The organism is Burkholderia sp. BCC0398 (assembly GCF_902833245.1).
In the GTDB taxonomy this organism is placed as follows: Bacteria; Pseudomonadota; Gammaproteobacteria; order Burkholderiales; family Burkholderiaceae; genus Burkholderia; species Burkholderia sola.
In genome coordinates this window covers 1-55806 of record NZ_CADFEM010000022.1, presented here as the reverse complement: position 1 = coordinate 55806, position 55806 = coordinate 1, and the positions used below count along the sequence as shown (strand labels likewise).

Below are 55806 nucleotides of genomic sequence, written 5' to 3'. Positions count from 1 at the left end.
GCCGACGGGCCGGCCGCAGGTGCGGTGGCCGCGGAGCCGGCGTTCGCGGCGGCTGCCGCACCGTCGCCGTCCCAACCGCCGCCGAGCGCGAGGAAGAGCCGCACCTGGTCGGCCGCGACCTGCCCTTCGGCCGCCGCGACCTGCGCCCGCACGCTCGTCAACGTGCGCGTCGCGTCGAGATCGGCGATGAACGATTCGCGGCCGGCCGCATAGAGACGATGCGTTTCGGCGGCGGAACTGCGGGCCGATTCGTACGCGGTGCGCAGCGCATCCGTGCGCTGCACGTCGGCTGCATAGGTCGCGAGGCTCGACTGCGTTTCGCGCAGCGCGTTCAGCACGACCCCGTCGAAGTGCGCGAGTGCGCCGCCCGTCGCGGCTTCGGCTTCGCGCACGCGCGCACGCTGGCCGTTCACGGGGAACGACCAGCTGATCAGCGGTCCGAACGACCAGCGATTCGTGGTGGACGAGAACAGGTCGGCGGCGACGCCGACCGAGCCGGCCGATGCGCCGATGCTGACCGACGGGTACAGCGCGGCGGTTGCCACGCCGATCCGCGCGGTCGCGGCGGCGAGCTGACGCTCGGCTTCGCGCACGTCGGGGCGGCGGCGCAGCAGCGCGGCGCCGTCGCCGATCGGAATCGGCCGACGCAGTTTCGGCAGGCGTTCGCATTCGGCGGCGGCTTTCGGCAGGTCGGCCGGCGCGCGCGCGAGCAGCGCGGCGAGCTGGTACTGCGCGATCTTGCGGCGGCCTTCGAAGCGCGGAATGTCGGCGGACAGCGTGCGCACCTGCGTCACGCCGCGCGTCACGTCGGTCTGGTTGCCGCGCCCCGCGTCGCGCAGCCGCTGCGACAGCGCGACGCGCTGTTGCTGCAGCGCGAGCGACTGCTTCGCGATCGCCAGTTCGTCGCCGGCCGAGCACGCTTCGACATACGCGCGTACGACGTCGGCCACGACCGTGATGCGCGCGAGGTCGCCGGCCGCCTTGACGGCCTCGCTGTCCGCGCGCGCGGCTTCGACGCCGCGCCGCAGCTTGCCGAACAGGTCGAGCTCGTACGACACGTTGATGCCGACCGTGCCTTCGTTGACGACCGGCAGCTTGTTTTCGAGCAGGTATTGCTCGGCCGATTCCTGCGCGCGCTGCACGGCCGCTTCGGCTTTGCCGGAGAAGCCGCCCTGTTCGTTCGCGACCACCAGCGCCGCGCGCGAGCGGGCGAGGTTCGCCGCGGCGACGCGCAGGTCGGTGTTCGACTTCAGCGCATCGCGCACGAGCCCATTGAGTACCGGGTCGTCGTACAGTTGCCACCAGTTGCCGGGCACCGCGTCGCGCGACACCAGCGTGCCGTTCGCGTCGTCGAGCGCATGGTTCGCGAGCGGCGCGTTGACGTACGCCTGTTGCGGCAGCGTGTAGTCGGGGCCGACCGACTTGCACGCACCGAGTGCGAGCGCAAGCGGGGCGAGCGTCGCCGCGACGCGCAGACCATGCCGCTTCATTGCGAGGCTCCCGCGGCGCTGGCGGCCGTACCTGACGTAGCCGAAACCGGCGCGGCCGCCGATGCGGCGCCGGTGCCCACCGGCTTCGCGTCGTCGTTGCGGTGCGTGTCGGCGCCGCGCATCGATACGGTCGCGGTACGGCCTGCGATCATCCGGAAATCGTCGGGCACCTCGTCGAGCACGACGCGCACCGGCACGCGCTGCGCGAGCCGCACCCAGCTGAACGCCGGGTTCACGTTCGGCAGCAGGTTCGCGCCCTGCGTGCGGTCGCGATCCTCGATCGCGGCGACGATGCTCTGCACGTGGCCGCGCAGCGCATGCGGCTCGCCCATCACGATGATGTCGACCGGCTGGCCGATATGGATGCCGCGCAGCTTGGTTTCCTCGAAGTAGCCGTCGACGCGGAACGAGTTGCGGTCGACGACCGACAGCACCGCGCGGCCGGTCGGCACGTATTCGCCGACCCGCGGGGCGCGGTCGTTCAGGTAGCCGTCCACGGGACTGACGATCGTCGTGCGCTGCAGGTTCAGCTTCGCGGTGTCGAGCGACACCTGCGCATCGGCGACGCTGGCTTCGCCTTGCTCGACGCGCGTGCGGCTTTCCTCGACCTGTTCGCTCGCGACCAGGTTGCCGAGCTGCAGGTTGCGCGCGTATTCGCGCTTCGCCTGCGCCAGCGTCGCGCGGCGCTGCGCGAGCGTCGCTTCGGCGAGCCGTTCCGCGAGCGCGTAGCGCGCCTGGTCGATCACGAACAGCACCTGGCCACGCTTGACCTCCTGGTTGTCGGCGACCTGCACCGACGTGATGAGGCCCGACACGTCCGGCGCGACCTGGATCACGTCGGCCCGCACGTGCCCGTCGCGCGTCCACGGCGAGAACATGTAGTAGTTGACGATGCGCCACAGCACGAGGCCGGCCACGACGACGACGATCAGGGTGAGCAGGACTTGCCCTGCCGAGAGCCAGGTTTTTTTCACGTTAGGTAGCCACGAGTTGGTGGGACACGATCACGACGGCGGCCAGCACGAACACGTAGATGCCGAGGTCGAAGATCGAACGGTGCCAGACGAGGCGGTAGAAGCCGACGCGCTCGAGCACCGCGCGCACGACGATGTTGATCAGGTACGCGATCAACATCAGTACGAGCGGGGCCGGCACGAACACGCCGAAGATATCGATTTCGCCGATCATGGTCGCGGTCGGAAGGACAAGGTGGAAAGCCGGCTCATGCGCGTGCTCCGTCCGGCGTCTGTGGCGCTTGCGCGGCCGCGGCCGGATACAGCGACAGGCGCAGGCCGACAAGCGCATGCAGCGTGTCGCGCAGCCGGCGGTGCGTGACCGGCGCCGCGGGCGCGGCGGTGCCGTCGGCCGGCGCGGCGCCCGGCAGGTTGCGGCTGGCCACGCGCCGCAGCGCGTCGTCGATCGTCGCGAGCAGGGCGGGCGGCGCGGGCTGGCGCGCGTTCGCGGCCGCGCAGCGCGCGTAGTGATCGGTGACGCCGGCCAGCACGCGATCGATCGCGTCGGGCACGTCGCCCGACAGCCGGCGCCGCGAGCGGCGCAGGTCGAGCGCGTTCAGCGCGATGCGCAGGTCGCGGAAGCTTTCGATCGACGGGTGGCGGTGGTCGTCGGACGCGCCGAGGCGCGGCAGCAGTTGCGTGACGCGATCGAGCATCCGCGATGCGTGGTTGCGCTGATCGTCGAGCGGTTGCGTCGACGCGGAGCGCGCGACGTCCTCCCAGCCCGAGCGTAGCAGGCGCCGTACCGCGAGTTCCGCGCCGAACGGCCGCGTCGCGCGCGTCCACACGTACGCGAACAGCAGCCCGGCGACGCCCGCGAGATTACTGTTCAGGAACACGAAGAAATCGGCCTCGTACGCGCTCTGGATGCTGATGAAGGTGGCCGTGTTGACCGCGACGAGCATCGTCACCATGTTGAACTGCGGGCGCGGCAGCAGCGTGCCGATCAGGATGAACGGCCCCGCGAACATCAGCACGAGCATCGCGAAATCGTGCACGTGCGGCAGCACGACGAACAGATACAGGCCCGCGAACACGACGCTCGCGGCGGTCGACAGGAAGAACTTGAACACCAGCGGCGCGGGCTCGTCGAGCGCGGCGAAGAAGCTGCACGACACGGCCACGAGCGTGACGGCGGCCGCGCCGTCGTGCCAGCCGGACGAGATCCACAGCCAGCACGCGAACACGATCGCGAACACGACGGTCAGCGTCGAGAACAGCATCATCCCGCGATCGAAGAAGCGCTCGGTGCCGCCGAGCCGCCAGTGCCGGTAGCGCGGCTGCCATACGCCCGACTCGTTCGCGATCAGCGCGCGCAGCGAGCGGCAGTCCTGCCAGATGTCGATGACCTGGCGCAGCCGCCACAGCGCATTCGACAGCAACGCGCCGTCCCAGCTCGCCAGCGCGCTGTCGGGCGGCTGCAGCGCGGCGATGCGCGCGCGCAGGTCGTCCGCGACCGGATCGTGCGCCATATCGCCGTCGGAACCGGTCTTCACGGCCGGCAGCGGCGCGTCGAACCATTTCGCGGCGTCGGCCAGCAGCGCGTCGAGCGCGGGCGGGCGCACGTGCAGGTCGCGCATCAGCGCGATCAGCGGGTCGGCGAGCGACGACATCAGCGGCAGGAACAGCTGCATCCGGCCCGCGAGCGCCTGCGCGCGCGCAAGCACGCGCGGATGCGCATGGTCGTAGCCCAGCTGGCTCAGCAGGAATTCGAGGCCGGTGATCGTCGCGGCGAGCCGCTGCCTGCATGCGGACAGCGCCTTGCCGGCCAGGTGCCCGGACAGCGTTTCGCGGCCGTAGAACGCGGCGTCCTTGAACCACGCGTCGGTGCGCTCGATCAGCGTCGGCGCGAGCCGGTTCGGGAACACGGCGCTGCCGACCACGCTCGCGCACACGATGCCGAGCACGATTTCCTCGGTGCGCGCGATCGCAACGTCGAATATCGTGGACGGATCGGTGACGGTCGGCAGCGCGACCAGCGGCATCGTATAGCCGGCTAGCATGAACACGTAGCTGCGCGCGGTGCGATCCGAGATCGCGAGGTACAGCAGCGTGCCGCACCAGGTCGCGACGATGATGCTGAACAGGAGCGGCGTCTCGACGAACGGCGGCACGAAGAAGATCGCGGCGGCCGCGCCGAGCGCGGTGCCGAGCGCGCGGTACAGCGCCTTCGAGCGCGTCGCGCCGACGAACGGGTTCGACACGATGTAGACGCTCGCCATCGCCCAGTACGGGCGCGGCAACTGGAAATACAGGCCGAGGTACAGCGCGAGCATCGACGCGGCGAACGTCTTGCCCGAGAACAGCCAGTCGCGAAGGCTCGGATAGGTCATGACGCGGAATCGGCGGGGTGGGACGCGTGCGACGCCGGAGGATGCGCGTCGGCGGCGTTGAACGCGTTCAGCACGCGCAGCGTCGCTTCGAGATCGGCGCGCGACACGCCCTTGAGCACCTGGGCGCGCAGCGCGCGCAGGTCTTCCTCCATCTTCGCGGTGACCGCGCGGCCGGCGGCCGTCAGCGAGATCGTTTTCGCGCGGCGATCGTGCGGATCCTCGTCGCGGCGTGCGAGGCCGGCCGCGCACAGCTGGTCGAGCAGGCGCACCAGCGACGGCCCTTCGATGCCCACGTGCTCGGCGAGCGTGCCTTGCCGCACGCCTTCGCCGAGACGCCCGGCGATCAAGAGCGGCGTCGCGCAGGCCTCGGATACGTTGTACGCGGTCAGCACGCCGTCGCTGGTGCGGCGCCACTTGCGCGCGGTGAGCACGAGCAGGCTGCTGACGGCGAGGCGGAGGTCGTGCAGATTGGTCATGGGCGAGATGATAGGGGCAAAAATATTCGATAGCAAACTATCGTTTTCGTCGCCGGGATGACACGTCGCATGGGGCGCGGCGACGATATTGAATTGTCAGACGACCACTGTTCGACCACACGAGCACGGCCGTGCATGTGAAGCAAATTCCACGCCCGCGCGCCGCCCGCTGCGCGGGTAGGTAGCCCGCGACTTTCGACCGACCGGAAAATGTGCGGGCCGCGGTCGCTCGGGCACGCCGATTGCGCCGCGCGATTCGCCCACGACGTCCTGCTTTCGCGCGCGATTGCACTAGGACAATATTTTCAGGGTGTCTTTCTGAGCGACCATGTGGAAGCCACGACGGAGACATCGAGATGGGACGGACCGAGGTATCGGCAGGCTGGCGCGACGCGCTCGGCGCGGTGCACGGGATCGAGTCGAAATACAAGCGGCTCGTGAAGGCGATCGCCAGCGACATCGAGAACGGCGCGCTCGCGCCGGGCGCGCGGCTCGCGCCGCAGCGCGACGTCGCGTCGAGCCTCGGTGTCAGCGTGCAGACCGTCACCAACGCGTACAAGGAGCTGGAGCGTCAGGGGCTGATCCGCTGCGAGGTTGGCCGCGGCAGCTTCGTGGCCGCGCGCGTGACCGAATCGATGTCGAACTACATCCTCGATACGACCGAGCGCGAACTCGTCGACTTCTCGATCGCCCGCATCGTGCACACGCCGGAGCACGACGCGGCATGGCGCAGCGTGTGCACGGCGCTGGCCGGCACCGACGATCAGCCGTGGATCCGTTCGTTCCGGCCGATCGCCGGCCTCGATGCGCATCGCGACGCCGGCGCGGCTTGGCTCGCGTCGCTGAACATGCCGGTGCACCGCGAATCGCTGCTGGTGACGAACGGCGCGGCGCACGGGATCTTTCTCGCGCTCGCGTCGATCGTCGGGCCGGGCGACACCGTGTTGTGCGAGAGCCTGACCGATCACGGCGTGATCGGCTCCGCGAACGTGCTCGGGTTTACGCTGAAAGGGCTCGAGATGGACGAGCACGGCATCCGTCCCGAACATTTCGAGGAGATGTGCGATGGCGAGCGGATCAGCGCGCTCGTCTGCACGCCGACCCTCAATAACCCGACCGTGTCGCTGATGACCGATTCGCGGCGCCGCTCGATCGCGCGCATCGCGACGCGCTACGGCGTATACGTGATCGAGGACGACGTGTACGGTCCGCTGCTCGAGAAGACGGGCACGCCGATCGCCAGCCTGATTCCGGAGCTCGGCTTCTACTGCACGAGCATGACGAAATCGGTACTGACGGGGTTGCGCACCGGCTATCTCGCGATGCCGCGACGGCTCGCGTTGCGCGTCGAGAGCGTGCTGCGCGTGAGCAGCTGGATGGCGACGTCGCCGATCGCCGAAATCGCGACGCGCTGGATCGTCGACGACACCGCGCGGCGGCTCGTCGAACTGCAGCGCCAGCGGCTCGCCGTGCGTCAGCAGATGGTGCGGGCCGCACTGGGGCCGTATGTGCTCGGTGCGCATCCCAACGCGCTGTCGGCATGGCTGCGCGTGCCCGACTACTGGCAAGCCGAGCGGATCGTGCGTGAACTGCGCACGCGCAAGATCGCGGTGACGTCACCCGATCCGTTTCTCGTCGGCGGCACGGAGCGACCGAACGCGGTGCGCGTGTGCATCGGCGCCGAAACCTCCGATGCGGCGTGCAATGCAGCGCTCGAGACGATCGCGGGTGTGTTCGAACAGTATCCGCACCTGAACGACTTCCACTGAACCGGCGGCGCTGCCGCGACATCGCGCGCAATGTATCAGGACATTCGAAAGCGCGATTTGGAACATTAGACTGGATCGCATCACATTCGTCGCGAGGCGCGCATTCCATGTCTTCCCTGTCGCTGTCCGACGTCTACCGCGCGCGCCGCCGTCTCGCCGGGCGCGCCGACGGTACGCCACTCGTCGCGTCCGCCGCGCTGTCCGCGCGTGTCGGCGCCCCGGTCTACCTGAAGCTCGAAACGCTGCAGCCGACCGGCAGCTTCAAGCTGCGCGGCGCGACCAACGCGCTAGCGGAACTTGCGGCGCAGCGCGTGACGCGCGTGGTCACCGCATCGACCGGGAATCATGGCCGCGCGGTCGCGCATGCGGCACGCGCGCTCGGCATCGATGCGGCCGTCTGCATGTCGTCGCTCGTGCCGGACAACAAGGTCGAGGCGGTCGCGGCGCTCGGCGCGCGCGTGGTGATCGTCGGCGACAGCCAGGACGACGCGCAGGTGGAAGCGCGGCGGCTGGTGCGCGACGAAGGTTATGCATACGTGCCGCCGTTCGACGATCCGCGCATCATCGCGGGCCAGGCGACGATCGGCGTCGAGATACTCGAAGCGCTGCCCGATACGGCGACGCTGGTCGTGCCGCTGTCGGGCGGCGGCCTGTTCAGCGGCGTCGCGTTTGCCGCGAAGGCGATCCGGCCGCCGATCGAGATGATCGGCGTATCGATGACGCGCGGCGCCGCGATGCACGCGAGCCTCGCGGCCGGTCGCCCGGTCGACGTCGACGAACAGCCGACGCTGGCCGATTCGCTCGGCGGCGGCATCGGCCTCGACAACCGCTACACGTTCGACATGACGCGCGCGCTGGCCGACGACGTCGTGCTGCTCGACGAGCCGTCGATCGCGCGCGGCATCGCGCATGCGTATCGGGAAGAGCGGCTCGTCGTCGAAGGCGCCGGCGCGGTCGGCCTCGCCGCCCTGCTGGATGAACGGATCGCACGCCGCGATCGCAGCGGCCCGATCGTGGTCGTCGTGAGCGGTGCGAACATCGACATGGCCGTGCATCGCAGGCTCGTTTCGGAGAACTGACATGGCCCATCCCGTCACGTTGCTTGGCCACGCGCAACTGCGTGCGCTGGTGCCACTCGATCTCGCCGCGATCGACCAGGTCGAGGCCGCGTTCGCGTCGCTCGCGACCGACGCCGTCGTGATGCCGCCGATCCTGAATCTTGCGCTGCCCGAGCGCCACGCCGAAGTGGACGTGAAGACGGCGTACCTGCCGCGCTTCGACAGCTTCGCGATCAAGGTCAGCCCCGGTTTCTTCGACAACCCGTCGCTCGGGCTGCCGAGCCTGAACGGGCTGATGCTCGTGCTGTCCGCGCGCACCGGCCTGACCGAGGCCGTGCTGCTCGACAACGGTTACTTGACAGCCGTGCGCACCGCGGCCGCCGGCGCCGTGGCCGCGCGCCGGCTCGCGCGCGCCGATGCGCGCCGCGCGGCGATCGTCGGCGCGGGCGAACAGGCGCGGTTGCAGCTTGCCGCGCTGATGCTCGTGCGCGACATCACGCACGTGACGGTGTGGGCGCGCGATGCCGAACGTGCCGCGCGATTCGCGGCCGACGTGCGTGCCGCGCACGGGATCGACGCGGTCGTCGCGCGCTCGGTGCACGCGGCGCTCGCCGACGCGGACATCGCGGTGACGACCACGCCGAGCCGTGCGCCGCTCGTGCACGCGGAAGATCTGCACCCCGGGCTGCACGTGACGGCGATGGGTTCGGATGCGGATTACAAGACCGAACTCGCGCCGTCGGTCTTCGGCGCCGCGCGCTACTTCTGCGACCGGCTGCGGCAGACCCGCGTGGCCGGCGAGCTCGCGCATGCGATCGCGGCCGGCGCCGTTGCAGCCGACGCGGTGTTTCCCGAACTTGGCGAAGTGATCGCCGGCCGCCGAGACGGCCGCACGCATCGCGACGACATCACGATCTGCGACCTGACCGGCACCGGCGCGCAGGACACCGCGATTGCCGTGCTCGCGCTGCAACGCGCCCGCGCGGCGGAAGTGGGCACGATTTTTCACAACGACCTCACGACTTGAGAGGAGACAGATGTCCGCAGTCATCGAAACCCAGACAGCCGCGCCGCGGCTCGCGTTCGCGCGCAGCGAATATGCCGCGCGCATCGCGAAGACACGCGCGGCGATGGAGCGGGCCGGCATCGACCTGCTGATCGTCACCGACCCGACCAACATGGGCTGGCTCACCGGCTATGACGGCTGGTCGTTCTACGTGCACCAGTGCGTACTGCTCGCGCTGGACGGCGAACCCGTGTGGTTCGGCCGCGGCCAGGACGCGAACGGCGCGAAGCGCACCGCGTTCATGGCGCACGAGAACATCGTCGGCTATCCCGATCATTACGTGCAGTCGACCGCGCGCCACCCGATGGACTACCTGTCCACCGAAGTCATCGCCGCGCGCGGCTGGAGCGCGCTGCGCATCGGCGTCGAACTCGACAACTACTACTTCAGCGCAGCGGCATACGCGTCGTTGCAGAAGCATCTGCCGGCCGCGCGCTGGGTCGATGCGACCGCGCTCGTCAACTGGCAGCGCGCGGTGAAGTCGCCGCGCGAGATCGAGTACATGCGCGTGGCCGCGCGCATCGTCGAGCGGATGCATGCGCACATCGTCGAGACGATCGAGCCGGGCATGAAGAAAAGCGACCTGGTCGCGCAGATCTATGCGACCGGGATCGGCGGTGCGGGAGGCTTCGGCGGCGACTACCCGGCGATCGTGCCGCTGCTGCCGACCGGCGCCGACGCGGCCGCGCCGCACCTGACGTGGGACGACTCGACGTTCGCGCGCGGCGCCGGCACGTTCTTCGAGATCGCCGGTTGCTACCGCCGTTATCACTGCCCGCTGTCGCGCACCGTCTATCTCGGCAAGCCGCCCGCGCACTTCATCGAAGGCGAGCGCGCGGTGGTCGAAGGGATCGAGGCCGGGCTCGCGGCCGCGAAGCCGGGCAACGTATGCGAGGACATCGCGAACGCGTTCTTCGCGGTGCTGCGCCGCGCGGGCATCGACAAGGACAGCCGCTGCGGCTACCCGATCGGCGCGAGCTATCCGCCCGACTGGGGCGAGCGCACGATGAGCCTGCGCCCGGGCGACCGGACGGTGCTGGAACCCGGCATGACGTTCCATTTCATGCCCGGGCTGTGGCTCGACGACTGGGGGCTGGAGATCACGGAGAGCATCCTGATCACCGAGACCGGCGTCGAGACGTTCTGCAACGCACCGCGCAAGCTGTTCGTAAAGGAGTAGGGCGATGCGTGCTTCCCCGATCACGCCGACCGTCGATTTCGACGCGGACGGCGAACAGCACGGCTTCCTGAAGCTGCCTTACTCGCGCGACGATTCCGCGTGGGGCGCGATCATGATTCCGGTGACCGTCGTGAAGCGCGGCGACGGGCCGACGGTGTTGCTGACCGGCGGCAATCACGGCGACGAATACGAAGGGCCGGTCGCGCTGTCGAAGCTCGCCGGCTCGCTGAAGGCGGCCGACGTGACCGGCCGCGTGATCGTCGTGCCGTTCATGAACTACCCGGCGTTCCGCGCCGGTTGCCGCACGTCGCCGATCGATGCGGGCAACCTCAATCGCAGCTTCCCGGGCCGACCGGACGGCACGGTGACCGAGAAGATCGCCGACTACTTCCAGCGCCACCTGCTGCCGCTCGCGACGCACGTGCTCGACATTCACGCGGGCGGGCGCACGCTCGACTTCGTGCCGTTCGCGGCGATTCACGTGCTGCAGGATCGCGACCAGGAAGCGCGCTGCGAGCGCGCGATGCGTGCGTTCGGCGCGCCGTATTCGATGCGCATGCTGGAACTCGACAGCGTCGGCCTGTACGACAGCGCGGCCGAGGAAGCCGGCAAGGTGTTCGTGTCGACCGAGCTGGGCGGCGGCGGCACGTCGACGGCGACGAGCGTCGCGATCGCCGAGCGCGGCGTGTATGGATTGCTTGCGCATGCGGGCGTGATCGCCAAGGACGTCATCGATGGCAACGCGCCGCGTACGACGACGCTGCTCGACATGCCGGACGGCTCTTGCTACACGACGAGCGAGCATCACGGGCTGCTCGAGATGTGCCGCGATCTCGGCAGCGAGGTCAAGGCCGGCGACGTGCTCGCGCGCGTGCACGACATCGACCGCACGGGCGTCACGCCCATCGAGTACGTCGCACGGCGGCGCGGGCTGCTCGCGGCCCGGCACTTCCCGGGCATCGTGCAACCGGGCGACACGATCGCGGTGGTCGCCGACATCGTCGAGCGCAACATCCCGGTCGCCGTATAAGGACGCGCACGACGTGATCAAGCTCGACCGATACGACCTCGCGATCCTGCACTTGCTCGAGCGCGACGGGCGCATCACGAAGTCGAAGCTCGCGGAAGCCGTGAACCTGTCGATTTCGCCCGCATGGGAGCGCGTGCGCAAGCTCGAGGAAAGCGGCGTGATCCGCGGCTATCGCGCGGACGTCGACTGGATCGGCGCGTTCTCCGGCAGCCGCATCGTCGTCGAAGTGACGCTGTCGCGGCACACCGCGCCCGACATGCGGCGCTTCGAGGATCGCGTGGCCGCCGCGCCCGAAGTCGCGCAGTGCTATGCGACGGGCGGTGGCGTCGACTACGTGCTGCACGTGGTCGCGCGCGACATCGACCATTACCAGCGCTTCATCGATGCGTTGCTGATGGAAGACCTCGGCATCGAGCGCTACTTCACGTACATCGTGACGAAGGTCGTGAAGTGCGGCTCCGGCGGCGCGCCGGACTGGCTGTAAAAGTTCGCGCCGGCGCGCGGCAATACGGAAAAAACCGGCATTTCCCGCCGTGCAAACCGAAATTTCCGCATGCGCGGGCGCGACACAATGAAGTTCGTGCCCACCAACCAGGAGACGCAGCATGCTGCCCGGACACCCCGTTCTGTTCAAGTCGACCTGCTACGTCGATGGTCGCTGGATCCACAGCGACAGTGCCGCGACGGTCGCCGTCGTGAACCCCGCCGATCAGGCCGTGATCGGCCACGTGCCGATGCTCGAACGCGCGCAAATCGTCGGTGCCGTCGACGCCGCGCAGCGCGCGTACGACACGTGGCGCTGGACGCCGCAGGCCGCACGCAGCGCGGCATTGCTGCGCTGGCATGCGCTGATCCTGCGTCACGTCGACGATCTGGCCGCGCTGCTGTCGCTGGAACAGGGCAAGCCGCTGGCCGAAGCGCGCGGCGAGATCCGCTATGCGGCCAGCTTCGTCGAATGGTTCGCGAACGAGGCGAAACGTGTCGCGGGCCGCACGATTCCGACGCATATCGACGGCGCGCATCTCGGCACCGTGATGGAGCCGGTCGGCGTCGCGGCGCTGATCACGCCGTGGAATTTCCCGGCCGCGATGATCACGCGCAAGGCGGCGGCCGCGATCGCGGTCGGTTGTACCGTGGTCGTGAAGCCCGCGCACGAAACGCCGTTCTCGGCGCTCGCGCTCGCGCAGCTCGCCGACGAGGCCGGCTTCCCGGCCGGCGTGTTCAACGTGGTGCTCGGCGAGCCGCAGATGGCGATGGAAACGCTGGTCGGCGATACGCGTGTGCGTGCGGTCAGCTTCACCGGCTCGACGCGGGTCGGGCGGCTCGTGACCGAGACCGCCGCGAAGGCCGGCATCCGCAAGATCGCGCTCGAACTGGGCGGCAACGCGCCGTTCATCGTGACCGAGGATGCGGATCTCGACCAGGCGGTGCGGATTGCCGTCGGCGCGAAGTTCCAGACGTCCGGCCAGGACTGCTGCGCGGCGAACCGGATTCTCGTCGCGCGACCGCTGTACGACGCGTTCGTCGAACGGTATGCGCACGCGGTGCGCGCGCTGAGGACGGGGCCTGCGTTCGAGCAAGGCGTCGACGTCGGTCCGCTGATGCATCAGGCCGCGTTCGACGCGACTGTCGCGCGCGTCGACGATGCGCGGGCACGCGGCGCGCGCATCGTCGCGGGCGGCCGGCCGCACGCGCTCGGCGGCTGGTTCTACGAGCCGACCGTGATCGCGGATGCCGCGCCGGGCATGCGCGTGGTCGACGAGGAAAACTTCGCGCCGATCTCGGCCGTCTGCGCGTTCGACACGCTCGACGAAGCGGTAGAAACGGCCAACGACACCGAGTACGGGCTCGCCGCGTACGTATGCGCGACGCGCATCGACACGATCTTCCAGCTCGTGCGGCGGCTCGATTTCGCGATGGTGTCGGTCAACGGCGTGAAATTCACCGGCGCGCCGATCCCGTTCGGCGGGATGAAGGCGTCGGGACTCGGGCGCGAAGGCGGCGCCGAAGGCTTCGAGCCGTTCACCGAAACCAAGTACTTCTGCCTCGGCAATCTCGGCCTGCCTGTCGCGGCGACGGCCTGACCCATTCAAAGGAGCACATCATGACAAAATCGATCGACGCACTGCTGCGCGAGGACCGCGCCCACTTCATGCACCCGTCGACGCACGCGTACGACCACGAGACCGGCGCGCTGCCGGGCAAGATCGTGCGCGGCGGCGAAGGCATCCGCATCGAGGATCACCAGGGCAAGCAATATATCGACGCGTTCGCCGGCCTCTACTGCGTGAACATCGGCTACGGCCGCACCGAAGTGGCCGACGCGATGCATGAGCAGGCGAAGCAGCTCGCGTACTACCACACGTACGTCGGCCACGCGTCGGACGCGATCATCGAGCTGTCGTCGCGCATCATCGACTGGTCGCCGGCCGGGATGAAGAAGGTCTATTACGGGATGTCGGGTTCCGATGCGAACGAAACGCAGGTCAAGATCGTCTGGTACTACAACAACGTGCTCGGCCGCCCGAACAAGAAGAAGATCATCTCGCGCGAGCGCGGCTATCACGGCTCGGGCATCGTGACGGGCAGCCTCACGGGCCTGCCGAGCTTCCATCAGCATTTCGACCTGCCGATCGACCGCGTGAAGCATACGGTGTGTCCGCACTGGTATCGCAAGGCGCCGGCCGGCATGAACGAAGCGCAGTTCGTCGCGTACTGCGTCGACGAACTCGAGCAACTGATCGCGCGCGAGGGCGCCGACACGGTCGCCGCGTTCATCGCGGAGCCGGTGATGGGCACGGGTGGCATCATCGAACCGCCGGCCGGCTACTGGCCCGCGATCCAGGCCGTGCTGCGCAAGCACGACATCCTGCTGATCTCGGACGAAGTCGTGTGCGGGTTCGGGCGTCTCGGCTCGAAGATGGGCGCGCAGCACTTCGGGATCGCGCCCGACCTGATCACGGTCGCGAAGGGGCTGACGAGCGCGTATGCGCCGCTGTCGGGCGTGATCGTCGGCGAGAAGGTGTGGGACGTGATCGCGCGCGGCTCGCAGGAACACGGGCCGATGGGGCACGGCTGGACGTATTCGGGGCACCCGGTGTGCGCGGCCGCCGCGCTCGCGAACCTTGCGATCCTGGAGCGCGAGAACCTCGTTGGCAACGCTGCGGAAGTGGGCGCGTATTTCGGCGCGAAGCTGCGCGATGCATTCGGCGCGCATCCGCTCGTCGGCGAGGTGCGCAGCGTCGGCATGCTGGCCGCGCTCGAGTTCATGGCCGACAAGGACGCGCGCACGCCGTTCGATCCCGCGCTGAAGATCGGTGCGCAGGTGTCGGCTGCCGCGTTGCAGCGCGGCGTGATCGCGCGGGCGATGCCGCATGGCGACATTCTCGGGTTTGCGCCGCCGCTCGTGATGACGCGTGCTGAAGCCGACGAGATCGTCGGCATCGTGAAGGATGCGGTGGACGAGGTCGCGGAGCGGAATCTTTCGACCGTCGCTTGATTATCAAGCGGTGCTGATGCGCGCCCCGGCGCGTGAGGTGACGCCGCCGCATGCGAGTGCGGCGGCGTCTTTTTTGCCGGTATGGTTCGCGGAACCCGTCAGCGCATCGCCTGCGGTGCGCGTCGGCTACCGGTCGTCACTCAGTAATCCCACACGACCGGAACGAAACGGAACCCGTCGCCGTGCCGCGCAACGTGCCCGATGGACGGGAACGCGACATGGGCCGCGGCCAGCAGCGCGCCGGTGTCGGCGGCTTCGTTGAACAGTGCGAGACGCACGTCGACCGCCGCGTCCGGATCGTGTTCGAAGCCGTTTTGCCAGTCGGGATTGTCGAAGTTGACTTCGAAAATCGCGTCGCCCGCGAACGTCAGCTTCTCCCCTTTCGATGCGATGTCGACCACGCAGTGGCCCGGCGTATGGCCGCCCGTCACCCGCGCCGACACGCCCGCCGCGACTTCCACGGTCCGGTCGAACGGCACGATGTTTTCGCCATAGAGTTCCACGAACGTCGCGGCCGCCTTGCGCAGCGCGGGCGGAACGGTTTCCGGCATCACCGTCTTGCTGAAGTCCGGATTTTTCCAGAACGCCACTTCCGCGGCCGATACGTGAATGCGTACGTCGGGGCGCAGCTTCGCCTTGACGCCGTCGACGTTCAGCCCGCCGACGTGATCCATGTGCATGTGCGTGATCACGATGTCGGTGATCGCAGCCAGGTCGATGCCGGCCGATTCCAGACGCATCACCGAGCGCCCGGCGCGCGTGAAGTATTCGAAGCCGTCGCCCACGCCCGAATCGATCAGGATCAGGCGATCGCCGCTGCGCACGAGCGCGATGTTGAGCGCCCAGTCGAACATGTCGCGTTGCAGGAAGCGGCCGTCGAACCATGCGTTGCGCTCCGCTTCGCTCACATTGGTGGACATGGTGGAAGTCGGCAGCGGCAGCACGCCGTCGCTGATCAGCACGACATCGACATCGCCGATGCGTACGGCGTAGCGGGACGGAACGAGTTCGCCCGAAGCTTCGTTGCCCAGGGGTTCGATGACCGGCTGGACGTTGCGGATGGGTGCGTTCATGTTCAGTAATCCTGTTCGTCGAGTGAGGTAATCCGCACTGCGCGGCGCAGCGCGGTTCGCGAGCGCGATCGTGAAGATCGCGCTTCGGTTCGCCCGGATTCCGGTTGAGGGTGAGCGTGTGAGCGATTGTAGTGACGGCCGATACATGCCGACAGCGCCGCAGGTGCGCACATCGTGTTGTCCGGACGACAACAATCCGGCGGCGGCTTCAGCCGCCCGAAATGCACATCGCCCGCCATCCGTTGCCGGACGGCGGGCGATGCAATGGATGCCGTTTATGGGAAGCCGGGCGCCGCCGGGGCGCGGGTCAGCCCGGCTGGCCGGGGAGGGTGTCGCCGCGCAGCGAACACCCGCGCGTCTCGATCACCGCCAGCAGCGCGATCAGCCCGACCGCACAGGCGGCCATCATGTAGTACGCGGGAATCAGCGCGTTGCCGGTCTTGCCGATCAGCCAGTCGTTGACGATCGGCGCGGTGCCGCCGAACAACGACGTCGACACGTTGTACGCGATCGCCATGCCCGCATACCGGACGTGGGTCGGGAACATCGCCGGGAACATCGCGGAAATGGTGGCGAGCTGCGGCACGTAGAGCACGCCGAGCACCGCGAAGCCGATGAACGCGCCGAGCGGACCGTGCGTCATCAGCGTGAACATCGGCACGGCCGCGACGAACAGCCCGACCAGCGAGAACCACCACATCGTCTTGCGACCGACGCGATCCGACAGCCAGCCGGCGAACGGCAGCAGCACCATCATCGCGAGCATGCCGATCAACGGAATCAGCAGCGACATGTTCTCGCTGACGCCGAGTTCCTTGTGCATGTAGGTCGGCATGTACGCGAGCAGCACGTAGTTGACGACGTTCAATGCGACGACGAGCGCGCCGAGCAGCAGCAGCGGCTTCGCATAGCGCACCAGCAGCAGCCGGATCGGCAGCGCGGCGGCGACGCTTTTCTCGCGGCGGTGCGCCTGTTCCTCGAGCTCGCGGAACACCGGCGTTTCCTCGAGGCGCGAGCGCAGGTAGAAGCCGATCAGGCCGAGCGGCGCGGCGACCAGGAACGGCAGGCGCCAGCCCCATGCATGCATCGCCGAATCGCCGAGCAGCAGCGCGAAGCCGAGCATCAGGAACGCGCCGAGCGAGAAGCCGGCGAGCGTCGCGAATTCGAGGAAGCTGCCGCACAGGCCGCGCCGCGAATCGGGTGCGTATTCGGCGATGAAGGTGGCTGCGCCGCCGTATTCGCCGCCGGTCGAGAAGCCCTGCACCATGCGCAGCACGATCAGTGCGGCCGGCGCGAGCCAGCCGGCCGTCGCATAGCTCGGCAGCACGCCGACGAGCAAGGTGGCGCCCGACATCGTCAGGACGGTCAGCGCGAGCACGCGCTTGCGGCCGAGCCGGTCGCCGAGCGGGCCCCAGAACAGGCCGCCGAGCGGGCGGATCAGGAACGAGATCGCGAACGTGCCGAGCGCGAACAGCGTCGCGCTGGCCGTGTTGCCGGGAAACAGTGCGGCGGAAATATACGCGAGGCCGTACGCGTAAATGCCGTAATCGAACCATTCGGTCGCGTTACCGAGCGCGGCGGCCGTGATCGCGACCCGCGGCAGGCTGTGCGGCTCGTCGCCGCGGGAAGCCGTCTCGTCCGGAACGGACGCGGCGGCGGAAACGGAAGTCCACGATGGCACGTATCGCATGAGGGGGTCCTCGCTATCAGCGTGCGCCCGGGCGGGCGCCGACGAGGATCAAAGTAATCCCGCCAATTAGCGCTGCCCGATGTCATAGGACGATGTGGAGATCGGGGTTTTCCCGCGCCGTGGCGGGCGGCCCGCGGAGGCCGTGGCCGGCTCGGCGCGGCGCCGGTCGGCGAACGGCGGTAAGCTGCGCGCTGCCACGCGGGATTTCTCGGACTGTGCCGCGCGTGGCGTCCCTTTTTTCACCCTTGATCAGGAGCGTATATCGTGGCGACCTACATCGTCTTTACACGGGAAAGCACGCAGGACCAGCAGGAGCTCGACCTCTACTCGAGCCAGGTCGGCGCGACCCTTGCCGGCCATCCGGTGAAGGTGCTCGCCGCCTATGGGCCGCAGGAAATCCTCGAGGGTGAAGGCCCGGAAGGCGTCGTGATCGTCGAGTTCCCGTCGAAGGAGGCCGCGCACGCGTGGTATCACGGCCCCGAATACCAGGCGGTCGTCCAGCACCGCTTCAACGGCGCGCGCTATCGCGCGGTGCTGGTCGAAGGCGTCTGAACGCGGCCGCGCGCGCCCGTTACCGCACGTGCGGCAGCAGCGCGCGCAGCCAGTACGCGACGGCCACCGCACCGCCATCCGGCGTGCCGATCGCACGCTCGCCGAGATAGCTGGCCCGTCCCGCGCGCGGCGTCATGCGCGTCGTTTTCTCCGCGCCTCGCTCGGCCGCGTCGACGGCCGCCGTCCATGCGCTCGCGGGATCGCGATCGCTGTCGAGCGCGCGGCCGAATGCGTCGACGGCCGGCGCCAGCGCATCGAGCATCGTCCGGTCGCCGGCCTGCGCGCCGCCGAGTTCGCCGATCGAATCCACCGCCGCGCGGAACGCCGCAGCCCAGTCGCGCGGCGACGGCTCGGCGATATCGGCCAGCCGGCGCGACGCGCGCAGCAGCGCGGTCGCATAGAACGGCCCGGAGCTGCCGGCGATCGCGCGGCGCAACGCGGCGCCGAGCGCTGCCAATGCACCCGACGGCGTACCGTACGCCGTGTCGGGCAGTTCGAGGATCGCCTGCGCGGCGCGGCGCATGCTCGCGCCGAGATCGCCGTCGCCCGCTGCCGCATCGAGATCCGTCAACGTCTGCTCGTGATCGATCAGCGTTTGCGCGACCGCGCGCAGCGCCGGTTGCAGGCGCGCGGCCCATGCGCGGCCGGCCGCATCGAGCGGCGGCGGCGGCGCGTCCTGCGACGCGGCCGCGGCCACGCGAATCTGCGTGTTCACGAGGCCGCCGCCCGGCCATGCGCGCGCCTGCGTCGGCGCGTCGAGCAGCGCCGCGCGCTCGTCGTTCAGCCGCAGCACCGAGATCGAGCAGCCCGGCATGTTCAGCGCGGACAGGAACGTGCCGGCCCACGCGCGCGCGACGACGATGCCGCGCCGGGTCAGGTTGTCGAATGCGGCGCGCAGCACGATCGCGAGTTCCATGTCCGGCGTCGCGCCGAGGCCGTTGACGAACAGCGCGACGCGCTCGTCGCGCTCGAGCACGAGATCGGCGACGATGCTCGACAGCAGCGTGTCGGCCAGCGCGTCGGCCGGTAACGGCGCGCGACGCTCGACGCCTTTCTCGCCATGGATGCCGAGGCCCAGCTCGATTTCGTGATCGGCGAGGCTGAAGCCCGACTTGTCGGCGCCCGGGATCGTGCAGCCGTCGAGCGCGACGCCCATCGTGCCGAGCTCGGCCGCCGCGTCGCGCGCGATGCTCGCGACGCGGGCAAGCGGCAGCCCGCGCGCGGCGGCGGCGCCCGCTAGCTTGTGGATCAGCACGGTGCCGGCGATCCCGCGTCGCTGGCCGCGTTCGACGCGGCCGCGCAGCGATACGTCGTCGGCGACGATGACGGTTTCGACCGGAATGCCTTCCGCACGCGCGAGCTCGGCGGCGAGCCCGAAATTGAGCCGGTCGCCGGTGTAGTTCTTCACGATCAGCAGCGCGCCGTTCGGGCCGGCGCTCGCGCGGATCGCGGCGAGCACGGCGTCGGTCGACGGCGACGTGAACACTTCGCCGCACACGGCCGCGCTCAGCATCCCTTCGCCGACATAGCCGCCGTGCGCGGGCTCGTGGCCGCTGCCGCCGCCTGACAGGATCGCGACCGGCCGCTGCGACGGCTCGGCCAGCGGCTGGCGCACGAGCACGTGCTCGTCGCCGAGGATCGCGAGATGCGGCGATTGCCGCGCGATGCCTTCCAGCATTTCTCGCACGACGTCGGACGGGCGGTTCACAAGCTTTTTCATGGCGACGGTTCCGGACGGGTGAACGGGGCTCGGCCGGACACGCACGGGGCGCCGGACGGCTTTCGTGTTGCGGAGGATCGTGCGTGGCCTGTTGCCGGTCACGGGCGGCCGCATAACGGCGACCGAATGCGGCGCGGGCAACGAAGCGTACGCTTCGCGCCACGATACATCAGGTTCGGATGTTGCGACACGGATCGCGGCGCGATGGCGTCATGGCGCCACGGCGTCGGGGCGCGCGCCGGATGCCGCTATTTCAGCGCGGCGATCGCCTTCGCGCGAATCAGCCGCGCACGCAGCACGTTACGACTGATGCCGAGCAACTGCGCGGCGCGGATCTGGTTGCGATGGCTGAATTCGAACGCGACGCGCATCACGGTGTCCTCGATGCGTTCGAAGAGATTGCCGTGCCCGTCGTCGAACAGGTCGCGCAGCGCGTGTTCGAGCGCCGCCTGTGCATCGGCGGACGACTCGGCCACAGGCGCGGCAACGGCCGGCAGGCACGGCGTCGCGATCTGCAGGTCGGTGTCCTGCAGCGCATCGTGACGGCTTACGAGCAGCGCGTGATGGATCACGTTTTCCAGTTCGCGGATATTGCCGGGCCAGCCGTGGGCCTCGAGCCGGCGCTCGGCACGCGGATCGATGCGGCGCGGCCCGCCGCCGAGCCGATCACGGTACATGTCGAAGAAGTGGCGCGCGAGCGGCAGGATGTCGCCCGGCCGGTCTCGCAGCGGCGGCACCGCGAGCTGCACGACGTTGAGCCGGTAGAACAGGTCGCCACGAAATTGCCCGGCCGCGACCGCTTGCTGCAAGTCGACGTTGGTCGCCGCGACCACGCGCACGTCGACCGGAATGCCCGTGCGTGACCCGAGCCGCACGACCTCGCGTTCCTGCAGCACGCGCAGCAGCTTGACCTGCATCGCGAGCGGCAGGTCGCCGATTTCGTCGAGGAACAGCGTGCCGCCGTGCGCGGCTTCGAACCAGCCGGGCTTCGCGCTGAATGCGCCGGTAAACGCGCCTTTCTCGTGACCGAACAGCTCGCTGTCGACGAGCGTTTCGGAGAAGGCGCCGCAGTTCACCGCGACGAACGGCCCCTCGCGCCGGGCGCCGAGATCGTGCACGCGGCGTGCGATCAATTCCTTGCCGGTGCCGGTCTCGCCGACGATCAGCACGTTCGCGTCGCTCGGCGCGACGCGGCGAACCTGTTCGAGCAGCGCGAGCGAGCGCGGATCGGCGAACACCTGCGCGTGCGCGCGTGACGGCGCGTAACGTTCGGGCTGCGTGAGCACGGGCGCCGCGGCCTGAAGCGCGGCCGGGTCGCGGGAAGCGTTGACGACACGAAGATTGAGCGGGCGCGGCGATGCGGAAATGGAAGTCATGGCGATGAACCGTTGGATGGCCGGGCAATGCGGGCCGGCTGCTGCGTGGTCAGCAGAGTGTTGAACGTTTCGCCGCGCGCGAAAAGCATCGATTTCTGATAACCAAAGCGCGATTGCTGCGGAACCCGCAATGGCGCGGACGAGCGGCGGTGTCGTGACGCCTTGTCGTCGAATTCGGTGCTATCGCGTGCGATGCGCTGCTGCCTGATCAGCAGCGCATCAGCAGGCCCGCTGCATGGTGTTCATCGCGTGACGGAATATCGATGTGACGCACGAACGGGAACGCTTGTCACTGTCGCGCATGAGGCCGAGCGCCATTTCTGCTGGGCGATGGCGAAAAATTTCGGGATCCAGATGACCTTTCCGTCACGCACCCGAACCGATGGCACGCTCCTTGCTGACCCGAACCGGTATCGCCGCACGGCACGCGGCTTCACCACGGGAACGCATTGCATGAGCCACACCCTGAACGTCGTCGCGATATCGGGCAGCCTGCAGCGGCCGTCGCGCACCTTGGCGCTGACCGACGCGATCGTCGCGGCGCTCGGCGCCGCGCTGCCGATCGAGACGCGGCTGATCGAACTCGGCGAGATCGGCAGCCGGCTGGCCGGCGCGCTCACGCGCGCGCAGGTGCCGGCCGATCTCGATGCGCTGATCCGCGCGATCGAGACGGCGGACGCGCTCGTCGTCGCGAGCCCGGTGTATCGCGCGTCGTACACGGGCCTCTTCAAGCACCTGTTCGACCTCGTGCGCCACGACGCGCTCATCGACGTGCCCGTGCTGCTCGCGGCCACCGGCGGCAGCGAGCGTCATGCGCTCGTGATCGACCATCAGCTGCGCCCGCTGTTCAGCTTCTTCCAGGCGCGCACGCTGCCGATCGGCGTGTACGCGTCCGAAAGCGATTTCGATCGGTACCAGATCGCGAACCCGGCGTTGCGCGAGCGCATCGCGCTCGCCGTGGCGCGCGCGGCGCCGCAACTGCGCCCGCACGCGCTTTCCGCCGCGGCTGCGTAAGCCGCTTTTTCGTTCCCCCTTCGACCAGGACACCTTCATGAGCCTTCCCGACCCTTCCGCCGACGGCGTCAAATTCGCATACTGGGTGCCGAACGTCAGCGGCGGCCTCGTCGTCAGCACGATCGAGCAGCGCACCGACTGGAGCCTCGAATACAACCAGAAGCTTGCACGCACGGCCGAGGCGGCCGGCTTCGACTACGCGCTGAGCCAGATCCGCTTCACGGCCGGCTACGGCGCCGAATACCAGCACGAGTCGGTGTCGTTCAGCCAGGCGCTGCTGCATGCGACGACGAAGCTCAAGGTGCTCGCCGCGATCCTGCCGGGGCCGTGGCATCCGGCCGTGGTCGCGAAGCAGCTCGCGACGATCGACCACATCTCGAACGGGCGCATCGCGATCAACGTCGTGAGCGGCTGGTTCAAGGGCGAATTCACCGCGATCGGCGAGCCGTGGCTCGAGCACGACGAACGCTATCGACGTTCGAAGGAATTCATCCAGGCGCTGAAGGGCATCTGGACGCAGGACAATTTCACGTTCAAGGGCGACTTCTACCGCTTCAACGATTACACGCTGAGCCCGAAGCCGGTGCAGAAGCCGCATCCGGAAATCTTCCAGGGTGGCAGCTCGCGCGCGGCGCGCGACAACGCGGCGAGCGTGTCGGACTGGTATTTCACGAACGGCAATACGCCGGAGAACCTGAAAGCGCAGATCGACGACATTCGCGCGAAGGCGGCCGCGAACGACCATCGCGTGCGGATCGGCGTCAATGCATTCGTGATCGCGCGCGACACCGAGGAAGAGGCGAAGGCCGTGCTCGACGACATCATCCGGCACGCGCACGTCGAGGCCGTGCACGCGTTCGGCGATGCGGTGAAGCAGGCCGGCAAGGCGTCGCCCGAAGGCGAGGGCAACTGGGCGAAATCGACGTTCGAGGATCTCGTGCAGTACAACGACGGCTTCCGCACGAACCTGATCGGCACGCCGCAGCAGATCGCCGAGCGGATCGTCGCGCTGAAGGCGATCGGCGTCGATCTCGTGCTGGCCGGGTTCCTGCATTTCATCGAGGAAGTCGAGTACTTCGGCAAGCGCGTGTTGCCGCTCGTGCGCGAACTCGAGGCACAGCGGCAGGCCATCGCTGCGTGACGCCGCCCGCCGCCGGCGCGTGGCCCGCGATCGTGCGGACGCGCGCGGCGGCACGACGCTTACGCGATTCCCGCCAACTTCGACGCGTCGATCATCATCTCCACGCCGAGGCCGCCGAGCACCGCGCCCATCGCCCAGCGCTGCGCGAGCAGCAGCGTCGGGCGGCCATGCAGGAACTTCGCGAGGCTGCCCGAGCAGATCGCGACCATCCCATTGGCCGACGCGAACGCGGCGATCAGCAGCGAGCCGAGAAACAGCGACTGGCCGAACACGCTGCCTTGCCCGTAGTCGATGAACTGCGGCAGCAGCGACACGAACAGCATCGCGAGCTTCGGGTTCAGCACGCTGGTCGTCGCGCCCATCGCGAGCAGCCGCAGCGGCTGCTCGTTCGGCAGCGTCTTCACTTCGAACGGCGAGCGGCCGCCCGGCCGCACCGCCTGCCACGCAAGGTACAGCAGATAGGTCGCGCCGACCGCGCCCAGCACGCTGCCCGCGTAGGGCACGCTCATGAACAGCGTCGTGATGCCGAACGCCGCGGCGAACATGTAGAACAGGTAACCGAGCATCACGCCGGCGAGCGACACCAGCCCGGCCGCCCGCCCTTGAGCGATCGAGCGCGACATCACGTAGACCATGTTCGGCCCCGGCGTGACCGCGAGCATGCCGCCGATGACGAGAAACCCGTAGAGCGATCCGGACGTGTGCATGTTTTCCGCTTCCTGCATCGAATGAGGGCTGACGGAGTTCATTGTCCGGCGCTGGAGGCGAACAGTAAAACGGGATAAACTGAATCGATTGATCAGCTTTTCTGAATCGACATGAAGAAGCTCGACCTCGATGTGCTCGCGATGGTGGTGGCCGTTGCGGAATCCGGATCGTTCGCGCAGGGCGCGCAGATCGTGCACCGGTCGCCGTCGGCGGTGAGCATGCAGATCAAGACGCTGGAGGACGCGCTCGGCAAGCCGCTGTTCATTCGCGACACGCGCAACGTGACGGCGACCGACGACGGCAGGATGCTGGCCGACTACGGTCGCCGGATGCTCGCGATGCGCGACGAGGCATGGGCGTCGGTCGTGCGTCCGGAGATCCGCGGCCGCGTGACGATCGGCGTGCCCGACGATTACATCTCGTCGCTGCTGCCGCAGGTGCTCGGCAAGTTCGCCGCGATGCATCCGCGCGTGGAGGTGCGTGTGATCGGCCAGCCGAGCAGCGCGCTCGTGCCGATGCTGAAGGACAACACGGTCGACCTCGCATGCCTGACCCGCGTCAAGGGCGTGTCCGGCGAGCTGATCCGGCTCGAGCCGATCGTCTGGACGGGATCGGCGAAACGGAACGTATGGGAAGAGCGGCCGCTGCCGGTCGCGCTGTTCTCGCACGGCAGCATGGCGCGCGATCATGCGATCAAGGCGCTGAACCGGCGGAAGATTCCGTTCCGGATGTCGTATGAAAGCCCGAGCTTTCTCGGGCTGCTCAGCATGGTCGAGGCCGGCCTCGCGATCGCGCCGCTCGCGCGCTGCTGCGTGCCCGATCACCTGTTGCAGCTGTCGGAGAGCCACGGGCTGCCGTCGCTCGGCGAACTCGAGGTCGTGCTTGCACGCAGCGCGCAGTCCGCGCGGCCGCCGTGCGACTACCTCGCCGAGCAGATTCTCGGTGAATGGCGCGCCTGAGGTCCGCCTACTGGCAGCGCGTCAGCACGACGCCAGCAGCCATTCCCGGAAGGCGACCAGCGACGGCAGCGTGTCGTTGCCCGGCGGGTAGACGAGGTAATAGCTGCGCTGGCTGGTAATCGCGTCGCCGATCGACACGAGCTCGCCGCGGCTCAATTCGTCCTCCACGAGCACCTTCGGCACCAGCCCGATCCCCATTCCCGCGCGCACGGCCTGGATCAGGTGCGACGTCAGCTCGAAGCTCGGGCCGACGCGCATCTGGCGATGATCGAGCCGATAGTGCGAGAACCACTCGGCCCAGGCCTGCTGATTGCTCGTCACGCCCAGCAGCGTCTGCTTCGCGGCCCAGGCCGGCGTGCGCGCGTCGGCCTGGCGGCCGCGGCCCGTGTCGGGCGGCGCGATCGCGACCAGGAACTCGTTGTACAGCCGGTGCGCGTGCAGGCCCGGCCAGTCGCCCGCGCCGACGGTGATCGCCGCATCGAGATCGTCGTTGAGGAAATCGATCGCGCCGATCCGTGAATGCAGGTGCACGGTCACGCCCGGATGCGCGGCGTAGAAGCCGTGCAGGTGCGGCAGCAGCCATTTCGAGCCGAAGGTCGGCAGCGTGGCCAGCCGCAGCGAGCCGGCGCCCGCCTGATGCGACATCGCCTGCAGCGTCGCGCCGCGAATGCGCCCGAGCGCGCCGCTCAGCTCGGCGAAGTAGCGGCGGCCGACTTCGGTCAGCTTGACCGAGCGGCCCTCGCGCCGGAACAGCGGCACGCCGAGTTGATCCTCGAGCGTCTGCACTTGCCGGCTGATCGCGCTCTGGCTCAGCGACAGCTCGTCGGCCGCGCGCGTGTAGCTTTCATGCCGCGCGGCGGCCTCGAATACGAGCAGCAGCGACATCGACGGGGTGAGGCGACGGTAATTCATGAATTTTATGCAAGTTTTGAAGGGCGAGAATTCGTTTGTTTCTGGCGGAAGATCCAAAGATACTGGAATTCCCGGTTGTGCGGAAACTTGCCAAAAAATCATGTTTTGGCGTGCGCGAACCGGCTGGCTCCACCTACATTGCGCTTTTGCCCCATGTCGATCGCCCCGTTGCCCCGTCCCGTCAGCCCGTCCGCGAACGTTTACCGCGATTTTCTCGCCGCGCTGCAGGCGGCCGGCTTCGCCGGCGAAATCCATGCGGACCACGCGAGCCGGACCGTGCAGGCCACCGACAACTCGATCTACCAGCGCCTGCCGCAGGCAGTGGTCTGCCCCGCGCATGCGGAAGATGTCCAACTGCTGGCCCGGCTGCTGGCCGAGCCCGCGCATCGTGACGTCGCGGTGGCCGCGCGCGGCGGCGGCACCGGCACCAACGGGCAGTCGTTGACCGACGGCATCGTCGTCGATCTGTCGCGCAACATGAACCGGATCCTCGAAATCAACGCCGAAGAGCGATGGGTGCGCGTGCAGGCCGGTGTCGTCAAGGATCAGTTGAATGCCGCGCTGAAGCCGCACGGGCTCTTCTTCGCGCCGGAGCTGTCGACGTCGAACCGCGCGACCGTCGGCGGGATGATCAACACCGACGCGAGCGGACAGGGCAGCTGCACGTACGGCAAGACGCGCGACCACGTGCTCGAACTCGATGTCGTGCTGATGGGCGGCGAGCGGCTGCACAGCGACGCGCTCGACGATGAGGAACTGGAACGCCGCTGCGCGCGGCAGGACCGCGTCGGCAAGGTGTATCGCACCGCGCGGCGCATCAGCGACGACAAGGCCGCGCTGATCGACGCGAAATTTCCGAAGCTCAACCGCTGCCTGACCGGCTATGACCTCGCGCACCTGCGCGAAGCGGACGGCCGCTTCAACCTGAACAGCGTGCTGTGCGGCGCGGAAGGCTCGCTCGGCTTCGTCGTCGAGGCGAAGCTCAACGTGCTGCCGATCCCGAAGTTCTCGGTGCTGGTCAACGTGCGTTACGCGGGCTTCATGGACGCGCTGCGCGACGCACGCACGCTGCTCGAACTCAAGCCGCTGTCGATCGAGACGGTCGACTCGAAGGTGCTGATGCTCGCGATGAAGGACTTCGTGTGGAGCAGCGTGGCCGAGTATTTCCCGCAGGACGACGCGCGTCCGACGCTCGGCATCAACCTGATCGAATTCAGCGGCGACGACGAACACGACGTCGATGCACGCGTGCGCGCGTTCGTCGAGCATTTGCGCACCGATACGAGCGTCGAGCGTCTCGGCCATACGCTCGCGACCGGCGACGATGCAGTCAAGCGCGTGTATGCGATGCGCAAGCGTGCGGTCGGGCTACTCGGCAACGTGCAGGGCGAGGCGCGTCCGCAGCCGTTCGTCGAGGACACCGCGGTGCCGCCCGAGAACCTCGCCGCGTACATCGCCGAATTCCGCGCGCTGCTCGACGGCCACGGGTTGCAGTACGGGATGTTCGGCCACGTCGATGCGGGCGTGCTGCACGTGCGTCCGGCGCTCGACATGAAGGACCCGAAGCAGGCCGCGCTGGTGCGGCCGGTGTCGGACGCGGTGGCCGAACTCACGCAGCGCCATGGTGGCCTTTTATGGGGCGAGCATGGCAAGGGCGTGCGTTCCGAATATGCGCCGGCGTTTTTCGGCGAGCTGTATCCGTCGCTGCAGCAACTGAAGGCCGCGTTCGATCCGCACAACCAGTTCAACCCGGGCAAGATCGCGACGCCGCCGGACTCGACGCTGCGGCTGCTGAAGATCGACGAGGTGCCGACGCGCGGCGACCACGACCGGCAGATCGACGAGCGCGTGTGGCAGAGCTACGGCACCGCGATGCATTGCAACGGCAACGGCGCGTGCTACAACTTCGATCCGGACGACGCGATGTGCCCGTCGTGGAAGGCGACGCGCGAACGCGTGCAGTCGCCGAAGGGGCGCGCGTCGCTGATGCGCGAATGGTTGCGTCTGCAAGGACAGGCCGGCGTCGACGTCGTCGCGGCGGGGCGCAAACGTCAGCCGTGGCTGCGCGGGCTGGTCGAGCGCTGGCGCAACAGCCGCCACGCGCGTCATGGCGACGCCGATTTCTCGCACGAGGTGTACGACGCGATGGCCGGCTGCCTCGCATGCAAGTCGTGCGCCGGGCAGTGCCCGGTCAAGGTGAACGTGCCCGAGTTCCGCTCGCGCTTTCTCGAGCTGTATCACCAGCGTTATCTGCGGCCGTTGCGCGACTACCTGATCGGTTCGCTCGAATTCACGATGCCGTGGATGGCGCGCGTGCCCACGCTGTACAACGGGCTGATGGGCGCCGGCTGGGTGCGGACGCTGCTCGAGCGCCACGTCGGCATGGTCGACAGCCCGCTGCTGAGCCGCTTCGATCTCGCAGCCGTGATCCGCTCATGGAACGTGAAGCCGGCCGATCCGCACGCGCTGGCCGCGCTGAGCGATGCGCAGCGCGCGTGCAGCGTCGTCATCGTGCAGGACACGTTCACGCGCTATTTCGATACCGACCAATTGGCGACGCTGATCGAGCTGGCGGCGCGCCTGGGCTTTCAGGTGTGGCTCGCGCCGCTCGCGCCGAACGGCAAGGCGCTGCACGTGCAGGGCTTTCTTCGCGCATTCGAACAGGCCGCGATCCGCAACGCGACGCAACTTGCGGCGCTGGCGCGCTCGGGTGTCGCGCTGGTCGGCCTCGATCCGGCAATGACGCTCACGTATCGGCAGGAATACCTGAAGGTGACGGGGCTCGCCGACGTACCGAAGGTCGCGCTGCCGCAGGAATGGCTGCTGGATGTGCTGCCCGAAGCCGGTGCGGGCGGGCCGACGGTTTCATATCGGTTGCTGCCGCACTGCACCGAGAAAACCAATGCGCCGGACAGCGGCAAGCAATGGACGCAGGTGTTCGCGCGTCGCGGGCTGCGCTTGCAGGTTCAGGCGGCCGGGTGCTGCGGGATGTCGGGCACGTACGGACACGAGGCGCGCAATCTCGCGACGTCGAAGACGATCTATGCGCAGTCGTGGGCCGCGCACGTCGACGGGATGGAGCAGGAAGGCGAGGCGCTGGCGACCGGGTATTCGTGTCGCAGCCAGGTGAAGCGCCTGTCGTCGAAGCAACTGCGCCATCCGTTGCAGGCGCTGCTCGATCACGTGCGGGCGGTGGGGTGACGACGGGGCGGTGCGGGACGCACGGCCGGTAACGGGGCGTCGATCGCGTGTCGAGCGGCCGTCCCCGTGCCGCTGTCGACCTTCGCCGGCGCGGGTCAGGCGTCGGCTTTCGCCGCTTTCCGCGCCCGCGGTTTTTCGGCCGCGGGAAACACGCCGACGCCGCGCGGCCGTTTCGGCTCGATCCGCATTTGCCGGATCACGCGCCGGAAGTCGATTTCGTGCGCGGCCAGCGTGCCGATCAGTTTCGCGATGACCGCGAGGTGGGAAGGGACGGTGCCCTTGCTCGAATAGTTGGTGATCGAACTTTCGTTCATCCGGATCAGCCGGGCGAACTCGCGCGCCGTCAACTGCGCCTTCTTCAACTCCTGTTGGAATTCCGCATACGCCATTGCACACATGATGCTTCGTCTCCGTGAATCAGCATTCGGCCCGCGCGGCGCCGACGAGTGGCGTTCCCGTCGTGCCGGCGCCGCGTCGGGTTACATCTTCACCTGGTCGAGGAAGGTCTTCTTGCCGCTCTTGTAGCCGTAGATCGAGATGATCCCGTGCGTCAGGTCGCCCTTCGCGTCGAACGTCGTCGTGCCGATCACGCCGTCGTATTTCGTCGCCGGCATCGCCGCGAGGATCTTCGCCGGGTCGGTGGAGTTCGCGCGCTTCATCGCGTCGACCGCGATGTAGACCGCGTCATACGCGAACGGCGCATCGAACTTGATGCCCTGGTTGAAACGCTTCTGGTACTTCGCGAGGAAGTCCGCGCCGCCCGGCATCTTCTCGAGCGCAGCGCCTGCCTGCGAGCACAGCACGTTGTCGGCCGCCGGGCCGGCCAGCTGGGCCAGCGAGTCGGTGCACACGCCGTCGCCGGACAGGATCTTCGCGCGCAGGCCGAGCTGTTTCGCCTGCTTCGCGAGCGGGCCGCCGGTCGCGTCCATGCCGCCGTACATGATCGCGTCGGGGTTCTCGCCCTTGATCTTCGTCAGGATCGCGCGGAAGTCGACCGCCTTGTCGTTGGTCGCGTCGTGCGACAGCACCTTCAGGCCGAGCGCCTTCGCCTTCTTCTCGAACTCGTTCGCGAGGCCCTGGCCGTACGCGGTCGAATCGTCGATCACCGCGACGCTCTTCACGCCCTTCGCCTGCGCATAGCTCGCGAGCGCCGGCCCCTGCTGCGCATCGGTCGCGACCACGCGGTAGGTCGTCTTGAAGCCCTGCTGCGTGTAGGTCGGGTTCGTGGCCGACGGCGAGATCTGCACGATGCCCGCGTCGCTGTAGATCTTCGACGCCGGAATCGACGTGCCCGAGTTCAGGTGGCCGATGACGGCGACGACCTTGTCGTCGACGAGCTTCTGCGCCACCTGCGTCGCCTGGCGCGGATCGGCCGCGTCGTCCTGCGCGTCGAGCTGCAGCGTGATCTTCTTGCCGCCGATCGTCAGGCCCTTCGCATTGATTTCCTCGACCGCGAGGCGCGCGCCGTTTTCATTGTCCTTGCCGAGGTGCGAAATGCCACCCGTCGTCGGTTCGACGCTGCCGATCTTCACGACCTGGTCGGCCATCGCGCTCGACGCGGCCGCGAACGCGGCGGCAGCCAGTGCAACGGTGATCAGGGGTTTGCAGCGCATGCCGACAGTGCTTCGTTCCATCTGCCATCTCCGAATTGAATGTCTTTCTATTGACGTCTCGACCGGCCGGCCGGGGGCCGGGGCGATCGGACGGTTTTCGCTACCCGTCATGGGCGTCGCTTGCATGGCGTCGGGCCGGGTGACTTGCCGCCCGGCCGAGGGAGCGAGCGCCTGACGCCATGCAATTCGTATGAATATATCGGAACCCGCTTCCGTGTGCTGCGGCGCGCCACGGCGGCCCGCGGATTGCGGTTCGCTGTCGTGGGCCTTACGGCTGCATCCATTATTCGACCGGTCGCCACGGCGAAGCCATGGACATTGATGGGCGGTCAATCCGGAACTGTTCGGTCGATTTGTCTGCACAGTTTGGTCGGTTGCGCATCGCGTAGCCGGTTTCATGGTCGCGCTTCGTCCAGCGTGATTGCCGCCGTAATGCAACTAACGGTCAAGTTCGGTGGCGCCCGCGAATGGGTGCCGATTGCACGGGCCGAACCGCGCATCCGGATCGACAAAGCCCGGGGCGTTTTTGGGGCCGGCGTCGCTTCTACATTCGGATCGTCGCGGCGGTCACGCAATTCGCTGCACTCTCACGCTACGACCGCCCGCGCAACGCGACGACGACCACCCCCGCGATCGCCAGCAGGCCGCCGCACGCCGTCGCGATGCCGGGCCGCTCGCCCGTCAGCACCACCGACAGCAGCGTCGCGACCGCCGGCGTCAAATAGAGAAAGCTGGCCGCGCGCGCCGCGCCGAAGTAGCCGAGCGCGAAGGTCCAGGTCGCGTAACCGAGCGCGGCGGGAAAGACGCCGAGTACGACGACGGCCCACGCCGTGTCGCGCGACCCGCCGCCGAGCGACACGAGCGCGCCGGGCAGCCACGGCGCGAGCAGCACCGCGCCGGCCAGCAGCGTGTACGCGGTGCACGGCAGCGCGCCGTACACGGGAATCAGCCGCCGCTGCAACACGAAATAGCTGGCCGAACACAGCGCCGCGCCGAGGATCAGCGTGCTCCCCGAGCCGAGCACGAGGCCGCCGGGCTGCCCTTGTGCGATCACCGCGATGCCGGCCAGGCTGATCAGCGACCCGAGCCAGCCCCAGCGATTGAAGCGCTCGCGCAGAAACACGGCGGCCAGCAACGCGGTGAAGATCGGCAGCGTGTTCACGATGAAGCTCGCCGCGCCGGCCGACACGGTCTGTTCGCCGGTATTGAGCAGCGCGTTGTAGAGTGCGATGCCGAGCAGGCCGCACGCGAGAAAGCGCCTCGCGTCGGCTTTCGTCGGCAGCGGCGGCCGTCGCCATGCGAGCCACGCGATCACGAGCAACGCGGCGGTCGCGAAGCGCGCGGCCGCGAGCTGCAGCGGCGCGAGGCCGTGCAGGCCGATCCGGATGAACGGGAACGCGGACGCCCACGAGACGATCGTGAACGCGACCGCCGCTGCCGCGATGAGCGGTTGTCGCGCGCCGCGCGACGTCGGTGACGAAAGTGTATTCATGAAGCCATGGTGCGGCGTCGCGAGATGCTAAGCTAGCGCACAGATCAACACCCGGATATGAATATGGCTCACAGCTCGGGGGCGCGGCGGGCCGACGGTCCGGCGCCGGTGCGCCCGGTGGCCGCCGCGCCGATGCCGGCCCCGCGGCCGCCGCTCGCGAGCCTCGAGACGGTCTGCACGGTGGCGCGCGAAGGTTCGTTTCTCGCGGCCGCCGACGTCTCTGGCGTCACGCACGGCGCGATCAGCCGACGGGTGGCCGCCGTGGAAAACTGGCTCGGGATGGCGCTGTTCGAGCGGCATGCGCGCGGCGTGCGCCTGACGCCGGACGGGCAGCGCTTCGTCGGCCGGATCGAGCAGGCGTTTGCGATCATCGACAGCGCGGCCGATCAGTGGCGCTCGCCGCGCACGCCGCGGCTGGTCCGGATGAGCGTGGTGCCCGCGTTCGCGCAGCTGTGGCTGCTGGAGCGGCAGCAGATGCTCGAGCGTGAAGCGCCCGTGTTGCGCATCGAGCTCGGTATCGAGCTGCGCAACGTGGATATCGCCGGCGGTGAAGCGGATCTGTCGATCCGGTACGGGCGCGGCAACTGGCGTCGGCTCGACACCCGGCCGTTCATGCCGGAACGGCTGTATCCGGTCGCCCATCCGCGGCTCGCCGCGCAACTGGCCAGGATGCGCCGCGCAACGGGCGACGCCGCGCTGCTCGACATGCCGTTGCTGCACGATTCCGACGTGACCGGCTGGCGCACGTGGTTCGACGCGCTCGGCATTCCGTTCAAGCCGCGTGCGCAGGATCGCCGGTTCGAGGATTACAACCTCGTGCTCGCGGCGGCCGAAGCGGGGCTGGGCGTGGCGCTTGCGCGAACGCCGCTGGCGGATGCGTATCTGCAGCGCAGTGCGCTCGTGCGCGTGAGCCGCCACGAGGTCGATTCGCTGCTCAGCTATCACTTCGTGCATGCGAAGGGCGAGAGTCGGCCGGAGGTGCTCGCGTTGATGGAGCGGATGGTGAAGGCGCTGCGGTAGCGCGCACCCGGCGGTTCGCGCAGGCGACCGCTTCGGCACGCACGTCACGCGTGTGGCGGGCCGCCTGTCACGTTCGCTCGGCCGCGGCCGCCGAATCGTTACAATGCAGCCGCGGAATACGGCGAGATCGCCGCAGTGAAGCGGAATCGAGCCTTTGCCCGACGGCAGGGCAATCACCAACCATGACAGTACGGGTTCAAATTTGCACAAAAGGGAACCGATGAATAGACCAGACAAATCGTCGAAAGCGCGTGCGGCGCTGGATCAACTTTTTTCCGGCCTGGCGCCCACGGACGCGAAGCGCGAATCGCCGCGTCCGGGCAATCCGTTCGCAACGGACGACGAGGTGTCGAGCGCATCCGGCGGTCGCGGCGGGGTGGAAGTCACGCTGTCGACCCGCATCCAGCTGCGCGGTTATCCGAGCGCCGACGCGTTCATGAAGCGCATGGCCGAAGCGTGGGGCCTCGAGTGGGGCGCGTACGACAGCGTCCGCGCGGTGGCGACGCTGCCGGCCGGATGGCGCTCGCGCCGGCTTCCGGAAGTCACGCAGATCGTCGACGAACGCGACGTGCTGCGCGCCGAGAGCAGCCTGCAGGGCGGCGAGATGTCGTATCTGAAGGTGCATCCGCGCTACTACATCGATGCGCGCAAGCGTTTCGGCTGGAGCAAGTCGTCGAAGGCATCCGACGATCCGGATCTCGACGGCCCCGACTGGAACTGCTTCGTGATCGATCGGGAAAAGTCCGTCGAAGTGCACGAACTGACGACGTCGTCGTTGAAGGCCGACATGGACAATGCCCGCGCGACGCTGCTGAAATGGCTGGACGAGCACTATCCGAAACATCGCGACCCGTTTGCGTACTGGTCGGACTGCGAAGGGGCGTAGTACGTCGGTTTGCACGGCGGTTCGCTTGATGCATCGATCGGGCCGCCATGAGGACGAGCATTGAAGCAAGCGCGTGTGGTGTCGATTCTCTGGGCAGCGTTTGGCGCGGCGGTCGGATCGACCGTCATCGAATTGCTGCTCTGGGCAATCGCCGGCGATGATGCCATCCAGAATCTGTTCCGCGACGCGCGCCTCACGACCGCGATCGTGATGGGGCGAAGCGTGCTCGGGCCGTCCGGCGGCTTCGATCCGCTGGTGATGGGCGTGGCGACGCTCGTGCATGCGATGCTTTCGCTCGTCTATGCGGCCGTGCTGGCACGGCTGGTCCGCAGTCTGTCGTGCGTGGCCGCGCTGTTCGCGGGCGGCGCGTTCGGGCTGCTCCTGTACGGCGTGAACCTGTACGGGTTCACGGCGATCTTTCCGTGGTTCATCCCGGTTCGCGGTGCGATCACGCTGGTCGCTCATCTGGTATTCGGGATCACGGCAGCGGCGGTGTACTACGTTGCCCGGCGCGACTAACCGTTAACACCCTGTACGAACGAGCGGCGAGAGCCGATGCGTCTACAGAATCGACGCGAGCCTCGGCACGCGAAGCAGAAGGCCGGCAATCAGATAGCACGCGACGCAGGCGATGCTACCGGTCACGGCGAATTTCAGGAACGGGGACGCCGGCACGTTTCGCCACGCGAGGGCGACCGCGACGAGCACGGGCGGATGGATGATGTAGATGGCGTACGCGCGTCGCGACAGCGGCCGCCACGCGCCCTTCAATCTGTCGAAGCTTTGCTGAAAACGGTCGACGAGAAACAGGATCGTGCCCCATGCGACCAACGGCTCCCAGAATGCGTAGATCACGTCCTGCGGACGGCCGCGCAGCGCGGGAACGTGCTTCGCGATCAGGTAGGCGAGCGGGAGGACGGGCAGCGCCAGCAGCGCGATGCGTGACCACAGCCGGACCTGCGGTGCCGGCAGATGCACGATCCAGTGCGCGTGCGCTGTCCGGCAACCGGCTGCGTACAGCACGACGTAGCTCGCGAAGTAGCCGAGCTGCAGCCCCCATACGTTGATACCTACCGGCCATCGCGACCGCAACGCCAGTGCCGCGATACCGGTGAGCAGTGCCGCGGCGGCCAGCGTCGTGTCGGAAGGGGCGCGCGCGACGCGGTTCGTGCCGCGCGCCACGGTGCGCGGGAAGGCGATATGCAGGAGTGCCGCCGCCGTGCTGAAAATCAGCAACGCCTCGGCGAACCACATCGGTCCGTTTTCAAACGTGCCTTTTCGCCACAGACGTTCCAGCGTTTGCGCAAACGGATGGTCCGCACCCGACTGAGCCAGCGCAATCGTCGCGGGGCCGATCAACAAGCCGTAGATGAGCAACGGCAGGCCAAGCCGGAGAAACCGGTCCGCGAGGAAGCGGCTGACGCCCTTGCGATCGATGGACGGCGGCGTGTAATAGCCCGCGAGGAAGAAGAACAGGCCCATGAAAAATGCCTGGTTGATCGCGCAGAAGAGCGTCAGCAGCGCGGATTCCACTGACGGGCCCGCGGCCACTTCGTGGTAATACCACCCGCCGAGTGCGCCGTACGTGATCGCGCAGTGGTGAAAGACCACCAGCAATGTCAGGCAGGCCCGTAATGCGTCTAGGCCGGCGTTTCGATGCACGGCATCTGCCTCGTCTTGCTGAAACGCCAAGTTGACCGGAACGTCGTGAGCGCTCATTGCCTTGCCTGCGTGTTGGGTCCGTCATGACCCGCCCGACGACGCATACGCATCCGGCGGGCGTACCGGTCGGCACGATACGCCGTTGTGCTTACAACCATCCAACAAGCCGCTCCGCGGCCGGCTTCACATCCGCTCAGCCGAGCTTTCCACGCAGATCCTCGAACGGAATCATCACATTCGTGCGATACGCGGGCCGGGCCTTCAATCGTTCGTACCACGCCACGACATGCGGCACGTCGGGCCGCGCGATATCGAGTTCGAAATACCGGTAAAGGTGCGTGCCGGCCGCGATGTCGGCAAGCGTGATCGCATCGCCGGCAAGAAACGGCTGCCCGGCCAGCACGGTATCGAGCAGCCGGAAATACTGCGCGCATTGCGCGATGCTCTGCTCGACGCGTACGGTATCGCGCTGCTCGGGCGGCGTGCGGTAATAGTCGCGGAACACGCCGTTGAGGAACGCCGGCTGCAGGGTCGTTTGCGCCCAGTCCATCCAGCGGTCGGCGCGCGATTGCTCGGCCGGATTGTCGCGCCAGAAGCCGGGGCGTCCGTGGCGCGCGGCAAGGTAGCGCAGGATGCTGTGCGATTCCCATACGACGGTACCGTCGTCGTCGATCACCGGGATGCGTCCGTGCGGGTTCATCGCGAGAAATTCCGGCGTATCGAGCACGCCGAACTGGCCGCCGGCCGGCACGTGCCGGTGGGCGAGCGCGAGCTCGTCGACGAGCCACATCACCTTTTGGACATTGAACGCGTTGCGTCGTCCCCATACCGTCAGCATGCCGGGCTCCCTCTGTCGTGACGAACGTGAAGATGGACAGTGTAAACGCGGCAGGCGCGCACCGCGGTGCGCGCCTGCCGGCGATCGTCGTGCAACGGGACGATCAGAACTTGTGGCGGATGCCGACGATCGCGAGTTCCTGCGTATCGGTGCCCGAGTTCACGCCGTATGAGCCGACCGACGCGGCCGCTTTCACGGTCGCCCCGCTCGCGTTGAGCGTGTTGCCGCTCGCTTTCTGATAGCCGAACAGCGCATACAGGTCGGTGCGCTTCGACAGCGCGTAATCCGCGCCGAGGTTGACCTGGTTGTAGTGCGCGGAAGCCGGGCCCGTCAGCGACGTGTAGTTGTAGCCGACGCCCGCGCGCAGCGCCGGCGAGAACTGCCAGTTGAAGAACGCCGAGCCGTTGTTGAACTTCGCGTTCTGGCTGAATGCCGACAGCGTGTCCGCGCCGTACTGCGTGTTCGAATACGCGAGGCCGAAGGTCGCCGGCCCGGCCACGTACTGGCCGGCCACGCGCACGATCTGGATCGACTTCGCGCTCGAGAAGCCCTGGTTGATCACGGTGTTGAAGAGCGTGTCCGAGCTGCTCGACCACGTGCGCACGCCGTTCGCGACCGTCGTGCCGCCGTTCGCGTAGAAGAAGCCGGCGCCGAGCGACAGCGGGCCGTTCGCGTAGCTCGCGCCGAAGCTGTACGTGCGGCCGCTGCCTGTCGCGCCGGCGACGCCGCCGAAGCCGTACAGCGCCGCGAACTGGAAGCCGGAGATCAGCGGGCTCGTGTATTTCACCGAGTTGCTGACGCGCAGGCTGTTGTCGTAGTTGTCGAGATCGCCCGGCGTCGCGAACACGCCGCCGAAGTAGTTGTCCTGCGTGAGGCCCTGCACGAGATCGACGACCGGATCGTACTGGCGGCCGAGCGTCACGGTGCCGTACGTGCTGCTTGCGAGGCCGACGACGGCCTTGCGGCCGAATTCGCGCTGGCCCTGGCCGAGCGCGCCGGTGCCGATGTTGAAGCCGTTCTCGAGCTGGAACAGCGCGGACAGGCCGCTGCCGAGATCCTCGATGCCGCGCAGCCCCCAGCGGCTGCCCGACAGGTTGCCGCTGCTGAACTTCACGAGGCTCGACGCGTTGCTGCCGTTCGCGTTTTGCGCGTTGTGGACGTACGCGATGCCTGCGTCGGCGATCCCATACAGCGTGACGCTGCTTTGTGCGTGGGCGCCAGCGGCGAAGAGCGTGGCCGGCAGGGCGAGCAGCGCGAATGACCGGATCTGTTTCATGGTTGGATTCCCCCGTTGGTCGATTGGCCTGACGAATCGGTGAACGATACGGACGGCGTATCGTCGAGGGAACCAATAAATTGTCGGATCGTTATGAGGCGACGCGGCGATGGATGCGCGCGCAACGGATTGACGCGCGGCATGCGGATCGCTCGTGCATCGTCACAGGCAGTCCCTACTCCGCCACGCTTTCCGCGTCCGCCGTTTCGCCGAGGAACCCGCCGCTCTGGTGCGCCCACAGCGCCGCGTAGATGCCGCCCGCCTGCAGCAGCTGCTGGTGCGTGCCTTCCTCGACGATGCGCCCTTCGTCGAGCACGATCAGCCGGTCCATCGCGGCGATCGTCGACAGCCGGTGCGCGATCGCGATCACCGTCTTGCCGCTCATCAGGCTGTCGAGGCTGCGCTGGATCGCGACTTCGACCTCGGAATCGAGCGCGCTGGTCGCTTCGTCGAGCACGAGGATCGGCGCATCCTTGAGCATCACGCGCGCGATCGCGACGCGCTGGCGCTGGCCGCCCGACAGCTTCACGCCGCGCTCGCCGACTTCGACGTCGTAGCCGCTGCGGCCGTGGCGGTCGCGCAGCCGGTCGATGAACTCGGCCGCTTCCGCGCGCACGGCCGCGTCCTGCATCTCGCGCTCGGTCGCGTCGGGGCGGCCGTACAGCAGGTTTTCGCGCATCGTCCGGTGCAGCAGCGACGTATCCTGCGTGACCATGCCGATCGCGGCGCGCAGGCTGTCCTGCGTCACGTGCGCGATGTCCTGTCCGTCGATCCGGATCGCGCCGCCGCCCACGTCGTAGAAGCGCAGCAGCAGGTTCACGAGCGTCGATTTGCCGGCGCCCGAGCGGCCGATCAAGCCGATCCGCTCGCCCGGCCGGATCGTCAGGTTCAGCCCGTCGAATACCGCGCGATCGTTGTCCTCGTGCGCGAACTGCACGTTGTCGAACACGATCTCGCCGCGCTGCACCGTAAGCGGCTTCGCATCGGGTGCGTCGACCACGCTGCGCACCTTCGTCAGCGTGTTGATGCCGTCCTGGATCGTGCCGACGTTCTCGAACAGTTCCGTCATTTCCCACATGATCCAGTGCGAGTAGCTCGACAGGCGCAGCGCCATCGCGATCACGGCCGCGACGACGCCCGCGCTCGCCTCGCCGTGCATCCACAGAGACAGCGCGAGCCCGGCCGAGCCGACCAGCAGCAGCGTCGACAGCAGGTGGTTGACGATCTCGAACGCGCTGACGAGCCGCATCTGCGCGTCGCCGGTCGCCTTGAACGCCTCCATCGCGTGGCGCGCGTGGTCGGCTTCGCGCCGCGTATGCGAGAACAGCTTCACGGTCGTGATGTTCGAATACGCGTCGGTGATGCGGCCCGTCATCAGCGCGCGCGCGTCGGCCTGCCGGCTGCCGACCGCGCCGAGGCGCGGCACGAAATACGCGCACGCGGCGCCGTAGCCGAGCGCCCACAGCGCGAGCGGAATCATCAGCCGCCAGTCGAAGCTCGCGGCGAGCACGAGGATGCCGATCAGGTACGCGGTGACGCCGATCACGACGTCGACCGACATGAACAGCGCGTCGCGCACCGCGAGCGCCGTCTGCATGATCTTGGTCGTCACGCGGCCCGCGAACTCGTTCGCGTAGAACGACAGGCTCTGGTCGAGCATCAGCCGGTGAAACAGCCAGCGCAGCCGCATCGGAAAGTTGATCGCGAGCACCTGGTGCTTGACCATCGTATGCAGTGCGATCAGCAGCGCGCTGCCGACGAGAATCGCCGCGAAACCGGCGAGCGTGCCGAAGTGGCGGCCGCCGAATCCGGCCGGCGTCGACGACGACAGCCAGTCGACCACGTGCCCCATCATCGCGAACAACGCGGCTTCGTACGCGGCCAGCGCGGCCGACGTCAATGCGATCAGCAGGATCCAGCCGCGCGCGCCTTTCGTGCACGCCCAGACGAACGAGAAGAATCCCTTCGGCGGCGTGACGGGATCTTCGAGCGGGAAAGTCGGCAGGCGCCGTTCAAACCACGAATACATCGACTTGTTCTCCTTATACGGCCCGACGCGGCGGGCGGGCCGATGATACCGGGCCGGATGCGAGGCGGTCATCGTGTGCCGGCCCATCCGTCGTGTGCCCGCCCATCCGTCCGGGCGATGGACGTCGCGGAGCGACGCCCGGCCCGGTTTCAAGTGTCGCATCGATTCGATCGTGCTGCAGGCCGGTTGTAAGCCGGGCCGGCCGCGAGAATGGCGCCGGACCTGCGCATCGGGCTCGCGCGAAGGCTCATCGCACGCGTCCCGAAAAAACCGCTTGACTATCTATCTACGAGTAGATAAAGTTCGATCCATGGAAACGAAACCGACCGTCCGCGAACAGATTCTCGATCACGCGATCACGTTGATGATGCAGCGCGGTTACAACGGCTTCAGCTATCGAGACCTGTCCGACCTGGTGGGCGTGAAGACGTCGAGCATCCACTACTACTTCCCGTCAAAAGACGATCTCGTGCTGGAAGCGGTGGCGGCCTACAGCGACGAAGTCCTCGCGGCCGTGCGGGCGATCGATCCGGCGTTGCCGGCCGACGTGAAGCTGAGCCTGTACACGAAGATGTTCGGCCGCACGCTCGGCGACGGCAATTTGATCTGTCTGTGCGGGATGCTCGCGTCCGACATCGAAACCTTGCCGGAGAACGTGCGGCAGGCCGTGCAGGCGTTCTTCAAGGCCAACGAAAGCTGGCTTGCGGAATTGCTCGCGCAAGGCGCGAAGGAAGGCACGCTGCAGTTCAGCGGCGAGCCGGAAACCGCGGCGCGCACGTTGTATGCGGCGTTCCAGGGCAGCGTGCTGGCCAGCCGGTTGTTTCACACGCGGGCGCGTCTCGAGGACGTCGAGTCCGTCTGGAAAACGCGGTCCTGACGGACGGCGCAAGCAGGGAGGCGGTTCGCCGCCTTTTTATTGAATCTCGTTGTCTATCATGTAGTAGATAGATAATCTGACGCAGGCGGGATCATTCGGCTGCATTTTTTGGGGATGTTTGTCTATCTATGAGTAGATAAACAAATGCGACGCCGATGCGGAATCCGCCGGCACGCCGTCCCCGGTTCGAAGGGTGTTTCATTCACTTGCTGAAAAGGAGTCTGTCATGTCGATCGAAAAAGTGCTGTACCGCGCCCATGCAAAAGCCACCGGCGGCCGCGACGGCCGTGCGACGGTGCCCGAAAGCGGCCTCGACCTGAAGCTGACCACGCCGCGCGAGCTCGGCGGCGCGGGCGGTGCGGGCGCGAACCCCGAACAACTGTTCGCCGCCGGCTACAGCGCGTGCTTCATCGGCGCGATGAAGTTCGTCGCGGCGCGCGACAAGATCGCGATCCCCGCGGACGCGGCGATCGAAGGCAGCGTCGGCATCGGCGCGATCCCGAACGGCTTCGGCATCGAAGTCGAGCTGAAGATCTCGTTGCCGGGCCTCGATCGCGACATCGCGCAAACGCTGATCGATCGCGCGCACGTCGTCTGCCCGTACTCGAACGCGACGCGCGGCAACATCGACGTTACGCTCACGCTCGTCCAATAAGTCGCACTGCCAACCATTCATCGCCATTCGAAGATTCGACCAAGGAGTCGCACCATGAAGATCGTCAAGCCGCTGCTGATCGCCGCCGCCGTTGCAGCCGCCCTGTCCACCGCGCCTGCCGCGTTCGCCGCCGATGCCGTCGGTCCCGATGCGAAGACGAGCGCGTTCCTCGCCGCGCTGAACGGCCAGAAGGGCCCGGGCCTCGAAACGTTGAGCCCCGCGAAGGCGCGCCAGGTGCTGGTCGACGCGCAGAACGGCGTGAAGGTCGATCTGTCCGGCATCGACGTGTCGAACCGCACGATCGAACAGGACGGCCTGTCGGTGCCGGTCACGATCGTGCGCCCGCAAGGCGTGACGGGCACGCTGCCGGTATTCGTGTTCATCCACGGCGGCGGCTGGGTGCTCGGCGATTTCCCGACGCACGAGCGCCTCGTGCGCGATCTCGTCGTGCAGTCGGGCGCCGTCGCGGTATTCGTGAACTACACGCCGTCGCCGGAAGCGCGTTATCCGGTCGCGATCAACCAGGCGTATGCGGCGACGAAGTGGGTGGCCGCGCACGGCGCGGAGATCGGCGTCGACGGCAGCCGCCTCGCGGTGGTCGGCAACAGCGTCGGTGGGAACATGTCGGCCGTCGTCGCGCTGATGGCGAAGGACAAGGGCGGCCCCGCGATCCGCTTCCAGGGGCTGATGTGGCCGGTCACGGACCACAATTTCAACACGGGTTCGTACAACGCGTATCAGCAAGGCCACTTCCTGACGCGGCCGCTGATGAAGTGGTTCTGGGACGCCTATACGAAGAACGAAGCGCAACGCAACGAGATCTACGCATCGCCGCTGCGCGCGAGCGTCGCGCAGTTGAAGGGGCTGCCGCCCGCGCTGATCCAGGTCGCGCAGTTCGACGTGTTGCGTGACGAAGGCGAAGCGTACGGCCGCAAGCTCGACGCGGCCGGCGTGGACGCGACGACCACGCGCTACGACGGCACGATCCATGATTTCGGCCTGCTGAACGCGCTGGCCGACGATGCGCCGACGAAGGCCGCGACGAAGGCGATGGCCAATGAAATCGCGACGCGGCTGAAGTAACGCGGTCGACGGTCATTCGAACTTGAACGACAGGACGGCGGGCACGTTGCCCGCCGTTTTTGCGTGCGGGCGTTTCGTTCATGCCCGGCAGCGTGTCGATCACCCAATCGCGCCCGGCCGCCGGCATTGTTGGTACGATCGCGCGTATCGTTCACGCCGGCGTCGCCAGCCGCCGGCTCATCGGCCGCGCTTGCACGGCAGCGCGGCCACGTTCGGGAGAAGCGGTTCATGTTGCAGGCGTTCGCGGTCTTGCTGATCTTCCAGTGTCTCGGGGAAGGCGTGTCTTATCTGTTCGGCTTGCCGGTGCCGGGCCCCGTGATCGGCATGCTGCTGCTGTTCGGCTTCGTGATGCTGCGCCCGCAGGCGGCCGATGCGATCGAGCCGACCGCGCTCGAGCTGTTGCGTCACCTGTCGCTGCTGTTCGTGCCGGCCGGCGTCGGCATCATGGTGTCGGCCGACCGCGTGCGCGGCGACGCGGCCGCGGTCGTCGTCGCGCTGGCCGTCAGCACCACGCTCGCGATCGCGGTGACGGCGCTCGTCACGCGCGCGTTGCTGCGGCGCCAGCGCCGCGCGGGCGGCACCGCGGAGGGCGCGCAATGACGGCGTTCCCGAAGCTTGGCGCGATCTGGGTCTATCTCGCCGCGAGCCCGCTGCTCGGCCTGACCATCACGCTGGTCGCGTATCTGTTCGCGCAGGCCGTCTATGCGCGGGCGCGTTTCAATCCGCTCGCGAATCCGGTGCTGATCGCGGTCGCGATGATCGTCGTGCTGCTGACGCTCACGCATACGCCGTATCCGACGTATTTCGAAGGTGCGCAGTTCGTCCATTTCCTGCTCGGCCCCGCGACCGTCGCGCTCGCGCTGCCGCTGTACCGCCAGTGGTCGAAGCTGCGGCGCAGCGCGCTGCCGCTGCTCGTCGGCCTGCTCGCGGGTTCGCTGACGGCGATCGTGTCGACGGTCGGCATCGCCGCGCTGTTCGGGGCGTCGCACCAGACGATCGCGTCGCTCGCGCCGAAATCGGCGACGACGCCGATCGCGATGGCCGTCGCCGCCGAGATCGGCGGCATTCCGTCGCTCACCGCCGTGCTCGTGATCTCGACCGGGATCTTCGGCGCGGTGTGCGCGCGCGGCATCCTCAATCTGCTGCGGATCGACGAGCCGGCCGTGCGCGGCTTCGCGCTCGGCGTCGCGTCGCACGGGATCGGCACCGCGCGCGCGTTCCAGGTCAGCGAGGAAGCCGGCGCGTTCGCCGGGCTCGGAATGGGGCTGAACGGCGTGCTGACGGCATTCGTCGTACCGGTCCTGCTGCCGGTGCTGTCGCGCTGGATCTGAGCGTCGGCCCGCGCCCGCCCCGGGTATCGGTTTCCCCGATGGCGCGGACGGCACGCCGAAAGGGCGGCGCACCCGGCGCGCATGTATCGTTGACGTTATCAGGACAATTCAGGAACGCACACGGACATTTGCGCGCCGATCGGCTAACGTTGCATCGGCGCCGTTGTCGCAAGCCATCGCGTGCACGCCGGTGTCCGACCCACACTCAACAATCGACAAGGAGATCGGCCATGAAGCAGTCTCGCGTGGTTTCGGTGGCAGTAGCAGTAGCGGCGTCGTTCGGTCTGTCGTTGACCGCCGCGCCGGCGGCATACGCGCAGGACGCGGCGGCGTCCGCGCCGACGCAGAAGCAGCTCGCCAAGGCGCAGAAGAAGGCGGCGCGCAAGGCGGCCCGCGCGCGGCACGCGTCGGACCTGAAGGCGATCGGCACCGGCAGCGGCTACCGGTTGACCGGCGATCAGAGCAACTATCCGCAGAATGCCGTGCAGAAGGCGCCCGCGACGAACGCGGCGCCGGCCGCGCCGGCTTCGGGCCAGTAACGGTCGAACGCGTGGCACAGCACGAACGGCGCCGGTCGAACCGGCGCCGTTCGTTCATCTGCGGAAGGGCGGGACAGCAGGACGGCGGGCCCGCGAGCCCGCCGCGTTACGACGCGAGCTTGCTCGCGAGTTCCGCCACGTGCTTGCCCTGGTAGCGCGCGATGTCGAGTTCGTTCGCGCTCGGCTGGCGGCTGCCGTCCGCGCCCGCGAGCGTGGTCGCGCCGTACGGCGTGCCACCGGTGATTTCGTTCATGTTGACGAGGCCGCTGCACGCATACGGCACGCCCACGATCACCATCCCGTGATGCAGCAGCGTCGTGTGGAACGACGTGATCGTCGTTTCCTGGCCGCCGTGCTGCGTGCCGGTCGACGCGAACACGCTGCCGATCTTGCCGACGAGCGCGCCTTTCATCCATAAGCCGCCGGTCTGGTCGAGAAACGTGCGCATCTGGCCGGCCATGTTGCCGAAGCGGGTCGGCGTGCCGAAGATGATCGCATCGTAGTCGGCGAGTTCGTCCACCGTGGCGACCGGCGCGGCCTGGTCGACCTTCACGCCGATCGCGCGGGCCTGATCGACGGGGATCGTTTCCGGCACGCGTTTGAGCGCGACCTCGACGCCGGGCACCGATTTCGCACCCTCGACGATGTGCTGCGCCATCGTTTCGACGTGCCCGTAGGACGAGTAGTACAGAACGAGAACCTTGGCCATGTTGCGAATCTCCGATTAAAAGGGCCCCGCGGTCAGCGGGGCCCGGTTTCCCGAACGGGCATCACGCCCATTCGGCCGTCACTTCGACCGGACGCAGATCGAACACCAGCACCTCGGCGTCCTTGCCGTCGGCGATCGTCAGCGCCTGTTCGCCGCGGATGCGTGCGCCGTCGCCTTCGCCGAGCGTCACGCCGTTGACCGTCACGCTGCCGCGCGCCACGTGCACGTAGGCAAAGCGGCTCGGATCAAGTTCCAGCGTAGTGCTTTCGTCGCCGTCGAACAGGCCCGCGTAAATCCGGGTGTCCTGCCGGATCTTCAGCGAACCGGCATCGCCGTTCGGCGACACGACGAGGGCGAGCTTGCCGCGCTTGTCGTCGGCCGCGACATTCGTCTGCTGATAGCGCGGCTCGGCGCCCTTTTCGGCCGGCCCGACCCAGATCTGCAGGAAGTGGACCGGCGTGTCCGGCGAGTGGTTGAACTCGCTGTGGCGCACGCCCGTGCCGGCGCTCATCAGTTGCACGTCGCCCGGCACGATCACCGAACCGGTGCCCATCGAGTCCTTGTGTTCCAGCGCGCCGTCGAGCACGTACGACAGGATTTCCATGTCGCGGTGCGGGTGCGTGCCGAAGCCGCGGCCCGGGGCGACGCGGTCGTCGTTGATCACGAGCAAGTCGGAGAAGCCGACTTGCTTCGGATCGTAGTAATTCGCGAACGAAAACGTATGACGGGAGCTGAGCCAGCCATGCTCCGCACGGCCACGTTGGTTTGCTGCACGGATATCGATCATGATTTTTTGTCCTTGAAGTCGCCGGACCTCGGAAGTGGGCTCGGCTGTTCGTTGAGATGAATCTTAGGTCAATCGATTTGACAAATAAATCGCTGCAGAGATAATGACTGTCGCTCTGGAGTGGACAATATGGAACTCAACGACCTGAGGATCTTCGTCGCGACCGTCGACGCAGGCAGTTTCACGGCGGCGGCCGATCAGCTGATGCTGTCCAAGCAGTTCGTCAGCCGGCGCACGATGGCGCTGGAGGCGTCGCTCGGCGTGCGGCTGCTGCATCGCAATACCCGCAATCTCGCGGTGACCGAATCGGGGCAGGAGTTTTATGCGCGCGCGCAGCGGATCCTCGCGGAGATCGCCGACGCCGAGCAGGCGATGTCGGTGCGCAGCACCGAGCTGCATGGTTCGCTGAAGATCAGCGCGCCGCTGTCGTTCGGGATCACGCACGTGTCGCCGCTGATTGCCGAATTCCTGTCCGCGCACCCGGCCGTGCGGCTGAACCTCGACCTGACCGACCGGCGCGTCGACCTGATCGGCGAGGGTTTCGACCTCGTGCTGCGGATCGGCTCGCTCGAGGATTCGACGCTGATCGCGCGTCCGCTCGGCGCGTGGCGGATGATCGCGTGCGCGAGCCTCGCTTACCTGAAGCGGCACGGCACGCCGCAGACGCCGGCCGATCTTGCCGGCCACACGTGCGTGCTGTACGGGCGCGAGCGGCGGGTCGGCTGGGAGTTCCGCGTCGACGGCGCGGCGCGCACGTTCGACGTGCAGGGGCCGCTCGTCGCGAACAACGGCGAAGTGGTGCGCGACGCCGCGATCGCGGGGCTCGGCATCGCGCTGCTGCCGCACTTCATCGTCGGCGCGGCGCTCGACAGCGGCGCGCTCGTACCGGTGCTCGACGCGTACGTGCCGCCGCCGATCACGCTCAATGCGGTGTTTCCGCAGCACCGGGAAGGGTTCGTCACGCTGCGCACGTTCATCGGGTTTCTCGCGGAACGGCTCGGGGAGCCGGCCGGGGCGGAGGCGAGCGCGGCGGGCCGGGTACGGTAGCCGGCCGCGTGCAGTGAATGGGGCGCGTAATCTCTGCAGAATTTGCGGAGATTATTGAGTGCTGCGGCGAATGGGTGGATAATCTCCGCATCATGAGCGGAGATTACACCTTCATCTGGGAATCGGCCGACTGGCCGGCATGGCGCTTCGACCTTCCGGCCCTCGCCGCGCCGCTTGCCGACGTCAGCCGTGCGCAAGGCATGCTGGTCGGCCGACTGGCGGATGTCGGCCTGACATTGCGCGACGAGGCGAGCCTGGCCGCGCTGACGGAGGACGTCGTCAAGACCAGCGCGATCGAGGGCGAGAACCTGAATGTCGCATCGGTCCGGTCGTCGATCGCGCGCCGGCTCGGGGTCGACATCGGCGCGCTGGCGCCGGTCGATCGCCACGTCGAAGGCGTCGTCGACATGGTGCTGGATGCGACGACCCATTCGGCCGCACCGGTCACCGAAGCGCGGCTGTTCGGGTGGCATGCCGCGCTGTTTCCGACCGGCTATTCGGGGCTGTCGCGGATCACGGTCGGCGAATGGCGCACGGATGCGAGCGGGCCGATGCAGGTGGTCTCCGGGCCGATCGGCCGGCAGCGCGTGCATTTCGAGGCGCCGCCGGCCGTACGCCTGACGCACGAGATCGAGCGCTTTCTCGCGTGGCTCAACGCGCCGCCGGCCGAGCCGTTGCTGATCCGGGCCGGGCTCGCCCATCTGTGGTTCGTCACGCTCCACCCGTTCGACGACGGCAACGGTCGTATCGCGCGCGCGCTCGGCGATCTGGTGCTGGCGCGCGCGGATCGAAGCCCGCAGCGTTTCTACAGCCTGTCCGCGCAGATCCAGCGCGAGCGCAACGCGTATTACGACGTGCTGGAGCGCACGCAGCGCGGCTCGCTCGACGTCACCGAGTGGCTCGCGTGGTTTCTGGACACGCTGGGTCGAGCCATCGATCATGCGCACACGACGCTCGATGCGGTGCTGATCAAGGCGCGCTTCTGGCAGCGATGCGCGGGCGTCGCGCTGAACGAACGCCAGGTCAAGGTCATGAATCGCCTGCTCGACGGCTTCGAAGGGAAGCTGACGACCACCAAGTGGGCCGCTCTCGCGAAATGCTCGCAAGACACGGCGCTGCGCGACATCACGGCGCTCGTCGAGCAGCGCATGTTGCGGCGCTCGGCGTCCGGCGGGCGGAGCACGAGTTATGAGCTGGTGCCGTTCGACGGCTGACGTCATTGCCGGCTCGTCTCGTCCTGCGCGCGAAAGGCGTCATGTGCGTGGCCGATGCAGCCGGTGCGATTGCCAGACGTGTGTGGCAGGTTGCGGCGCATCCGGTTCTCGTCGATGGAAGACGGCGGGCCGATCAGGGGTGACGGCGCTCGCGCGATCGTGTTCATCGGGATCGTCGATCGCGCGACGAAAGCTGCGCTGCGCGACGGTATCGTGCACTGCGGCGCGGGCGTCGAGATAGTTGCGACAACATCGAACGTCGATTGATCGGCGTCGCGCATTCGGGTTACGCTTCGCCGGGCGGCGCCGTGCGTCGCATGCCGGGCCGGGCGTTTTTACCTCGAATGTCGCGTGCACGTAGCTTCTACGGATGCGCGACCCAGCGACGATCAAGCCGATGACCATTCACAACCGATCGAATCCGCGCGCGCACGCTGCACGTTGCGCAAGCGGCAAGCGGAGCACGTACCTGTTATCCGTCGCGGCGGCCGTGTTGCTGACGCTGCTGCCGCACGTCACGCATGCGGCCGGCTTCGACTGCGCGAAGGCCGCGTCGCCGACCGAGAAAAGGATCTGTACGGACACCACACTATCGAAGCTCGACGGCGATTTGTCGACGGCGTGGAAGCGGGCGCTCGCGAAGGGCGGCGATACGGCCGCGCTGAAGGCCGCGCAATTGAAGTGGCTCAAGCAACGCGACCAGTGCGGCAGCGATGCGTCGTGCCTGGGCGACCGCTACCGCGAACGGCTCGCGAGCCTGAACGGCATGCCGCTGGCCGCCGATCGCTGGCAGCAGACGTGGTATCTCGACAGCGACAACCCATCGTTCGGCGGTGTGCTGACGTTTACCGGCACGGTGCCGCGCCTGCATTTCGAGTTGAGCGCCAACAACGGCGCCCATGATGGCGGGCTCGACGGCAACATCGTGCTGCACGGTGACAGCGGAACCTATCGCCGGGACAAATGCCGGCTTGACTTCGACCGGAAGGGCGGACGCATCCGCGTCACGCAGCAGGGTGCCGATGTCGATTGCGACGCGGGTATGGGCGTCATGTACGCAGGCAACTACGTGACCGCCGCGCAGTCGCAGTCAAAGCCGCCGGCCGACCTGCTGAGCCTCAAGGTCGTCGCGGACGCACAGCAGAACGCGGCCGCGCACAAACTGCTCGGCGCCGACTATCAGACGCTCGTCGACGTGGTCAATCTCAGCGCCGACGAGAAGGACCTCGATGGCCTCAACGCACACGTGACGTTGTACTGGGTGCGCGGCATCGCGACGACGAACGCGGCGATCGTGATGCGCCGCGGCACCGATCTGTGGATCGGGCTGCTCGTGTTCGATGCGAAGAACAACGTCCGGATGCGTTACTACTCGAACGTGCCCGCGTGGAAGAAAACGGTGCCGAAGACGATCAACGCGTGGCACGACAATCTCGACAAGACGCTGCCGATCGACGTGATGCAGTAAACAGGGCGCTGCCCCGCTACGTCTTGTTCTTCCGCGCCGCGCGCGCCTGCGTCCGCGCCGGCGGCGCCGCCGATTCCCGTATGCGCAACTCGGGCTGGACCGCATGGCCGGACCCCGTGGCGCCGTTTTCGAGCGCGTCGAGCAACGCATGCGCGGCTTGACGCCCGATCGCGTCGGTGTCGACCCACATCGTCGTCAGCGGCGGCTGGATCTCGCGCGCGAGCGCGATGTCGTCGAACCCGGTGATCGACAACTGCGCGGGCACGTCGATGCCGAGCGCCTGCGCTTCGAGCAGCGCGCCTAGCGCGAGCGCGTCGTTGCCGCAGATCACGGCGGTCGGCCGCGTCGCCGCGTCGCTGCTGGCGATCGCGCGCAGGCTCGCGCGCCCGAACGCGATCGTGGCCGCGCCTTCGTGCTGATGCACGGGGCGCACCGCGAGCCCGTGCGCGGCCAGCGTGTCGTGAATGCCGCGCAGCCGGGCCTGCACGCGGTCGTTGTCTGTCGACGGCTGCATGATGATCGCGAAATCGCGATGACCGAGATCGAGCAGGTGCGTGGTGAGCCGCGCGAACGCCGCGCGGTTGTCGAAGCCGATGCAGCAGTGCGGGCTGTCGTCGCGGTACGCATACGTGACGACGTACGGCACGCGATGCATCGCAAGGAGTTCGAACAGTTCCGGCGGATACGCTTCGCCGACCAGCGACACCGCTTCGACGCCGCGCGACAGCATCGCGCGCACCTGCGCGAGCGCCTGCGCGGGGTCGTAGTTCGAGCAGCCGAGGAACAGCGTGATGCCGTGCTCGGCCATGACCGTCTGCATGCCGGCGACCTGCGACGCAAACACCTGATCGTCGAGGGTCGGAATGATCGCGCCCGTGATGTGGGTGCGCGTGGACGCGAGCGCGCGGCCGGCCGCATTCGGGATCCAGTTCAGTGCGAGCGCCGCGTCGCGCACGCGCTGCTGCACGTCGGCCGACACCTTGCCGGGATCGTTGTACACGCGCGAGACGGTCGCGGTCGACACGCCGGCCAGTTTCGCGACGTCGCCGAGCACCGAGCGGCCGCTGCCGCGGCGTGCGCGGGGCGTGCTCATCGGTTGCCTCCGCACGTGGCGACCGTGCCGCTGCCGTGTGCCGTCAGAAGCGTCATTGGCGTCATTGTTTACCCTCGATTCATGATGGCCCGCTTGCATTCTCGATCGAGCCTGCCAGAATGTAAGCGCTATCTTGCTGCTGATTCCCTATTATGTCAGACACTTTTCCAATCCGTATGGCGAAATTTTTCGAGACGACGGCCTTTTCGGTCATTTTGTCGATCGCAAATGTAAGCGGTTACATCAAGCAATGAACGGCATCCCGTCACCGCGTATCGCCGTCGTCGGCAGCGTCAACATCGATCTCGTCACGCGCGCGCCGCGCCTGCCGGTGCCGGGCGAGACGCTGCTCGGCACGACGTTCGAGACCGTTCACGGCGGCAAGGGCGCGAACCAGGCGGTGGCGGCCGCGCGCCTCGGCGCGTCGGTCGCGATGATCGGCTGCGTCGGCGACGACGCGTTCGGCGGGCGCCTGCACGCCGCGCTGGCGGCGGAGCGCATCGACGTGACGCACCTGCACCGGATCGGCGGCACGGCGACCGGCGTCGCGACGATCACGGTCGACGACGGCGGCGCGAACAGCATCGTCGTCGTGCCGGGCGCGAACGCGTGCGTCGATGCCGACCGGATCGACGCGGCGCGCGACGCGATCGCCGAGGCCGCGCTGCTCGTGTGCCAGCTCGAAGTGCCGGTCGCCACCGTGGCGCGCGCGATTGCCTGCGCCGCCGCGCATCACACGCCGGTGCTGCTCAATCCCGCGCCCGCGCAGCCGCTCTTCGATGCATTGCTGGCGCGGGTCGACTATCTCGTCGTCAATGAAACCGAGGCCGAGTCGCTGACCGGCATCGCCGTCGGGGACGACGCGTCGGCCGCGCGCGCCGCCGAGGCGCTGTGCGCGAAGGGCGCCGGCAACGTGCTGGTCACGCTCGGCGCGCGCGGCGTCTGCTGGCGCGGCAGCGCAGGCAGCGGCCATCATCGCGCGATCGCGGTGGCGGCCGTGGATACGACCGCGGCCGGCGACACGTTCGTCGGCGGGTTTGCAGCCGCGCGGGCCGGCGGCGCGTCGATGGACGACGCAATCGGCTTCGGCCAGCGGGCGGCCGCGATCAGCGTCACGCGCCACGGCGCGCAGACGTCGATCCCGACGCGCGACGAGGTCATACGGTCGGACACCTGAATTCCGCATGCGACGGAACGGCCGAACCCGGCCCCTATCAGTGACATGGAGACAATCGACATGAACGACAACCCATCTGTTCCGCACGCGCCGCCCCGGATCCGGCGCGGTCAACGCATCGCGCTCGCGCTGTTGATGGCGAGCGGGATCGTCAACTATCTCGATCGCGGCACGCTGGCCGTCGCAAGTTCGGCGATCCGCGGCGATCTCGGCTTGTCGCTCGCGCAGATGGGGCTGCTGCTGTCGGCCTTCTCATGGAGCTATGCGCTGTGCCAGTTTCCGGTCGGCGGGCTGGTCGACCGCATCGGCCCGCGCCGGCTGCTCGGCATCGGGCTGATCGTCTGGTCGTTCGCGCAGGCGTCGGGCGGCCTCGTGTCCACGTTCGGGTGGTTCATCGTCGCGCGCATCGTGCTCGGCATCGGCGAGGCGCCGCAATTCCCGTCGGCCGCGCGCGTGGTGAGCAACTGGTTTCCGCTGCGGGCGCGCGGCACGCCGACCGGCATTTTCAATGCCGCGTCGCCGCTCGGTACCGCGCTCGCGCCGCTGCTGCTGTCGGTTCTCGTGGCCTCGTTCCATTGGCGCTGGGCGTTCGTCGTGACCGGGGCGCTCGGTCTCGTCGTCGCCGTCGTGTGGTTCGCGCTGTATCGCGATCCGGTGCGCGCACAACTATCTACCGCCGAGCGCAATTATCTCGATGCCGATGCGCAAAGCGTCGCCGCCGCGCCGAAACTGACCTTCGTCGAATGGCGCAGCCTGTTCTCGCACGGCACGACCTGGGGGATGCTGATCGGCTTCTTCGGTTCCGTGTACCTGAACTGGGTGTACCTCACCTGGCTGCCGGGCTACCTGACGATGGAGCGGCACATGAGCCTGATTCGTACCGGATTCGCCGCATCGGTGCCGTTCCTGTGCGGGTTCGTCGGTTCGCTCGTCGCCGGCTGGCTGTCGGATTTCGTCACGCGCCGCAGCCGGTCGCCGGTCGTGAGCCGGCGCAACGCGGTGGTGGCCGCGATGCTCGGAATGGTCGCGTTCACGATTCCGGCCGCGCTCGTGCAGAGCAATACGGTTGCGCTCGCATGCATTTCGGTCGTGATCTTTCTCGCGAACGCGGCGTCGGCGTGCTCGTGGGCGCTCGCGACGGCGGCCGCACCGCCGAGCCGCATCGCGTCGCTCGGCGCAATCCAGAATTTCGGCGGCTTCATCGGCGGTGCGCTGGCGCCGATCCTGACCGGCATCATTGCGCAGAAGTGGTCGTTCGTGCCCGCGCTGCTCACCGCGGCGGCGATCGCGTTCGCCGGCGCGATGGCCTATCTGCTGCTCGTGCGCAAGCCGATTCCCGAACAGGCCGCGAACGCCGCGCCCGGACCGTTGCCGGCGTGATCGTGCAGCCTGCATTCGCATTCACTGAAGGAAGGAGAAACCGATGCAACATCCGCAGCAATCGAACGTGACCATCGAGGGGATCGTGCCGGTGATGCTGACGCCGTTCGACGACGCCGGCGCGATCGACTACGCCGGGCTCGAGCGGCTCATCGAATGGTATCTGGCGCACGGTTCGGATGCGTTGTTCGCGGTCGCGCAATCGAGCGAGATGCAGTTCCTGAGCCTGGCCGAACGCGCGGCGCTCGCGCGCTTCGTGGTCGAGCGCGTGGCCGGGCGCGTGCCGGTCGTCGCGTCGGGCCACATCAGCGACGATCTCGACGCGCAGGTCGCCGAACTGTGCGCGGCGGCCGAATCGGGCGCGCAGGGCGTCGTGCTCGTGACCAACCGGCTCGATCCGCAACGCAAGGGCAGCGCCGCGTTGCTCGACCATCTGCACCGGTTGCTCGCGCGACTGCCGTCGGATCTCCCGCTCGGCCTGTACGAATGTCCGGCGCCTTACCGGCGGCTTCTGTCGGATGACGAACTGCGCGCGTGCATCGACACGGGTCGGTTCGTGATGCTGAAGGACGTGAGCTGCGATCTCGCGACGGTGAAGCGGCGCGTCGCGCTTGCCGAGGGATCGCCGCTGAAGATCCTGAACGCGAACGCCGCGATCGCGTGGGACGCGATGAAGGCCGGCTCCGCCGGTTTCAACGGCGTGTTCACGAACTTCCATCCCGATCTCTACCGGTGGTTGCGCACGCAAGGCGAGTCGAATCCGGCGCTCGCCGACGAACTGTCGACGTTCCTCGTCGTCTCGGCGGTCTCGGAGGCGCTGGGCTACCCGGCGCTCGCGAAGCTGTATCACCAGCGGATCGGCACGTTCGGGTCGATCAAGTGCCGGGCGATCGACTACGACGTGCGCGAACGCTTCTGGGCGCTCGACGCGGTGCTCGACAAGATCGTCGCCGGTACCGAACATTTCCGCCGGCGGATCGCTGCGTTGTAACGGAGGACGCGTGTCACGCCAGTGGCGTGGCACGCGATCGCATCGCGTGCTGAGCACGTGGCCGGCACGCTCGTTGCCTGCTGGAACGATCCGTCTTGCACGATGCGTCGCAATCGCGGCGCCATCCAAACATCGCGATTCCCATCACGCCGGTGGCGGCAACGCGTACCGTCATACCGCTGCGCCGCCGTACCGCCGGCTGTCATTCGACGGCCATTCACCCCATCACGAACGCGAACCGCCCGCGATCCGCGAGCGCGGTGTCGACTATCAACTGATTCCGTAACGTAAAGAAGCTTCATCTTGCTGACAGACGGAGGCGGCGGTTTGCATGGCCAGCAGTGGGCGTTTGGAAACGAAATTTGATCTGGATTTGTTCGTAACTATTTGATTTTGTTGGGATGGGTTGGGTGTTGGAATGTTTGAGACGCAATTGAATCTGTTTCGGCGAGCGTTCAGACAAGAGCCGGTGTTGCAAACAAAATCCGGTCGGTAGTCCGTCGCCCCTCACTAGCAGGCTGTTGAAAAGCGCCTCGCTTTGATGACTGGGGCACTGTTTAAAAGGATTTCGTATGCGCTTGGCTGCCGAGTTGCCAACGAATCGCCGAAGCTGGACCGTTCGCGAGCGATCCAGCCGGCGCGTTGCCGTACGACGGCCGCGCTTGGGCGGCTCATTGCACCGCTCCTTGCGGCGGCACCACCGTCAGCATTCGCGCCATTCGAGTCAGATTGCTCGCCAGCATCGTCAGCTTGAAGTGCTGGTCGACCCGTTTGAGGCCGCGATACGCGGTCTGTCGAATCCTGCCGACGGTCTTGCCCCAGCCGAAGTGCTCTTCGATGCGTTTGCGAATCACTTGGCTAATGCCATAACCGGCGTGCCGCGAGGTGCGGCCGTCGATCGCACTGCCGCCTTGATGCGTGTCGTTGCGCGCGACGTGTGGCGTCACTTTGCGCGCTCGGCAATCCCGCACAAAGTCGCGCATGTCGTAACCCTTGTCGGCGCCGAGCGTCTTGGCGTGACGACCCGGCACGCAATCGAGCAGGCGCAACGCACTCGCGCGTTCGCCGAAACCATCAGCGTGGCTGACCACTGCGCCGACCACCAAGCCCGAGCGGTTCTCCATCAGGATGTGCCCCTGATAACAAAGGATGGCTCCGCTTTGCCGCCCCTTGCGGAACAGGCGCGCATCCGGATCGGTGCTCGATTCATGCGTGTCGTTGCTGCGCCGCTTGCCCTTCCAGTCGGTGTCGACATTGCGGCCACCGCCGGCTGGCGGATCGTCCGAACCGTCCTTGGGCCGGAAGCTCTTGTGGCTGGCCCAAGCCTGGATCAGCGTGCCATCGACCGAGAAGTGTTCTCTGGACAGCAGCCCTTGCTT

50 protein-coding genes and 1 pseudogene (1 of these 51 only partly in view) are annotated in these 55806 nt (G+C 67.8%); 28 read left to right on the top strand and 23 right to left on the bottom strand.

Features of this window, described 5'->3' with window-relative positions; all coding sequences use genetic code 11:
- The 5 genes in view from HWX76_RS33470 to HWX76_RS33450 are tightly spaced (at most 34 nt apart) and all read right to left on the bottom strand, a layout consistent with a single transcriptional unit that may run on beyond the window.
- Window positions 1–1490, bottom strand: partial view of an efflux transporter outer membrane subunit gene (locus tag HWX76_RS33470; protein ID WP_176016954.1) — the 5' portion only. 7 nt of this gene lie to the left of the window's left edge; 1490 of the gene's 1497 nt are visible here — the first part of the coding sequence; its start codon is at window positions 1488–1490; its stop codon lies off the left edge, out of view.
- Window positions 1487–2464, bottom strand: coding sequence for an HlyD family secretion protein (locus HWX76_RS33465; protein WP_176016953.1), 978 nt, complete (start codon window positions 2462–2464; stop codon window positions 1487–1489). Before HWX76_RS33465 ends, HWX76_RS33470 begins: the two co-directional genes overlap by 4 nt.
- A gap of 1 nt (window position 2465) precedes the next feature.
- Window positions 2466–2678 carry a DUF1656 domain-containing protein gene (locus HWX76_RS33460; RefSeq protein ID WP_006481008.1) on the bottom strand — a complete coding sequence of 71 codons (213 nt, stop codon included), beginning with the start codon at window positions 2676–2678 and terminating at the stop codon, window positions 2466–2468.
- A 34-nt stretch (window positions 2679–2712) separates the two neighbouring features.
- Window positions 2713–4836: an FUSC family protein gene (locus HWX76_RS33455; protein ID WP_050015661.1), complete on the bottom strand. Its 2124-nt coding sequence runs from the start codon at window positions 4834–4836 to the stop codon at window positions 2713–2715.
- Window positions 4833–5312, bottom strand: a complete 480-nt coding sequence (locus HWX76_RS33450; RefSeq protein ID WP_050015660.1) for a MarR family transcriptional regulator — start codon at window positions 5310–5312, stop codon at window positions 4833–4835. The genes HWX76_RS33455 and HWX76_RS33450 overlap by 4 nt, the downstream gene beginning before the upstream one ends.
- Window positions 5313–5668: 356 nt before the next feature.
- On the opposite strand from HWX76_RS33450, the gene HWX76_RS33445 reads away from it, so the two are divergent.
- The 8 genes from HWX76_RS33445 to HWX76_RS33410 all read left to right on the top strand — a co-directional run bounded on the left by HWX76_RS33445 (window position 5669) and on the right by HWX76_RS33410 (window position 14914).
- Window positions 5669–7081: a PLP-dependent aminotransferase family protein gene (locus HWX76_RS33445; RefSeq protein ID WP_050015659.1), complete on the top strand. Its 1413-nt coding sequence runs from the start codon at window positions 5669–5671 to the stop codon at window positions 7079–7081.
- Between the two features lie 107 nt (window positions 7082–7188).
- The gene (gene eutB / locus HWX76_RS33440; protein WP_050015658.1) at window positions 7189–8160 is read left to right on the top strand and encodes a hydroxyectoine utilization dehydratase EutB; all 972 of its coding nucleotides are present in this window, start codon (window positions 7189–7191) and stop codon (window positions 8158–8160) included.
- A gap of 1 nt (window position 8161) precedes the next feature.
- Window positions 8162–9166, top strand: a complete 1005-nt coding sequence (locus HWX76_RS33435) for a cyclodeaminase (RefSeq protein WP_089490155.1) — start codon at window positions 8162–8164, stop codon at window positions 9164–9166.
- Between the two features lie 10 nt (window positions 9167–9176).
- Window positions 9177–10385, top strand: coding sequence for an ectoine hydrolase DoeA (gene doeA, locus HWX76_RS33430; RefSeq protein ID WP_050015656.1), 1209 nt, complete (start codon window positions 9177–9179; stop codon window positions 10383–10385).
- Window positions 10386–10389: 4 nt separating this feature from the next.
- On the top strand, window positions 10390–11415 hold the full coding sequence (gene doeB / locus HWX76_RS33425; RefSeq protein ID WP_050015655.1) for a N(2)-acetyl-L-2,4-diaminobutanoate deacetylase DoeB: 1026 nt from the start codon (window positions 10390–10392) through the stop codon (window positions 11413–11415).
- A gap of 13 nt (window positions 11416–11428) precedes the next feature.
- Complete coding sequence (locus HWX76_RS33420; RefSeq protein ID WP_050015654.1) at window positions 11429–11899, top strand: Lrp/AsnC family transcriptional regulator; 471 nt, start codon at window positions 11429–11431, stop codon at window positions 11897–11899.
- Between the two features lie 121 nt (window positions 11900–12020).
- Complete coding sequence (locus HWX76_RS33415) at window positions 12021–13499, top strand: NAD-dependent succinate-semialdehyde dehydrogenase (RefSeq protein WP_050015653.1); 1479 nt, start codon at window positions 12021–12023, stop codon at window positions 13497–13499.
- A 20-nt stretch (window positions 13500–13519) separates the two neighbouring features.
- Complete coding sequence (locus HWX76_RS33410) at window positions 13520–14914, top strand: aspartate aminotransferase family protein (RefSeq protein ID WP_176016952.1); 1395 nt, start codon at window positions 13520–13522, stop codon at window positions 14912–14914.
- A gap of 140 nt (window positions 14915–15054) precedes the next feature.
- On the opposite strand, the gene HWX76_RS33405 is transcribed toward HWX76_RS33410, so the two are convergent.
- Together HWX76_RS33405 and HWX76_RS33400 are read right to left on the bottom strand one after the other, a co-directional pair.
- Window positions 15055–15987, bottom strand: a complete 933-nt coding sequence (locus tag HWX76_RS33405; protein ID WP_124637416.1) for an MBL fold metallo-hydrolase — start codon at window positions 15985–15987, stop codon at window positions 15055–15057.
- A 307-nt stretch (window positions 15988–16294) separates the two neighbouring features.
- Window positions 16295–17677, bottom strand: coding sequence for an MFS transporter (locus tag HWX76_RS33400; RefSeq protein ID WP_176016951.1), 1383 nt, complete (start codon window positions 17675–17677; stop codon window positions 16295–16297).
- Between the two features lie 264 nt (window positions 17678–17941).
- Here HWX76_RS33400 and HWX76_RS33395 point away from each other — a divergent pair, with 264 nt between their 5' ends.
- Window positions 17942–18229 carry a DUF1330 domain-containing protein gene (locus HWX76_RS33395; protein WP_124651804.1) on the top strand — a complete coding sequence of 96 codons (288 nt, stop codon included), beginning with the start codon at window positions 17942–17944 and terminating at the stop codon, window positions 18227–18229.
- A 19-nt stretch (window positions 18230–18248) separates the two neighbouring features.
- On the opposite strand, the gene dhaL is transcribed toward HWX76_RS33395, so the two are convergent.
- Both dhaL and HWX76_RS33385 read right to left on the bottom strand, forming a co-directional pair.
- Entirely contained in the window at window positions 18249–19949 is a 1701-nt protein-coding gene (gene dhaL, locus HWX76_RS33390) for a dihydroxyacetone kinase subunit DhaL (RefSeq protein WP_050015646.1), read from the bottom strand.
- 248 nt (window positions 19950–20197) lie between these two features.
- Window positions 20198–21325, bottom strand: a complete 1128-nt coding sequence (locus HWX76_RS33385) for a sigma 54-interacting transcriptional regulator (RefSeq protein ID WP_089490150.1) — start codon at window positions 21323–21325, stop codon at window positions 20198–20200.
- 453 nt (window positions 21326–21778) lie between these two features.
- On the opposite strand from HWX76_RS33385, the gene msuE reads away from it, so the two are divergent.
- On the top strand, window positions 21779–22339 hold the full coding sequence (gene msuE / locus HWX76_RS33380; RefSeq protein ID WP_089490148.1) for an FMN reductase: 561 nt from the start codon (window positions 21779–21781) through the stop codon (window positions 22337–22339).
- A 37-nt stretch (window positions 22340–22376) separates the two neighbouring features.
- A complete protein-coding gene (sfnG, locus tag HWX76_RS33375; protein ID WP_050015642.1) occupies window positions 22377–23480 on the top strand; it encodes a dimethylsulfone monooxygenase SfnG in 1104 nt (367 codons plus the stop codon).
- A 59-nt stretch (window positions 23481–23539) separates the two neighbouring features.
- On the opposite strand, the gene HWX76_RS33370 is transcribed toward sfnG, so the two are convergent.
- Window positions 23540–24187 carry a LysE family translocator gene (locus HWX76_RS33370; protein ID WP_050015704.1) on the bottom strand — a complete coding sequence of 216 codons (648 nt, stop codon included), beginning with the start codon at window positions 24185–24187 and terminating at the stop codon, window positions 23540–23542.
- 111 nt (window positions 24188–24298) lie between these two features.
- Between HWX76_RS33370 and HWX76_RS33365 the strand changes: the two genes are divergently transcribed.
- The gene (locus tag HWX76_RS33365; RefSeq protein ID WP_124555166.1) at window positions 24299–25147 is read left to right on the top strand and encodes a LysR substrate-binding domain-containing protein; all 849 of its coding nucleotides are present in this window, start codon (window positions 24299–24301) and stop codon (window positions 25145–25147) included.
- A gap of 21 nt (window positions 25148–25168) precedes the next feature.
- Here HWX76_RS33365 and HWX76_RS33360 read toward each other — a convergent pair whose 3' ends face one another.
- Window positions 25169–26059 carry a LysR substrate-binding domain-containing protein gene (locus tag HWX76_RS33360; RefSeq protein ID WP_050015638.1) on the bottom strand — a complete coding sequence of 297 codons (891 nt, stop codon included), beginning with the start codon at window positions 26057–26059 and terminating at the stop codon, window positions 25169–25171.
- A 153-nt stretch (window positions 26060–26212) separates the two neighbouring features.
- Between HWX76_RS33360 and HWX76_RS33355 the strand changes: the two genes are divergently transcribed.
- Window positions 26213–29260, top strand: a complete 3048-nt coding sequence (locus HWX76_RS33355) for an FAD-binding and (Fe-S)-binding domain-containing protein (RefSeq protein ID WP_176016950.1) — start codon at window positions 26213–26215, stop codon at window positions 29258–29260.
- Window positions 29261–29355: 95 nt separating this feature from the next.
- Here HWX76_RS33355 and HWX76_RS33350 read toward each other — a convergent pair whose 3' ends face one another.
- The 3 genes from HWX76_RS33350 to HWX76_RS33340 all read right to left on the bottom strand — a co-directional run bounded on the left by HWX76_RS33350 (window position 29356) and on the right by HWX76_RS33340 (window position 32365).
- Entirely contained in the window at window positions 29356–29658 is a 303-nt protein-coding gene (locus HWX76_RS33350; RefSeq protein ID WP_050015635.1) for a hypothetical protein, read from the bottom strand.
- An 81-nt stretch (window positions 29659–29739) separates the two neighbouring features.
- Window positions 29740–30894: a branched-chain amino acid ABC transporter substrate-binding protein gene (locus HWX76_RS33345; protein ID WP_050015633.1), complete on the bottom strand. Its 1155-nt coding sequence runs from the start codon at window positions 30892–30894 to the stop codon at window positions 29740–29742.
- 571 nt (window positions 30895–31465) lie between these two features.
- Window positions 31466–32365: an EamA family transporter gene (locus HWX76_RS33340; RefSeq protein WP_176016949.1), complete on the bottom strand. Its 900-nt coding sequence runs from the start codon at window positions 32363–32365 to the stop codon at window positions 31466–31468.
- Between the two features lie 57 nt (window positions 32366–32422).
- On the opposite strand from HWX76_RS33340, the gene HWX76_RS33335 reads away from it, so the two are divergent.
- From HWX76_RS33335 to HWX76_RS33325, 3 genes are all read left to right on the top strand, one after another.
- On the top strand, window positions 32423–33385 hold the full coding sequence (locus tag HWX76_RS33335; RefSeq protein WP_176016948.1) for a LysR substrate-binding domain-containing protein: 963 nt from the start codon (window positions 32423–32425) through the stop codon (window positions 33383–33385).
- A 220-nt stretch (window positions 33386–33605) separates the two neighbouring features.
- Entirely contained in the window at window positions 33606–34271 is a 666-nt protein-coding gene (locus HWX76_RS33330) for a hypothetical protein (protein WP_050015628.1), read from the top strand.
- A gap of 60 nt (window positions 34272–34331) precedes the next feature.
- The gene (locus HWX76_RS33325; protein ID WP_050015626.1) at window positions 34332–34790 is read left to right on the top strand and encodes a hypothetical protein; all 459 of its coding nucleotides are present in this window, start codon (window positions 34332–34334) and stop codon (window positions 34788–34790) included.
- Between the two features lie 42 nt (window positions 34791–34832).
- Here HWX76_RS33325 and HWX76_RS33320 read toward each other — a convergent pair whose 3' ends face one another.
- The 4 genes from HWX76_RS33320 to HWX76_RS33305 all read right to left on the bottom strand — a co-directional run bounded on the left by HWX76_RS33320 (window position 34833) and on the right by HWX76_RS33305 (window position 40076).
- Window positions 34833–35990: an acyltransferase gene (locus HWX76_RS33320; protein ID WP_050015624.1), complete on the bottom strand. Its 1158-nt coding sequence runs from the start codon at window positions 35988–35990 to the stop codon at window positions 34833–34835.
- Between the two features lie 136 nt (window positions 35991–36126).
- Entirely contained in the window at window positions 36127–36771 is a 645-nt protein-coding gene (locus tag HWX76_RS33315; protein WP_176016947.1) for a glutathione S-transferase, read from the bottom strand.
- Window positions 36772–36874: 103 nt separating this feature from the next.
- On the bottom strand, window positions 36875–38047 hold the full coding sequence (locus HWX76_RS33310) for a porin (RefSeq protein WP_175975937.1): 1173 nt from the start codon (window positions 38045–38047) through the stop codon (window positions 36875–36877).
- A gap of 175 nt (window positions 38048–38222) precedes the next feature.
- A complete protein-coding gene (locus tag HWX76_RS33305) occupies window positions 38223–40076 on the bottom strand; it encodes an ABC transporter ATP-binding protein (RefSeq protein WP_176016946.1) in 1854 nt (617 codons plus the stop codon).
- Window positions 40077–40386: 310 nt separating this feature from the next.
- Here HWX76_RS33305 and HWX76_RS33300 point away from each other — a divergent pair, with 310 nt between their 5' ends.
- From HWX76_RS33300 to HWX76_RS33275, 6 genes are all read left to right on the top strand, one after another.
- Window positions 40387–40953 carry a TetR/AcrR family transcriptional regulator gene (locus HWX76_RS33300; protein ID WP_050015596.1) on the top strand — a complete coding sequence of 189 codons (567 nt, stop codon included), beginning with the start codon at window positions 40387–40389 and terminating at the stop codon, window positions 40951–40953.
- Window positions 40954–41179: 226 nt separating this feature from the next.
- Window positions 41180–41608: an organic hydroperoxide resistance protein gene (locus HWX76_RS33295; RefSeq protein WP_050015594.1), complete on the top strand. Its 429-nt coding sequence runs from the start codon at window positions 41180–41182 to the stop codon at window positions 41606–41608.
- A 54-nt stretch (window positions 41609–41662) separates the two neighbouring features.
- A complete protein-coding gene (locus HWX76_RS33290; protein ID WP_050015592.1) occupies window positions 41663–42691 on the top strand; it encodes an alpha/beta hydrolase in 1029 nt (342 codons plus the stop codon).
- Window positions 42692–42919: 228 nt separating this feature from the next.
- On the top strand, window positions 42920–43291 hold the full coding sequence (locus tag HWX76_RS33285) for a CidA/LrgA family protein (RefSeq protein ID WP_089490138.1): 372 nt from the start codon (window positions 42920–42922) through the stop codon (window positions 43289–43291).
- Complete coding sequence (locus tag HWX76_RS33280) at window positions 43288–44022, top strand: LrgB family protein (RefSeq protein ID WP_176016945.1); 735 nt, start codon at window positions 43288–43290, stop codon at window positions 44020–44022. Before HWX76_RS33285 ends, HWX76_RS33280 begins: the two co-directional genes overlap by 4 nt.
- Window positions 44023–44252: 230 nt before the next feature.
- Window positions 44253–44561: a hypothetical protein gene (locus tag HWX76_RS33275; protein WP_050015587.1), complete on the top strand. Its 309-nt coding sequence runs from the start codon at window positions 44253–44255 to the stop codon at window positions 44559–44561.
- Between the two features lie 106 nt (window positions 44562–44667).
- Here HWX76_RS33275 and wrbA read toward each other — a convergent pair whose 3' ends face one another.
- Together wrbA and HWX76_RS33265 are read right to left on the bottom strand one after the other, a co-directional pair.
- Window positions 44668–45270 carry an NAD(P)H:quinone oxidoreductase gene (gene wrbA, locus HWX76_RS33270; protein ID WP_124592565.1) on the bottom strand — a complete coding sequence of 201 codons (603 nt, stop codon included), beginning with the start codon at window positions 45268–45270 and terminating at the stop codon, window positions 44668–44670.
- Window positions 45271–45331: 61 nt separating this feature from the next.
- A complete protein-coding gene (locus tag HWX76_RS33265; RefSeq protein WP_050015583.1) occupies window positions 45332–46057 on the bottom strand; it encodes a pirin family protein in 726 nt (241 codons plus the stop codon).
- Window positions 46058–46186: 129 nt separating this feature from the next.
- Between HWX76_RS33265 and HWX76_RS33260 the strand changes: the two genes are divergently transcribed.
- On the top strand, window positions 46187–47104 hold the full coding sequence (locus tag HWX76_RS33260) for a LysR family transcriptional regulator (RefSeq protein WP_176016944.1): 918 nt from the start codon (window positions 46187–46189) through the stop codon (window positions 47102–47104).
- A 92-nt stretch (window positions 47105–47196) separates the two neighbouring features.
- Window positions 47197–48318 (top strand): Fic family protein, encoded by a 1122-nt coding sequence (locus HWX76_RS33255; protein WP_208458936.1) that lies wholly within the window; start codon window positions 47197–47199, stop codon window positions 48316–48318.
- Window positions 48319–48320: 2 nt separating this feature from the next.
- Here the strand turns inward: HWX76_RS33255 and HWX76_RS33250 are convergent, their stop codons facing one another.
- A complete protein-coding gene (locus HWX76_RS33250) occupies window positions 48321–48599 on the bottom strand; it encodes a hypothetical protein (RefSeq protein WP_050015580.1) in 279 nt (92 codons plus the stop codon).
- A 116-nt stretch (window positions 48600–48715) separates the two neighbouring features.
- On the opposite strand from HWX76_RS33250, the gene HWX76_RS33245 reads away from it, so the two are divergent.
- Complete coding sequence (locus HWX76_RS33245; RefSeq protein WP_176016943.1) at window positions 48716–49786, top strand: lysozyme inhibitor LprI family protein; 1071 nt, start codon at window positions 48716–48718, stop codon at window positions 49784–49786.
- Between the two features lie 16 nt (window positions 49787–49802).
- Here HWX76_RS33245 and HWX76_RS33240 read toward each other — a convergent pair whose 3' ends face one another.
- A complete protein-coding gene (locus HWX76_RS33240) occupies window positions 49803–50879 on the bottom strand; it encodes a LacI family DNA-binding transcriptional regulator (protein ID WP_050015578.1) in 1077 nt (358 codons plus the stop codon).
- 250 nt (window positions 50880–51129) lie between these two features.
- Here HWX76_RS33240 and rbsK point away from each other — a divergent pair, with 250 nt between their 5' ends.
- Genes rbsK through HWX76_RS33225 form a run of 3 tightly spaced genes read left to right on the top strand, consistent with a single transcriptional unit; the run spans window position 51130 to window position 54427 of the window.
- Complete coding sequence (gene rbsK / locus HWX76_RS33235) at window positions 51130–52056, top strand: ribokinase (protein ID WP_176016942.1); 927 nt, start codon at window positions 51130–51132, stop codon at window positions 52054–52056.
- A gap of 60 nt (window positions 52057–52116) precedes the next feature.
- Window positions 52117–53436 carry an MFS transporter gene (locus HWX76_RS33230; RefSeq protein ID WP_050015698.1) on the top strand — a complete coding sequence of 440 codons (1320 nt, stop codon included), beginning with the start codon at window positions 52117–52119 and terminating at the stop codon, window positions 53434–53436.
- 43 nt (window positions 53437–53479) lie between these two features.
- On the top strand, window positions 53480–54427 hold the full coding sequence (locus tag HWX76_RS33225; protein WP_124555142.1) for a dihydrodipicolinate synthase family protein: 948 nt from the start codon (window positions 53480–53482) through the stop codon (window positions 54425–54427).
- A gap of 671 nt (window positions 54428–55098) precedes the next feature.
- Here HWX76_RS33225 and HWX76_RS33220 read toward each other — a convergent pair.
- A pseudogene (locus HWX76_RS33220) lies at window positions 55099–55806 on the bottom strand (IS5-like element ISButh6 family transposase); the annotation flags it as partial.

What these genes read in the sequence shown, in the direction of transcription:
- HWX76_RS33460 (WP_006481008.1), bottom strand. Translation starts at nt 2,678, where the DNA reads ATGATCGGCGAAATCGATATCTTCGGCGTGTTCGTGCCGGCCCCGCTC.
- HWX76_RS33455 (WP_050015661.1), bottom strand. Translation starts at nt 4,836, where the DNA reads ATGACCTATCCGAGCCTTCGCGACTGGCTGTTCTCGGGCAAGACGTTC.
- HWX76_RS33450 (WP_050015660.1), bottom strand. Translation starts at nt 5,312, where the DNA reads ATGACCAATCTGCACGACCTCCGCCTCGCCGTCAGCAGCCTGCTCGTG.
- HWX76_RS33445 (WP_050015659.1), top strand. Translation starts at nt 5,669, where the DNA reads ATGGGACGGACCGAGGTATCGGCAGGCTGGCGCGACGCGCTCGGCGCG.
- eutB (WP_050015658.1), top strand. Translation starts at nt 7,189, where the DNA reads ATGTCTTCCCTGTCGCTGTCCGACGTCTACCGCGCGCGCCGCCGTCTC.
- HWX76_RS33435 (WP_089490155.1), top strand. Translation starts at nt 8,162, where the DNA reads ATGGCCCATCCCGTCACGTTGCTTGGCCACGCGCAACTGCGTGCGCTG.
- doeA (WP_050015656.1), top strand. Translation starts at nt 9,177, where the DNA reads ATGTCCGCAGTCATCGAAACCCAGACAGCCGCGCCGCGGCTCGCGTTC.
- doeB (WP_050015655.1), top strand. Translation starts at nt 10,390, where the DNA reads ATGCGTGCTTCCCCGATCACGCCGACCGTCGATTTCGACGCGGACGGC.
- HWX76_RS33415 (WP_050015653.1), top strand. Translation starts at nt 12,021, where the DNA reads ATGCTGCCCGGACACCCCGTTCTGTTCAAGTCGACCTGCTACGTCGAT.
- HWX76_RS33410 (WP_176016952.1), top strand. Translation starts at nt 13,520, where the DNA reads ATGACAAAATCGATCGACGCACTGCTGCGCGAGGACCGCGCCCACTTC.
- HWX76_RS33405 (WP_124637416.1), bottom strand. Translation starts at nt 15,987, where the DNA reads ATGAACGCACCCATCCGCAACGTCCAGCCGGTCATCGAACCCCTGGGC.
- HWX76_RS33400 (WP_176016951.1), bottom strand. Translation starts at nt 17,677, where the DNA reads ATGCGATACGTGCCATCGTGGACTTCCGTTTCCGCCGCCGCGTCCGTT.
- dhaL (WP_050015646.1), bottom strand. Translation starts at nt 19,949, where the DNA reads ATGAAAAAGCTTGTGAACCGCCCGTCCGACGTCGTGCGAGAAATGCTG.
- HWX76_RS33385 (WP_089490150.1), bottom strand. Translation starts at nt 21,325, where the DNA reads ATGACTTCCATTTCCGCATCGCCGCGCCCGCTCAATCTTCGTGTCGTC.
- msuE (WP_089490148.1), top strand. Translation starts at nt 21,779, where the DNA reads ATGAGCCACACCCTGAACGTCGTCGCGATATCGGGCAGCCTGCAGCGG.
- sfnG (WP_050015642.1), top strand. Translation starts at nt 22,377, where the DNA reads ATGAGCCTTCCCGACCCTTCCGCCGACGGCGTCAAATTCGCATACTGG.
- HWX76_RS33370 (WP_050015704.1), bottom strand. Translation starts at nt 24,187, where the DNA reads ATGCACACGTCCGGATCGCTCTACGGGTTTCTCGTCATCGGCGGCATG.
- HWX76_RS33365 (WP_124555166.1), top strand. Translation starts at nt 24,299, where the DNA reads ATGAAGAAGCTCGACCTCGATGTGCTCGCGATGGTGGTGGCCGTTGCG.
- HWX76_RS33360 (WP_050015638.1), bottom strand. Translation starts at nt 26,059, where the DNA reads ATGAATTACCGTCGCCTCACCCCGTCGATGTCGCTGCTGCTCGTATTC.
- HWX76_RS33355 (WP_176016950.1), top strand. Translation starts at nt 26,213, where the DNA reads ATGTCGATCGCCCCGTTGCCCCGTCCCGTCAGCCCGTCCGCGAACGTT.
- HWX76_RS33350 (WP_050015635.1), bottom strand. Translation starts at nt 29,658, where the DNA reads ATGTGTGCAATGGCGTATGCGGAATTCCAACAGGAGTTGAAGAAGGCG.
- HWX76_RS33345 (WP_050015633.1), bottom strand. Translation starts at nt 30,894, where the DNA reads ATGGAACGAAGCACTGTCGGCATGCGCTGCAAACCCCTGATCACCGTT.
- HWX76_RS33340 (WP_176016949.1), bottom strand. Translation starts at nt 32,365, where the DNA reads ATGAATACACTTTCGTCACCGACGTCGCGCGGCGCGCGACAACCGCTC.
- HWX76_RS33335 (WP_176016948.1), top strand. Translation starts at nt 32,423, where the DNA reads ATGAATATGGCTCACAGCTCGGGGGCGCGGCGGGCCGACGGTCCGGCG.
- HWX76_RS33330 (WP_050015628.1), top strand. Translation starts at nt 33,606, where the DNA reads ATGAATAGACCAGACAAATCGTCGAAAGCGCGTGCGGCGCTGGATCAA.
- HWX76_RS33320 (WP_050015624.1), bottom strand. Translation starts at nt 35,990, where the DNA reads ATGAGCGCTCACGACGTTCCGGTCAACTTGGCGTTTCAGCAAGACGAG.
- HWX76_RS33315 (WP_176016947.1), bottom strand. Translation starts at nt 36,771, where the DNA reads ATGCTGACGGTATGGGGACGACGCAACGCGTTCAATGTCCAAAAGGTG.
- HWX76_RS33310 (WP_175975937.1), bottom strand. Translation starts at nt 38,047, where the DNA reads ATGAAACAGATCCGGTCATTCGCGCTGCTCGCCCTGCCGGCCACGCTC.
- HWX76_RS33305 (WP_176016946.1), bottom strand. Translation starts at nt 40,076, where the DNA reads ATGTATTCGTGGTTTGAACGGCGCCTGCCGACTTTCCCGCTCGAAGAT.
- HWX76_RS33300 (WP_050015596.1), top strand. Translation starts at nt 40,387, where the DNA reads ATGGAAACGAAACCGACCGTCCGCGAACAGATTCTCGATCACGCGATC.
- HWX76_RS33295 (WP_050015594.1), top strand. Translation starts at nt 41,180, where the DNA reads ATGTCGATCGAAAAAGTGCTGTACCGCGCCCATGCAAAAGCCACCGGC.
- HWX76_RS33290 (WP_050015592.1), top strand. Translation starts at nt 41,663, where the DNA reads ATGAAGATCGTCAAGCCGCTGCTGATCGCCGCCGCCGTTGCAGCCGCC.
- HWX76_RS33285 (WP_089490138.1), top strand. Translation starts at nt 42,920, where the DNA reads ATGTTGCAGGCGTTCGCGGTCTTGCTGATCTTCCAGTGTCTCGGGGAA.
- HWX76_RS33280 (WP_176016945.1), top strand. Translation starts at nt 43,288, where the DNA reads ATGACGGCGTTCCCGAAGCTTGGCGCGATCTGGGTCTATCTCGCCGCG.
- HWX76_RS33275 (WP_050015587.1), top strand. Translation starts at nt 44,253, where the DNA reads ATGAAGCAGTCTCGCGTGGTTTCGGTGGCAGTAGCAGTAGCGGCGTCG.
- wrbA (WP_124592565.1), bottom strand. Translation starts at nt 45,270, where the DNA reads ATGGCCAAGGTTCTCGTTCTGTACTACTCGTCCTACGGGCACGTCGAA.
- HWX76_RS33265 (WP_050015583.1), bottom strand. Translation starts at nt 46,057, where the DNA reads ATGATCGATATCCGTGCAGCAAACCAACGTGGCCGTGCGGAGCATGGC.
- HWX76_RS33260 (WP_176016944.1), top strand. Translation starts at nt 46,187, where the DNA reads ATGGAACTCAACGACCTGAGGATCTTCGTCGCGACCGTCGACGCAGGC.
- HWX76_RS33255 (WP_208458936.1), top strand. Translation starts at nt 47,197, where the DNA reads ATGAGCGGAGATTACACCTTCATCTGGGAATCGGCCGACTGGCCGGCA.
- HWX76_RS33250 (WP_050015580.1), bottom strand. Translation starts at nt 48,599, where the DNA reads ATGCGCGACGCCGATCAATCGACGTTCGATGTTGTCGCAACTATCTCG.
- HWX76_RS33245 (WP_176016943.1), top strand. Translation starts at nt 48,716, where the DNA reads ATGACCATTCACAACCGATCGAATCCGCGCGCGCACGCTGCACGTTGC.
- HWX76_RS33240 (WP_050015578.1), bottom strand. Translation starts at nt 50,879, where the DNA reads ATGAGCACGCCCCGCGCACGCCGCGGCAGCGGCCGCTCGGTGCTCGGC.
- rbsK (WP_176016942.1), top strand. Translation starts at nt 51,130, where the DNA reads ATGAACGGCATCCCGTCACCGCGTATCGCCGTCGTCGGCAGCGTCAAC.
- HWX76_RS33230 (WP_050015698.1), top strand. Translation starts at nt 52,117, where the DNA reads ATGAACGACAACCCATCTGTTCCGCACGCGCCGCCCCGGATCCGGCGC.
- HWX76_RS33225 (WP_124555142.1), top strand. Translation starts at nt 53,480, where the DNA reads ATGCAACATCCGCAGCAATCGAACGTGACCATCGAGGGGATCGTGCCG.